Raw genomic sequence first — 54,785 nt, forward strand, 5'->3', positions numbered from 1 at the left:
GAGCCGGACGAGACCGAGACCACTTTCGCCGGCAACGCCATGCTGAAGGCCCGCCATGCGGCCCAGCTGTCGGGCGAGGTTTCGCTGGCCGACGACTCCGGCCTGTCGGTCGCGGCGTTGGACGGAGCGCCCGGCATCTTCTCCGCACGCTGGGCCGGACCGGGCAAGGATTTCGCCGTCGCCATGAAGAAGGTCGAGGAACGGCTGGAAGAGATCGGCGCGACCGACCGCGCCGCCTGGTTCACCTCCGCCTTGGCCGTCGCCTGGCCCGACGGGCCCTGCGTGGTGGTCGAGGGCGAGGTCCACGGCCAACTGACCTTCCCGCCGCGCGGCGACCGAGGCTTCGGCTACGACCCCCTGTTCATTCCTGACGACGGGCCCAACGGCGGCGACCAGACCTTCGGCGAGATGGAGCCGCAGGCCAAGGACGCCATCAGCCACCGCACCCGCGCCTTCGCCAAGTTGAAGGCCGCCCTGATTGACTGATCCCCGCGATCCAGGGATCGACATCGGCCTCTACGTCCACTGGCCCTATTGCGCGCGCATCTGCCCCTATTGCGATTTCAACGTCGTGCGCGACCGGGGACGCAGCGAGGAGCAGGCCGGGCTGGTCGAGGCGATCCTGACCGATCTACGCGCCCAGAGGGTTCTGACCGGCCCACGACGACTGGCGTCGATCTTCTTCGGCGGGGGCACGCCGTCGTTGATGGCGCCCGAGGCCGTCGCCCGCGTCGTGGCGGCGGCACGCGACCTGTTCCCGCCCGCCGGCGACATCGAGATCACGCTGGAGGCCAATCCGACCGACGCCGAGGCCGGGCGGTTCGCCGCACTGGCCGACGCCGGGATCAATCGCCTGTCGATGGGGGTGCAAGCGCTGGACGACGCCGCCCTGCGCTTTCTGGGTCGCGACCATTCGGCGGCCGAGGCCCTGCGCGCGGTCGATCTGGCCCGCCGCGCCTTTGACCGCCTGTCCATCGACCTGATCTACGCACGCCCGGACCAGACGCCCGCCGCGTGGGCCGCCGAACTGACCACGGCCCTGGCCCTGGGGTTCGAGCATGTCTCGCCCTATCAGCTGACCATAGAGCCCACGACCGCCTTCGGCCGGGCCTTCGCGCGCGGCACCCTGACGCCGCCCGACGAGGACCGCGCCGCCTCTCTTTATGAAATCACCCAGACCGTCCTCTCGGCCGCCGGCTTCGACGCCTATGAGGTGTCCAACCATGCGCGCGGCCCGGCCGCCCGGTCGTCGCATAATCTGCATGTCTGGCGCGGCGGCGACTATCTGGGCCTCGGCCCCGGCGCCCACGGCCGCCTGACGCTGGACGGCGTCAGGACCGCGACCGTCGCCCATCGCCGCATCGCCGACTACGTCGTGGGGGTATCGGCCGGCACGCCCTGGTCCGACCGCGACGCCCAGAGCCCAGCCGATGCAGCCGAGGAACGGTTCCTGCTGGCCCTTCGCACCACCGAGGGCGCGCCTGTGGGCCTGCTCTCGGCTCTGGACCTGTCGCCCGCGCGCGCGCCGGTCGCGGACCTGATCGCCGACGGCTTCCTGATGCTGCAAGACGACCGGCTGATCGCCACCGCACGCGGCCGCCCGGTGCTGGACGGGGTTCTGAAGGCGCTGCTGACCTAGCCCTTCCTCAGACCCAGCATCCCCAGCCAGCCGCCGCTCGTCAGAAGCGCAACGTCCAGCAGCGCCAGCGGCAACGGCGTCGATACCGGCGCGGCGATGAAGCGCGAACGCCAGTCCGGCCCGAACTTGCCCTTGTAACTGCGCAAGCCCTGGAAACCGTAAAGCGCCCCGCCTTCCTCGAACACCAAGGCGCCGACCCGCGCGAAGACCGGGGCGATCCGGCGATCTTCCAGGCCCGCCAGCGGCGCCATCCCCAGGTCGAAACTGGCCAGACCCTCCGCCTTGGCCCACTGGGCGCAACGGATGAACAGATAATCCATCACCCCGTGCGGCGCGTCAGGCCTGTGGCGCATAAGATCCACCGCGGCCTCATCCGGCGAGGTCAAAAGATTGGCGAACGCCACGATCCGCCCGCCCTCTCGCACCACGGCCAGCGGCGTCAGGTCCAGATAGGCGGCGTCGAACCGCCCCATGGAGAAAGATTTCTCAGACCCCTCATGCATGGCCAGCCAGGCGTCCGAAATCTCACGCAGCTCGTCGGCGATGGGTCCGGCCGCGCCGGGCGGCAGCACCTCGAACGACGAACCTTCGCGTTCGGCGCGATTGACGGCCGTGCGCAGGTTCTGCTTGCCCTTGCCCTCGATGGAGAATTTGTCGGCCTCGATCACCGCCGTCTCGCCGACCTTGCGCACCGCCAGCCCCATCGTCGCCAGGTCGCCCAGAATATCCTCGCTGACGGAATAGAAGACCGCAGCGCCGCCATAGCTGTCGGCCATCTCGGCGAAGGACCACAGCAGTTCACGACGCTCGCTCTTCAGGCCTGCCGGTTCGCCCATGGTGATCCAGCGTCGCCCGCGCACGCGATAGGCCAGGAAGCTGGATCCCGACGGACTGAACATCAGGGCCTTGTCGCCCAGCATGGCCAACCAGGCCTCGGGCGTGGCCGAATCCGCCGCCTTCAGCGCCGCCGTCGCGCGTTCGATGTCGGCGGCGCTGGCCGGGCCGTGATTGTGTGCGCCCGGTGAACTCAGCAAGGAGCGCCCCGCCACGACCAGCGTCAGGATCGCCAGCACCAGACCCGCGCGCAGGAAGCCCGACGCCTGGCGATCGCTGAGGAAACGCCACCACAGCTCATCACTATAGGCCACGTCGCGATAGGCGAAGAAGCCCAGCCACAGCATGGCCGCCACCACCGCCGTCAGCAGCAGCAGCCAGCTGGGCCGCAAAGGTTCGCTCAACCTCGACCGACGATTGAAGGCCGACCGGCAGGGCGCCAGCAGGGCCGCGACCATCACGAGATTGATCGCCTGCTGCCAATCCAGTCCCTTCAGGATGGAGAACACCGCCCCCGTCGCCAGCACCAGCAAAGCCGCCCAATAGGCCCCGCGCCGACGGCGCCACAGCCCCGCCGACAACAACAGCAACAGGAAGCCGGCGATGCTGGCCACGAAGTGGGACAGATCGATCAGAATCGGAGACACGACCCCGGTCAGCCGTCGCAGCCGGTCGTCGAACTCGGGCGTCACCGCCGTGACCAGCATCAAGGCCCCGGCCACGAACGCCACGATGGCGAAGATCTGCGGCGTCAGCTCATAGGCCAAGCCCAGAAGACGGCGGATCAAACCTGAAGCGTGCTTGGGTCGGCTGGACAAGCGTGGCCTTTCGAATCGTGATTGCCCGAACATAGACCAAGAATCGTCCAACCGGGGCGCTCCCAAGGTCATTTCTGGGCAGGTGAAACAATCCGTAACGTGGGGAGTATATTGCGGTGCGGGCGTCGGGCTCGCGTAACCGGGGACGTTCTCCCATGACCATCAAGACTGTTCTTCTGGCCGGCGCTGCCGCCGCCTTCATGACCGCCGCGCCGGCTATGGCGCAAGAAACCACGCCCGCTCCGGCTGCTGCGCCTGCCGCCGCTGCGTCCTCGCAGCAATCGCTCTCGCTCAACCCCGGTTCGAGCGTCGCAGGTCCTGACGGCGAGCTGGGCAAGCTGGAAGGCGTTCAGTCCAATGCCGAAGGCAAGCAAGAGCTCACCGTTCGCGGCGCAGACGGCCAGCTTCGCGCCGTGCCGCTGAGCGGCATCCGCCAGGAAGGCACCGGCGTCGTCGTCGCCTATACCAAGGCCGAGTTCGATGCCGCTGCCCCGATCGCCGGCGCACCGGCTGCTCCGACTGCTGCCCCCGCACCGGCTCCGACTTCGGACCCGATGGCCGCGCCGACCACGGAACCGACCGACCCGGCGATGACCGAGCCGGCGACCCCCGCTCCGGACGCGGCGACCCCGGCTCCGACCGAGCCGCAATAGAACAGCCTTTCAAGGTTGAATGACGAAGGGCGGTCGGGTTTCCCGATCGCCCTTTCGTTTGTCTGCAATCGATCAACGACATCGCGCAGCAAAAAGGGCGGCTCTTTCGAGCCGCCCTCTTCGTCTTCAGCCTATTGCCGGATCAAGCGCGACGCTTGACCAGTCCCAGCAGGAACAGCAGCAGGCAGGCGCCAAGGAACGCCACGATCAGGGTGACGAAGTTGAAGCCGCCGACCGGCGTGCCGAAGATGTTGTTGGAGATGAAGCCGCCGAGCAGAGCGCCGATGACGCCGACGATCAGATTCGTCAGCAGGCCGTGATTACGACCCATGACCTTTTCAGCCAACCAGCCGGCGACGATGCCGATGACGAGCCAACCAATGATTCCCAAACCCATGCTGTGGTTCCTTCCTTTAAAAGCCAAGCTGCAGCAGTAAATGCAGTTCGGGCCATACGGTTGCGTCGTCTCTTCACGTTCGCCGCAATATCGCCGAACTCGCCTCGGACGCGATCCGGCACGACGATTGCCGCCATCGAGGTGTGTCGTCCCGCATCGGGACAGACGTTGAGACGAGGATCACGGCCATGGCCGCCGACATCGACCTGCATCTGGGCCGCCGCCTGCGTCGCCGCCGGCGTCTGTTGGGCCTGACCCAGCAACAGCTGGCCGTCCAGGTCGGCATCCGCTTCCAGCAGATCCAGAAATACGAATGCGGCGCCAACCGCATCTCTGCCGCCCGCCTGTGGCAGTTGTCCGAGGCGCTGGAAACGCCCGTCGCCTATTTCTACGACGGTCTCGCCGAGGCGATGGAGAACGACGCGCCGCCGCCCAAGGGCGGCGAGGTCTTCTCGCGCAAGGAGACCCTGGACCTGATCCAGGCCTATTATCAGCTGGACGAACGGCCCCGTCGCCGCCTGCTGGACCTGGCCAAGTCCCTGCACACGGATGTGGCCCCGGCCTGAGACGCTGAGGGGCGCCCAAGCCGGCGAAAGCACGGTAAGGGAGCCTCATGACCGAATATGAAGCCTTCGCCATCGAGCTGGCGCGCGAAGCCGCGCGCGTCACCCTGCCCTTCTTCCGCTCCGACATCGGGCATGAGGACAAGGGCGGCGCCGCCGGCTTCGACCCGGTCACCGAGGCGGACAAACAGGCCGAGGCCGCCATCCGCCGCCTGATCGCCGCCCGCTACCCCGACCACGGCGTCATCGGCGAGGAATACGGCCAGGATCGCCCCGACGCCGAACATGTCTGGGTGCTGGACCCCATCGACGGCACCCGCGCCTTCATCTCGGGCCTGCCGCTGTGGACCACCCTGATCGCCCTGCGCCAGGAGGCGCGTCCCACCGTCGGCGTCATCGCCCAGCCCTATCTGGACGAGATCTTCATCGGCGGCCCGTCCGGCGCGCGGCTGCTGCGCGGCGAGACCCAGACGGCGCTGGCCGTCAGGGCTTGCGAGAAACTGACAGACGCTGTCATCTCGACCACCGACCCCGACATCTTCAACGGCGCCGAACTGGGCGCCTGGACCCAGGTCCGCGCCACCGCTCGCCTGGCCCGCCTGGGCTGCGACGCATACGCCTATGCGATGGTGGCGGCGGGCAAGATGGACCTGGTCGCCGAGACCAGCCTCAAGCCCTGGGACTGGTCCGCCCTGGTCCCCGTCATCGAGGCCGCAGGCGGCAAGGTCGTCAACTGGCGCGGCGCGGCGCCGGACGACAACGGCCAGATCCTCGCCGTCGGCGACGCCCGTTTGATTGATCAGGCCTTGGTGACCCTGAAACGCGCGGCGGTCTGAGTACCTCGACTGGTGCATATTGACGCAGGTCGCGAGACGGCGTCAGGGTGCTCGCAGTTAGGGAACGATTTTGATGCCTGGGCCGTCCAAACTGGTTGTGGGCGTCGACGTGCCTTGGGTCACGAGCTGGAGCGGCGAAGCGATCATAGGCGCTGCGTCATGCCGGACCGTCGGCGGACGCCTTGCCCTGATGCAGGCCAGCGATCCCGGCAGCGGTAAGCCGCAATATTCGAAGAACCACCTCGTCCGACAGCGTCTCACGGTCGCGCGCATGCTGTGCCCGATGTGCGGCGAACCGACCAAAGAGACCGATCGCTGGACCCAGATCGCTGCGCGGCGATGCGCCGGTCAGCTCAGGGCGCGCGGCGGTCAGGTTCGCGACGACATCGCCGACGACCGGGTGATGATCGACGCCGGCTCGATCGCGCCCCTGCATCGCCGCTGCGTCGATCGCTCGATGAAATACTGCCCCCATCTGCGCACCAGCGACGACGTGATGGTGATGCGGTTCCCCCGCGAGTGGCTGGTCCTGCCGCTGCTGGTCAAGGCGGATACAGGCGATGGCGTTGCGGTGGCCTTTCTCCAGCTGTGCGGCATAACCCAGACGATCGATCGGCGCTGGCGCACCGAAACCGCGGCCTGAGACGTTAGCTGGCCGTCACGTCCACCGTCCGCGCCGACGGATCGGTGACCGCATCCGCCGTCGGGGCGACCATGTCGGCCATGGCGTCGAACTCGTTCAGGAAGACGGCGCGCAGGTCGTCGGCCTCCATGATGACCTCGTGCTTGGCCCCAGCCACCTCGACATAGCGGCCGCGAGGGATGCGTTTGGCGGCCCAGCGGTTCGTCTGTTTCCACACGACGTCGTCGGCGTCGGCCTGGACGATGACGACCGGCGTCTTGACCGCCTTCAGGGCCTTGGGCTTCAGCGCCCTCTCGCCGGCGTCCAGCGCAAAGGCCAGCCAGCCGTAGGTCGGGCCGCCGATAGCCAGGTGCGGGCAGGCGTACAGCTGCTGGCGCCAGATCTCGTATCGGCTCTCGTCCGAGGTCAGGGCGTCCTCGGCGAAGTTGTGGTCGAACGGATCGTCGGGGTCGCCCAGAATGTAGTCGCCCGCCTGGCCGTGGCGGATGTTCCAGCGCACCACCAGCTTGACCGACCACATCGACCGTTTGCCGGTCTTGATCCGCAGCATGGGGCTGGACAGGACCGCGCCCGCGAACCGATCCTCACCGCTTTCGAGGGTCAGCAGGTTCAGGCAGGCGCCCATCGAATGCCCCACCATGATCCAGGGCTTGGGACACTGATCCTCATAGGCGTTCAGCAAGCGATTGTAGTCGTCCAGAAACTCCTCGACCGCACGGGCGTGACCCTTCAACCGGTCGGGCAGCAGGCGGGCCGACAGACCCTGGCCCCGCCAGTCATGGCTCAACACGCACCAGCCGCGCGCCAGGAAGTTGCCGATGACCTCGTAGTATTTCTCGATCGGCTCGGTGCGGCCGGGGCTCAGCACCACCGTGCCGCGCACCTTGTCCGCGCTCAGGTGCGACGGCTTCCAAAGGCCGGCGCGCAAGCGCATTCCACCCGCGCCGCGGAACCAGTCGCCCTTGCCGCCGGGGGGCGAGGCGGCGCCGGGAACCCCCATCAAGGGGGCGTTGGCGGCGAAGGCTTGGGCGCGGTTCACTCGGGCTTCCTGAACTTCAAGGTCATGCGATCGCTCTCGCCGATCGCCTCATATTTCGAACGGTCGAAGGCGGGATCGGCCGGCTCACCGCGCGGCGCCGTCAGGCGCGTGGGCGCCAGGGTGTCGACGCCGAAGGGATGGTCCTTGGTGTCGGCTTCATTGGCGTTGATCTCCGACGCCGCAACGAAGACGAAGCCCGCCTCGGCCGCCAGCTGGCGCACGAAGGCCTCCTGGACATAGCCGTTGGCGGCGACCGGATCCTGATCCTCTTCCGGCGACAACCGGTGCTGCTCGATGCCCAATATGCCGCCGGGCCGCAGCGCGGCGAAGGCGTCGGAGAAGGCCTTTTCGACGATGCCCGCCGCCATCCAGCCGTGCAGGGTGCGCATGAACAGGCACAGTTCCGCCGTCCCCGCTGCTGCGGTCACCGGGCCGGACCCCGCGCCGAACACCGTGAACTGCGGCTCGCCATACAGTTTCTTGTCGCTGGAGAACCGCGTGCGGAAGGCGGCGTTCAGCACGGCCTGGGCCGGATCGGCGGCGGGCCCTTCCGGGAACAAGGCGGCGACATAGGTCCCCGCCCCCTTGGCCAGATAGGGGGCCAGGATTTCGGTGTACCAGCCGCTGCCGGGCCAGAACTCCACCACCGTCATGCGCGGCTGAAGCCCGAAGAACCGCAGCGTCTCCATCGGATGACGGAAGGCGTCGCGCGCCTTGTCCTGGGCCGAACGCCAGGAGCCCTGGACCGCCCATTCCAGCGACCCTTCGGCGGGGCCGGCGGGCGTGGGCGGCGCCTCGGGCGCCTTGGCGGCCTCGTCCTTGCGTCCGCAAGCCGCCACGCCGGTCAAAGCCAACGCCGCAGCGCCGCTCAGCAGGAACCGACGCGACAATCCGCCCGCGCTCGCAAGACAATCAGCCATTCAACACTCCCGCAGACATCGGGACCCGCGTCCGACACACCTTGGCGGATTGGGCTTAATGGGGTTCGCGGGCCCGGTCAAAACGCGAACCCCTATTCCGGCTATTCCGGCTTGCGGAACCGCAGGGTCATCCGGTCGCTCTCGCCGATGGCGTCGAAGGCGGCCCGTTCCTCGGGCGTCAGGGTGCGGCCCGACGGATCGTTGCGCGCCGCCGACTGGCGGATCGGCGGCAGGGTCCAGACTCCGAACGGATGGTCGTGATCGTCCTTGGGATTGGCGTTCAGCTCGCTGCGCGCCTCCAGCACGAAGCCGGCGTTGCGTGCCTCGTGGATGACGTAGCTTTCGGGCACATAGCCGGTCGAGGCCACCTCGGCGACGTTCAGCCCCTCGGCGCTGCGGTGCTGTTCGACGGCCAGAACGCCGCCCGGCTTCAACGCCTTGAAGAAGGCCTGGAGATAGGGCTGGGTCCGGTCGTTGCGCGACCAGTTGTGGAAGGCCCGCGCCACCAGGATGAAGTCCGCGCTGCCTTCAGCCACTCCCATGTCATCCAACGGGCGGTTGACGGGCACGTAGCGACCGCCAGTCGCCGCCGCATAGGGTTCCAGGATATGCCGCCACCAGCTGGCGCCGCCCGGCTCGATCTCCACCACCGTCATGCCCGGCGTCAGGCCCCAGAAGGTCAGGGATTCGTAAGGGTGGCGATAGACGTCGCGCGCGCGGTCGGCGGCGGGCCGGGTCTCGGCGGCGACTGCGGCCTGCAAGGCCGTGTCCTCGGCGAAGGTCGGCAGGGCGCTGGACAGGGCCGAGCGCGGCGGCGTCCAGGCACCTTCGGTCTGGGGCGACTGTTGGGCCAAGGCAGGGGCGGCGGACAGCAGGACGGCGGCGAGGCCAAAGACGGCAGGGCGCATGATCAGGGCTCCGGGTTCAGGTCCTCCTCCATAGGCAGGCGCGGCGTCCGAGCAAATGACGTTCGCGAGACGCCGGCCAATTTGACGCAATCAAAATCCTCGCCGCCGCGCCCCTTGACGCGGTTTTGCAGGTCACCATCTCTTCTCCCGAGAGCGCCGATTTCGGGTTCTCCAGACTGACGACGCCGGTTTCGGGTCGTCGGACTGCATCCCTACCGTCCGGGCCAAACCGCCGGGCGGCTCAACCTTGCTGATCCTCAGGAGGATGCTGATGCGTACCTATGATTTCACCCCGCTGTACCGTTCGGCCGTCGGCTTCGACCGTCTGGCCAATCTGCTGGAAAGCGCCTCGCGCACGACCAGCCAAGACACGGGCTATCCGCCCTACAATATCGAGACCACGGGCGAGAACGCCTATCGCATCGAGATCGCCGTCGCCGGCTTCGGCCCTGACGAGCTGAATATCGAGGTGAAGGAAAACCTGCTCACCGTGACCGGCCGCAAGACCGCCAACGATGACGGCGCCGCACAGAAGACCTATCTGCATCGCGGCCTGGCCGAGCGCGACTTCGAGCGCCGCTTCCAGCTGGCCGACTATGTCGTCGTCACCGACGCGAACCTGGTCAACGGCCTGCTGTCGATTTCGCTGAAGCGCGAACTGCCCGAGGCGCTGAAGCCCCGCCGCATCGAGATCGGCGCCGGCCAGCCCCTGATCGAAGGCAAGGCTGAAAAGAAGGCCGAAGCGGCCTGAGCCGTTTCAAGGCGAACTCTGAAAGGGCGGCGTTCGCGCCGCCCTTTTTCTATGCCGCCAGATGCGAAAAGGCGGCGACGACCTGTTCATAGGCTGGACGCTTGAACGGCACGATCAGGTCGCAGGCGTCCGACAACGGGCCCCAGCGCCAGGCGTCGAACTCGACGTCGTCGTCGGCCGCCAGATCGATCTCGGCCTCGTCGCCGGTGAAGCGGAAGGCGAACCACTGCTGCTTCTGACCCTTGAAGCCGCGCCAGGCCTTGGCGTTGTTCATGGCCTCGGGCGGAAAGTCGTACAGTATCCAGTCGTCGGTCCGCGCCAGCAGTTCGACCGAGGTCACGCCCGTCTCCTCGCGCAGTTCGCGGCGGGCCGCCGCTTCCAGATCCTCGCCCGCATCGACGCCCCCTTGCGGAAACTGCCAGTTATGCGGGCCGGGGGTGGCGTGGCGCTGGCCGTACCAGACCAGGCCGTCGCGGTTGAACAGCACGACCCCGACATTGGGCCGATAGGCGTGGAGATCAGACACTAGCGGCCCGGCCGCATCGACATGGACGAGGCGGGCGCCAGTTGCAGGCCGCGCTGTTCCAGACCTGCGGTCCAGCGGGCGGCGGCCTCGACCGTCACCGGATAGCTGAAGCCGGTCCCCAGGGCCGAGCCGCGCAGCTTGGCCTGGGCTTCCAGCCCGTTCAGGGCGGCGATGATGGCGGCCGGCGACTGGGTCCGGTCGATGACGCGGTCCGCGCTGGCCCGCGCCCAGGCTCCCGGCCGGCGTTGGAACGAGCCGTCGTCCAGGAAGGCGACGCCGCGCTGGCGCAGGATGCCCAGGAAGGCGTTCATGCCCGTGTCCGAGCTTGAGAAGCGGTCGCCCAGATAGTTGGTCACGCCGAAATAGCCGGTGGCCCGGCCCAGCAGCCAGTCCATCTTGGCGGTCACGTCGTCGGCGCCGCCGTCGGCCAGCAGCGTATAGGGGCCGGGATCGTTGTCGGGATAGCCGGTCGGCTCCATCGGCATTTCCAGCATGACCTCGTGGCCCTGCGCCCGCGCCTGGTCGATCCAGGATTGCAGGTTGTCGGCATAGGGCACGAAGCTGAGCGTCACTTCCGGCGGCAGGCGTTCGATGGCGGCCCGCGTCGTAACCGCATTCAATCCGAGACCGCCGACGATCAGCGACACGCGCGGCTTGCCGTTCGGTCGGAAGGGTCGGGCATAGGCCTGGGCCGGGACGCGGCCGTCGGGCGCGATCATCGGCAGGACGCCGTTCGGGCCGGGCTGCGACAGGCCCGCGATCGGCGCCTTGGCCAAGGGCGAGGCGGCATGGACCGGCGCGCTATAGGCCGCGCCGCCGCCCGAGACGCTGCCGCCGTCCGGCAGGGTGATCATGGCCTCGCCGCCCGTGGCGGCGTCCCCGCCGCCGGCGAGATTTTGATAGAGCCCCATCGCCCCCATTGAGAAGGCCTCGAACCCGGTCGGCGCCGGCGCTTGCGGCGCTGGGGCTTCGCGCTCCAGCGCCACATGGGCCGAGGGCGTGCCGGCCTTGGGATCGCCCAGCACCGTCAGGAACAGGGCGCTGGTGCTCAGCAGAAACAGCCCGGCCAGGCCCGCCACGACCGGCGGCTTCTTCAGGGCGTTGATGACGGGCGTGAGGCTCGGGCCGTCCTTTGCGCGCGGAGCGGCTCCGGCGGCGGCGGCGAGGGCGGATTGGCGTTTGGCGAACATGGGCAAGGACGGAACCGATCTGGAATCCTAGGCCCGCATCATCGCTCCGCGCCGGTTAAGAAACCCTAACGGCCGGTTCACCATGATCTCGGTGGGGATTTCTGGGGGCGGCTGTCACGGATCGTGCGTTGACGCAGCCGCTTCAGCTCTTCCAGATACCCATCTCCCCGTGCCGACCAAGGATTTGCCCGATGATGAGCCCCGCCGCCGACGACGCCCTGCGCGACGAAGTCCGACTGCTGGGCGGTCTTCTGGGCGACATCATCCGAGACGAGGGCGGACAGGCCCTGTTCGACCACGTCGAGGCGGTGCGTCAGGCCTCCATCGCCTATCACCGCGACCCGGCGTCCCATCCGGCCAAGCGGCTGGAGAAGCTGCTGACCGCCATGTCGGTGGATCAGGCGGCGGGGCTGGCGCACGGTTTCGCCCTGTTCTCCCTCCTGGCCAATATCGCCGAGGACCGCTCGACCCGCAGGCGGGCCCAGAGCCAGGCCGAGGCCGGCGCCCGGCCCGACACGCCCGAAGGCGCGCTGAAGCGGTTAGCCGATCAGGGCGTGGACCGCGAGGCCGTGCGCGCCTTGCTGGACCAGTCGCTGATCTCGCCCGTCCTGACCGCCCACCCGTCCGAGGTGCGCCGAAAGAGCGTCATCGACCGCATCGCCGCCATCACCGACCTGCTCGACGCCTGCGACAAGGCCGGCGACGCCTGCACGCTCGACGCCGTGTCCGAGCCGCTGCGCCGCCAGATCGTCATCCTGTGGGCCACGCGTCTGGTGCGCACCCAGGGGCTGGTGGTGCAGGACGAGATCGACACCGTCGTCTCCTTCCTGGACCGCATCTTCCTGCACGTCGCGCCCAAGCAGCTGGCGGCCTGGCGGCGTCTGCTGGACGCGCCGGACCTCAAGCCCTTCATGCGGGTCGGGACCTGGGTCGGCGGCGACCGCGACGGCAATCCGAACGTGGACGCCACGGTCATGGCCGCCGCCTTCCGCACCCAGGCCCGGGCGGTGCTGACCTTCTATCTGGACGAGATTCACGCCTTGGGCGCCGAACTCAGCCTCGCCGCCGAACTGGCCCAGGTGTCGCCCGAACTTCAGGCCTTGGCCGACGCCGCACACGACCCCTCGCCCCACCGCGCGGACGAGCCCTATCGTCGCGCCCTGACCGGCGTCTATGCCCGTCTCGCCGCCACGCACCAGAAGCTGGGCGACGCCCCCGCCCCGCGTCGTCCCGCCGTCCAAGCCCAGCCCTATCCCGGTCCGGACGCCTTCGAAGCGGATCTGAAGACCCTGCACGACAGCCTGGTCTCGCACCACGGCGGCGTCTTCGCCGACGACCGGCTCAGCGACCTGATCACGGCGGTCGAGGTGTTCGGCTTCCACATGGCGACGCTGGACATGCGCCAGAACGCCGACGTCCACGAAGTTGTCGTCGCCGATCTGCTCAAGGTCGCCGGCGTCTGCCCCGACTATCTGGCGCTGGACGAGGAAGGGCGGCTGAAGGTCCTGGCCGAGGAACTGGCCTCGTCGCGCCTGCTGTTCAGCCCCTATGCCGACTACGAGGCCGTGACGCTGAAGGAGCGCGCCATCCTTCAGGCCGCCGCGACCGCGCTCGCCGCCTTCGGGCCCCAGGCCATCCGCACCCATATCGTGTCCAAGACCGACGCGGCCTCGGACCTGCTGGAGGTCTATCTGTTGCTCAAGGAGGTCGGTCTTTATCGCCCCGAAGACCCCGCCGCCTGCCCGATCCAGGCCGCGCCCCTGTTCGAGACCATTGAGGATCTGCGTGCCGCCCGCCCCACCCTGGAGCGTCTGCTTCAGGAGTCGTCCGCCCTCGCCGTCGCCAAGGCGCGCGGGGTGCAGGAGGTAATGATCGGCTATTCGGACTCCAATAAGGACGGCTCCTACCTGACCTCGGGCTGGGAACTGCACGAGGCCTCGCGCGCCCTGGTCGAGGTGACGCAGAAACATGGCTTGAAGCTGCAGCTGTTCCACGGGCGCGGTGGCACGGTCGGGCGCGGCGGCGGCTCGTCTTTCGCCGGCGTCCTGGCCCAGCCGGAAGGCACGGTCCAGGGCCGCATCCGCACCACCGAACAGGGCGAGGTCATCGCCAACAAATACGGCGAGCCCGAGATCGCCCTGCGCAATCTGGACGCCCTGACGTGCGGCGCCATGCTGGCCTCGCTGGGCAAGGGAACGGATCACGCCTTCACCGCCGAGCACGGCGCCACCCTGTCGGACCTGTCGGCCCGGTCGATGGCCGCCTATCGCAAGCTGGTCTATGAGACCGACGGCTTCGTCGATTACTATCGCGCCGCCACCCCCATCGCCGAGATCGCCGATCTGAAGATCGGCTCGCGCCCGTCGTCGCGCACCGCCTCGACGCGGATCGAGGATCTGCGCGCCATTCCCTGGGTGTTCAGCTGGTCGCAGAGCCGGGTCATGCTGCCCGGCTGGTTCGGCTTCGGCTCGGCCGTCCAGGGCCAGGACATGAGCAAGCTGAAGGCGATGGCCGAGGCCTGGCCCTTCTTCAAGACCCTGGTCCAGAACATGGAGATGGTCATGGCCAAGTCCGACATGACCATCGCCCGCCGCTACGCCACCCTGGTCCCTGACGCCTCTCTGGCGTCGCGGATCTACGGCGAGATCAGGGAGGAGTGGCAGCGCACCCATGACGCCATCCTGGCCATCACCGGACACGACCAACTGCTGGGCGGCCAGCCCGAGCTGGACCGGCTGATCCGCCTGCGCATGCCCTATGTCGAACCGCTGAACCACGTCCAGATCGAGCTGATCCGCCGCCGCCGCGCCGGCGACGACGACCCCCGCGTCCGCGAGGGCATCCTTCTGGCCATCAACGGCGTGGCGGCGGGATTGAGGAACAGCGGGTGACGGCCTGGGCGCCGTGACGACGATTTAATCCCATTGTCGCGGATCGGCGCCTGAACCCTCATCATCCTGTTGCACGACAAGACTATTGCGCCCTCGTCGCCACTTCGAGCGATAATTTTCGCCTCAGGAGCCAAGTGATGAAGGTTCTCTCCCCCGTCCTCTTGGCCGCCGCCGTTCTGTCCGCCACCGTCGTCGCCCCCGCGACGGCCCAGGATGCTCGCATTCGTTATGGCGACCTGGACCTGTCCACGGCCGCCGGCGCCGCCGCCTTCGACGCGCGCGTCGAGGAGGCCGGCGCCCGCCTGTGCCAAGACATGCGTCGCATGGGCCGTTTGGCCGTCAACCAAAGCCACTGCCTCACCATCGTCCGTCAGGAAGCCCTGCGCGAACTGCCGCGCGCGCGTCAAACCGACTATGCGCGTTCGCCGCGCGCCGAACGCCAGGTCGCCCAGGTCGTCGATCTGTTCGTGCTCAGCTGAAACAAATGGACGGCGAGGGGTCGCTTACGTCCCCTCGCCGCCTACAGCCACTTCGTCCGCTTGAACGTCACGTACAGGCCCGCGCAGATGGCGGCTATGATGCCCAGAACCGCATAGTATCCGTATTCCCAGCGCAGTTCCGGCATGTGCTCGAAGTTCATGCCGTAGATGCCGGCGATGGCCGTCGGCACGGCCAGGATGGCGGCCCAGGCGGCCAGCTTGCGTGTGATCAGGCCCTGGCGTTGCTGCTCCAGCAGATTGGCGACCTCGAATACCGACGACAGAATGTCGTTCAGACCGCCCAGCCGGCTGTTCACCCGTCGCACATGGTCGCTCACGTCCCGGAAATAGGGCCTTACATCCGGGTCGATACAGGGCATGTCCAGCGACTGCAGACGCCCCAGCACCTCCTCCATCGGCCCCAGGATGCGCCGGAACTTCAACAGTTCGCGGCGCAGGGTGAACAGGCGCCGAATCTCGACCCGCGACAGGAAGGCGTCCAGCGTGCGCTGCTCCATCTCCAGCACGCTGTCCTCGGCGTCGTCGACGATGGGAGCATAGGCGTCGACGATGAAGTCCAGAATGCCGTGCAGGACGAAGTCCGGCCCCTTCTTGAGCTGTAGCGGCGACGCCTCCAGCTGCGCCCGCAACAGATTGTGCGCCCGCGCCGAGCCGTGGCGGATGCTGACCACGTGGTCGTCGCCGACGAAGACGTGGGTCTCGCCATAGGCGATGCGATCGTCGATCTTCAGCGCCGTGCGGGCGACCACGAACAGTTCGCGGCCATAAACCTCGACCTTGGGCATCTGGTGCGCGGCCAGAGCGTCCTCGACCGCCAGCGGGTGCAGCTTGAACCGTTCGACCAGGACATCGATCTCGGCGTCCGTCGGATCGTACAGGCCCACCCAGACGAACTCTCCCGGTTCGAGCGCCAGCCCCTCGGGTGTCAACGGCGCCTCGCGCACGCGCTGGCCGTCGCGATAGACGTAGGAGGCGACGACGGTCATAAAATCTCCAGCAGGCCGATGCCCAGCCCTGACTTAGAGGCTGAACGGCCCCAGTTGAAGCACCTGACGCACCCACGTGTTCGTCCAGGCGTCGATCCTGACCAAAATGTCATGACGTCGAATTATGAAAGCGCCGCCTTTCGGCCTCGGAAGCTTCGCCGTTTCGATCCGATCCAGCGTCACCTTTCCCTGCCCCGGACAACAAGGGGCGGAAAAATGGAACCAGGATCATGCTCGGACTCGCCTCTCTGACGACCGCCGCCTTCCTCGCCGCCGGCGCAATCTCCTCCGCTCCCATCGAAGCCCGCATCTCCTACGGGGACCTCGACCTGTCGAGCCGCGCCGGCGTGACAGAGTTCGACGCCCGCGTCCGACATGTCGCGCGAAATCTGTGCACCGGCCGCCTGCCCGTCGAACGCCTGAGCTGCATGGACAAGGTGCGAGACGAAGCCATGTCTCTCCTGCCCGAACGCGCCCGCACCGAATATGCGCGCGGTCGCGTCGCCTTCGAGGCCTGAAACGCAGGACGCCGCCGGACCGATGATCCGACGGCGTCCCATTTCACAAAGCCAAAGCCGCTTTCCGGGCCTCAAGTCGCCCAAAGGGCGGTAGTCCCTAGGATCAAGATACCGGGAAGCCCCGGACCTTCAGCAGAGCCGCCACGTCCGGGTCGCGACCGCGGAAGGCGCGGTAGGCTTCCGCGCGGTCGGTGGTGTTGCCCGGCGCCAGCATGATCGACTTGAAGCGGCCGGCGATGTCCGGATTGAACACGTCGCCCGACTCCTCGAAATAGGCCCAGGTGTCGGCGTCCATCGTCTCGGACCACAGGTAGCTGTAGTAGCCCGCCGAGTATCCGTCCGACGTGAACAGGTGATTGAACTGCGGCAGGCGGTGCCGCATCACGATCTCCTTGGGCATGCCGATCCGCGCCAGGCTGGCCTTTTCGAACGCATCGATATCGGTCGGCGGCGTGGCCTGGGTATGCAGGTCCATGTCGACGATGGCCGAGGACAGATAGCTGACCGTCGCATAGCCCTGATTGAAGGTGGCGGCGGCCTCGATCTTGTCGACCAGCGCCTGCGGCATGGCCGCGCCCGTCTGATAGTGTTTCAGATAGCCGTCCAGGATAGGACGGCTCAGCACCCAGTGCTCGTGCACCTGCGACGGATATTCGACGAAGTCGCGTGGCGTATTGCCGAACGAGGGATAGGTCACGTTCGACGAATAGTAGTGCAGGGTGTGGCCGAACTCGTGGAACAGGGTCTCGGCGTCGTCCAGCGAGATCAGGACGGGCTCGCCCGGCTCCGGCTTGGTGAAGTTGTTGTTGTTCGAGCCCAGGATCACCTTCGACCCGTCCAGCGTCGAGAACGACCGATAGGTGGTCATCCAGGCGCCGGAACGCTTGCCCGGACGGGCGTAGTCGTCGGTGTAGTACAGGCCGATCAGCTTGCCGGTGGCCTTGTCGTGCAGCTCATAGACCTCGACGTCCGGCTCGAAGGTCGGGACCGAACCCTTGGGAAGCTTGGTGAACTTGAAGCCGTACAGGCGCTCGGCCATGGCGAAGGAGCCGGCGCGCACTGCGTTCAGTTCGAAATAGGGCTTCAGCTGGTTCTGATCCAGGTCGTACTTGGCCTTACGAACCTTCTCGGCGAAGTAGAGGTAGTCCCACGGCTCGATGTCGAAACCGGCGATCGCCTTCATGTCGGCGACCTCTTCGGCAACGCGGGCCTTGGCCGGCGCCCACACGCGATCCATCAGGGCCTGGGCCGCTGCCGGCGTCTTGGCCATGGTGTCCTGCATGCGCAGTTCGGCATGGTTGCGATAGCCCAGCAGCTTGGCGCGCTGGTCACGCAGCTTGACGATCTCGGCGATGGTCGCGTTCGTGTCGTTGGCGTCGCCGTTGTCGCCGCGGTTGACGAACTTCTTCCAGACCTGCTCGCGCAGCGCCCGGTCATCGGCGAAGGTCAGGAACGGATCGACCGCCGAACGCGTGTTCAGAATGGCCCAGCCCTGCAGGTTGCGGCTGCGTGCGGCGCCCGCAGCGGCGGCCTTGTTCGAGTCAGGCAGGCCCGCCAGACCGGCTTCGTTCGGGATCAGGGTCCAGGCGTTCTCGTCGGCGACGACCTTCTGGCCGAAGCGGGTGAAGGCGTTGGACAGGGCGGTGTTGATCCGGCCCAGCTCGGCCTTGCCGGCCGCGTCCAGATTGGCGCCCGAGCGGATGAAGGCGTCGCGACGACGCTCGGCCAGACGCTTCTGCTGGGCGCTCAGGCCCGCTGCGTCGGCGGTGTCGGCGACGGTCTTGACCCGCTGGAACAGCTTTGCGTTGAAGGTGATCTCGTCAGAGGCGGCCGACAGGATCGGCGACAGCTCGGTATCGACGGCGTCATAGGCTTCGCCGCCGATGTTGGAGGTCATCACGCCATAGATGTTGGACGCCCGGTCCAGCGGCTCGCCCGCCAGTTCCAGCGCCGCCATGGTGTTGGCGAAGGTCGGGGCCTCGGGATTGTTCGCGATGGCGGCGATGTCTGCGCGTTGCAGTTCGATGCCTTCCAGCATGGCTTCGCGCAGCTTGGCCGGCATCACCTTGTCGAACGGCGGCACGCCGTCATAGGAGCCGGTCCAGACCTGCAGCAGCTCGGCGCGCGACGTCTGGGTCGGCAGGACGGCGCGGGCGATGCGCGCTTCCTCGACCAGGCTGGCGGCCGACGGAGCGGCGGCGGACCCGCCCGACGCGACGCCGGTTGAGGCCCCCGTCGAGGCACAGGCCGACAGGGCCATCAGGCTGCCGCCCGCGATGAGAAGCTGGCGTCTATGCATGGAATGCTCCGAAAGAAGATCATGATTGCCCACACACTTAGGCGCACCGGACGGCCCCGTCACCTGACAGGACGGTAATCTTCTCGGCAATCCGGTTGGATACGTCGTCGCACTGCTCTAAAGCGCGCCCATGGCTATTGGCGTTTTCGACTCCGGCGTGGGCGGCTTGACCGTTCACCGCGAACTGACCCGGCGGTTCCCTGCGCGGGACTTCATCTATCTGGCCGATCAGGCCCACGCCCCCTATGGCGGGCGCAGCGGCGAGGACATCGTCGAACTGACCAAGACGGGGTGCGAGCGCCTGTTCGACGCCGGCGCCTCGGTCGTCGTCCTGGCCTGCAACACCGCCAGCGCCATCGCCCTTCGCCGCCTGCAACAGACCTGGCTGCCGGGTCTGCGCGAGCGGCTGAGCCGTCCGGTCAACATCCTGGGCATCATCGTCCCCACCATCGAGGCCGCGACCGGCAAGCCCTGGAGCTTCGAGGCCGAGCGCCCGCAGGAGGGCGAGAAGGTCGCCTCCATCGCCATCACCGGCGTCTTCTGCACTGCCGCCACGGCCATCAGCCGCGTCTACGAGATCGAGATCGACAAGCGGCGCGAGGACATCGCCGTCTTCTCCGAACCCTGCCCCGGCCTGGCGGGCCTCATCGAGCTGGGCGCCCCGCGCGAAGAGCTGAAGGTGGTTATCGACGACCACGTCGACGCCCTGCGCCGCCGCATCGGGCGCCACCCCGACAAGGCCATACTAGGCTGCACCCATTACGAGATCGTCGCCGAACTGTTCGCCCAGGCCCTGCCGGCGGGAACGGCGCTGATCGAACAGCCCAAGGCCGTCGCCGATGCGCTGGAGCGCTATTTCAAGTCGCATCCCGAATACGATCTGGGCGACAGCGGCCGCCGCGATTTCCTGACCACCGGCCAGGCGGGTCCACAGTCGGAGATGGTGTCCCAGTTCTGGGGCGCGCCCCTGACGTTCGCCCAGGCCTAGAAGGTCAGCAACCCGGACAGTCCGGCAGCGGCTCGTTCTCCAGCTGCAGCGTCGTGTGGCCGATGGCGTAACGTTTCGCCACGGCCTGGGCCTCGCCGATCAGAACGGCCGCATCCTCGCGGTCGTGCACCAGATGCGCCGTCAGGGCCGTCTCGGTCGTGGACAGGCCCCAGACGTGCAGATCATGCACCGCCCGCACGCCTGGCAGGGCGACCAGCGCCTTTTCCAACGCCGGCACGTCCACGCCCGTCGGGGCGCCGTCCATGGCCAGATTGACCGAATCCTTCAGCAGGCCCCAGGTCGACCACAGGATCACGACCACGATCGCCAGGCTGACCAGGGGATCAACCACCGACCAGCCGGTCAGCATGATCAAGCCCCCGGCCGCCACGACGCCCAGCGACACCCCGGCGTCGGCCATCATGTGCAGATAGGCGCCACGCGCATTCAAATCGTGCTGCGACTTCATGAACAGAAGCGCCGTGCCCAGGTTGATGACGAAGCCTATGCCCGCCACCGCCATGATAACGCCCGACTCGACCGGGGCCGGCTCGTTGAAGCGGCGCACGGCCTCGAAGGCGATGGCCCCGCAGGCGAAGATCAGCAGCAGCGCATTGCCCAGGGCCGCCAGAACCGTGGCCTTGCCGAACCCATAGGTCCGCCGACCGCCCGCCGCCCCATGCGCGCCGCGCCGCGCCAGCCAGGCCGCGCCGCCCGCCATGGCCAGGCCCAGCACGTCCGACAGATTATGTCCGGCGTCGGCCAGCAGCGCCGTGGAATCCGCGATCAGGCCCGCGCCGAACTCGCACGCCACGAAAAGCAGATTGACCACAAGGCCGACGGCGTAGCGCCAGTCGCCGGTGTCCACCGGGCCGTGGCTGTGTCCGCCATGCCCGTGCCCAGGACCGTGGCTGTGCCCATGATGGCTGTGCGAATGGCCGTGACCGTGATCCGAGTGATCGTGGTCATGGTCGTGATCGGCGTGGTCGTGCGCGGCGTTCATGGCTCGCCTATACGCCGTTTGTCGCAACAGCCAAGCTGATACATGATAACGCATTGAATGTTATCATGTAATATCGCTTCAGTGCTGATGCATGGCGACGACGAGACCCAGCGCGATCAGGGCCACGCCCAGCACCGCCCCTTCATATCTCGCCCACCGTTCCAGCCGCAGGATCGAGGCGCCGGCGCTGGCCAGGGCCGTGAATGTCGCCATGCCGGCGATGGTGCCGACCGCAAACACCACCGTCAGCATCGCAAGAGCGCCGATGCCCGCCGAGGCCGAGGACAGATAGATGGGCAACAACACTTCGCCCGGCGACACCGCCATCATCGCGATCAGGCCCAGGAAGGCCGCCTTGTCCGACACCGCCGGCTCTGAAGTTTCCAGGGCGGGACCACCGGCCACGGCCGGCCGGCGCAAGGTCGCGCGCGCCAGATAGAAGGCGCCGAACAGGAACAGCAGCACCGCCGCCAGATGCGGCAGCACCCCCTCGATCCATTGATCCAGCGCCAGCCCCGCCGCCACGATCAGGCCGCCGACCACCGCCGTCGTGGCGATATGCGCCAGGCCCGCCGCCGTCACCGCCATCAGGATTCGCGACGGTCGCCAGCCCTGCGCCCGCCCGACCAGGGTGAAGGGCAGCCAGTGGGTCGGCAGGGCCGCATGCAGGAAGGCCGCAACGAAGCCGCCGCCCAGCAGGGAAAGCATGACGGACTGTTCGGGACCGGGGGACATGACCGGCCCTATAGCCTGTTACTTTATAACGGTCGAGAGGGATTCTCGCCTAAAGCCAGTCGGCGAACGGCTCGCGGTCCAGCATTTCCTCATAGGTCGGGCGCGGCCGGATAACGGCCCACTGATCGCCGTCCACCAGAACCTCGGGGACCAAGGGCCGGCTGTTGTATTCGCTCGACATCACCGCGCCGTAAGCCCCCGCCCCGGTGAAGACGACCAGGTCCTCGGCCTCCAGCGGCGGCAACTCACGATCACGCGCGAAGGTGTCCCCCGTCTCGCACACCGGCCCGACCACATCGTGCGGCAGGCGCGCGCCGCTACGCGGATTGACCGGCTGGATGTCGTGGAAGGCGTCGTACAGCGCCGGCCGCATCAGGTCGTTCATCGCCGCATCCAGCACCAGGAAACGCCGCCCGTCCGAGCGTTCGTTGACCTGGATCACCTGGCTGAGCAGCACGCCGGCGTTGGCGGCCAGCAGCCGCCCCGGCTCGAACGCCGCCTCGACGTCCAGCCCGTTCAGAACCCGCGCGGCCATGGCGACATACTCGGCCGGCGACGGCGGTTCGGTCCCGCCGGAATAGGGCACGCCCAGCCCGCCGCCCAGATCCAGCCGCGTCACGGCATGACCCTGAGCCCGCAGGTCCCGCGTCATCTGGGCCAGAACCTGGAAGGCGGCCTCCAGCGGGGCCAGGTCGGTGATCTGGCTGCCGATATGGCAGGCCAGCCCCACCGGCGTAACGTGGGGCGAGACCGAGGCGCGGGCGTAAAGCGCCATCGCCTCCTCGACCGGCACGCCGAACTTGTCGCCCTTTCCGCCCGTGGTGATCTTGGCGTGACCGCCCGCCCCCACGTTCGGATTGACCCGCACGGCGATGGCCGGAGACGTGTCCATCATGGCCGCGATGGTGATCAGCCGATCCAGCTCCGCGCCGGATTCGACGTTGATCTGGCGCACGCCGACACTGATGGCGAAGGCCATTTCCACGTCGGTCTTGCCGACGCCCGAAAAGATGATCCGGTCGGACGGCACGCCGGCCGCAAGAGCGCGGCGGATTTCACCCTCGGAGACGGTGTCGGCCCCGGACCCCAGTTTCGCCAGGGTCGCCAGCACCGACAGGTTGGAGTTGGCCTTGACCGCGAAGGCGATCAGCGCCTCGCCCAGGGCGTCGCGATGCGCATCGGCGGCGGCGCGCAGCAGGCCGTAGTGCCGCTTCAGCGTCGCGGTCGAATAGACATAGGCCGGCGTGCCGACCTCGTCCGCGATCAGCTCCAGCGGCACGCCCTCGGCATACAGGGCGCCGTCCTTCAGGTCGAAATGGTGCAAGGCTAGCGCGGGTCGTTCTGGGCGGCGCCGGCGCCGATGGGGTTGGACGGCCCGCCATCGATCGGCACGCTGCTGGACGGGCGGTTCATGGTCGCCGGCTCGGGCAGATGCGGCGCGCGGCTATCGCGCGGCGCACGCTCGGTCTCGCGCACCGGCGATTCCAGATCGGCCATGCGGCCGCAAGCCGAGGTCATAAGGGCGAGCGCGCCCACGACGATGAGGGTTTTCTTCACAGGCGAGCTCTCCAGTCGGCGATACGCGCACGGACCTGTTCCGGCGCGGTTCCCCCATAGCTTTGACGGCTTTCGCAGGAAGCCTGGGCGGTCAGCACCTTGTAAACCGCTTCGGTGATGCCCGGCTCCAGTTTCTGCATTTCTTCCAGCGGCAGTTGCGACAGTTCCACGCCCAGGCCCTCCGCCCGCTTCACCGCCGCCCCCGTCACGTGGTGCGCCTTGCGGAACGGCAGGTTCAGCTCGCGCACCAGCCAGTCGGCCAGATCCGTCGCGGTCGAGAAGCCTGCGCCCGCCGCCTGGGCCATGCGTTCCGTATTGGGCTGCAACGCCGACACCATAGCCGTCATGGCGACCAGCGCCAGATCTAGGGCGTCGAACGCCTCGAACACCGGCGGCTTGTCCTCCTGCATGTCCTTGGAATAGGCCAGTGGAAGGCCCTTCATCACCGTGGACAGAGCCACCAAAGAGCCCATGATCCGGCCGGTCTTGGCCCGCACCAGTTCGGCGGCGTCGGGATTGCGCTTCTGCGGCATGATCGACGACCCCGTCGTCAGGTCGTCAGGCAGGGAGGCGAAGCCGAACATCGGCGTCATCCAGATCACGATCTCTTCGGCTAACCGCGACAGATGCCCCGCCGTGATCGAGGCGGCGGCCAGGCTCTCCAGCGCGAAGTCCCGGTCCGACACCGCATCCAGCGAGTTCGCCATCGGCCGGTCGAAGCCCAGCGCCGCCGCCGTCATCTGCCGGTCGATGGGGAAGGGCGAACCGGCCAGGGCCGCGGCGCCGAGCGGGCTCTCGTTCATACGGGCGCGCGCGTCGGCGAAACGCCCCGCATCGCGGCCGAACATCTCGACATAGGCCATCAGGTGGTGACCCAGGGTCACGGGCTGAGCGGTCTGAAGATGAGTGAAACCGGGCATCAGATCGCCCGCATGCTGTTCGGCGCGCGCCAGCAGGGCGGCCTGCAACGCCTTCAACTGGGCAACCGAACGATCACAGGCGTCGCGCACCCACAGGCGGAAATCGACGGCGACCTGGTCATTGCGGCTGCGCGCAGTGTGCAGGCGGCCGGACGGCTCGCCGATCAGTTCGTTGAGGCGCGCCTCCACATTCATGTGGATGTCCTCGAACTGATCGCGGAAGGGGAAGGTCCCGGCCTCGATCTCGGATTCGATGGCGTCCAGCCCGCCCAGAATGGCCTCGGCGTCGGCCTGCTGGATGATGCCCTGTTTGGCCAGCATGCGGCAGTGGGCGCGCGACCCCGCCAGATCCTGACGCCACAGACGCTGATCCACGCCGATGGAGACGTTGATCGCCTGCATGATCTCGGCGGGGCGCGACGAAAAGCGTCCGCCCCACATGTCTTGACCCGCGGGCTTCACCGGCGCAGTCGAACCGCCAGATGGCTTGGCGTCGGAAGAGGTGGATTCAGTCATGAGCGGCTCTAGAAAGGCGATCTGGGCGGTCGTCGGCGCGGTCGTTGTCGTCAGCACCATCGCCGGCGCCGGCGGAATGGCGATGTCGCTATACGCCAATCATCGCCAGAAGGCGCAAGTCGAAGAGGCCGCAACCGCCGCCGCGACGCCGAAAAGCGACCTGGCGCGGTTCGCCGTCGGTCCCCTGGCGGCGCTTTCGACCCCGGCCCAGGCCGAAATGGCGCCCGAATACGCCTTCCGCGACCGCACAGGCACGGCCGTTCGCTTCTCGGCCTTCCAAGGCAAGGTCGTGGTCGTAAATCTGTGGGCCATGTGGTGTGCGCCGTGCAAGGCGGAGATGCCGACGCTTCAGGCCCTGGCGAAAACCTATGAGGCGAACGAGGATTTGGTGGTTCTGCCGATCAATGTGGACGCCACGCCAGAAGCGGCGGCCGACGCCAGACGCTTCCTCGACGATCACGCCCCCCTGCCCTTCTACAACGACATCCGCTTCCAGCTGCCGTTCGAGTTTCCGGGCAAGGGCGCCATGCCGCAGACGATCATCCTGGATCGCCAGGGGCGCATCCGCGCCACCATGGCGGGCGAGGCGGACTGGTCCAGCCCCCAGGCTCGCGCCCTGATCGATGCGGTGCTGGCGGAAGGCCCCAGTCCGGGGTGACGCCTCCCGCCTGATCCGTGCTTTAGTTATCGACCGGAACGCGTTGGTCCGTTGCGGGATTGATCGCGCCGGGCTTGCCTTCGGCCGCCGCCTCGGCCTGTTCGCCTTCCAGCTTGTCTGCGACCTTGCCGGCGCCGGTCTCGACGGCCTGCGCCGCCTTCATCGCCCCGCCCTCGATCACCTCACCGGCACGCGACGCCACATCCGCCGTCTTGTCGGCGGCGGCCTCGGCATGGGCTTCGGTCTTTTCCTGCTCGGTCTCGGTGCAGGCGGCGGCGCCCAGAGTCAGGGCGGCGACGGCCGCCATCAGGGCTTTGGTTCGGATCGTCATGGCGGATCTCCGGTCAAGGTTAAGGTCTCGACCGACAAACGCAGCACAACGGCACAGGTTGCAGCAGACCGCTTGCCCCGAGCGGAACTCCGTCACAACCGCGCGGCAGGAGCGCGCGCGGGCCTCGCGATGTCGCCATTTCAAACCGCGAACCCGTCATAACGACAACGGCGCCGCAACCGTAAGTCCCTGCCGATGGTCCGTCGGATTTGCCAGGCGAGCGAAGACATGAGAGCTTGGCGGATCAGGGAGAAAAGCCATGTTCTCAACGCCTCTCATTTTCGTCGCCGCGCTCGCGTTTCAAGCGTCCGCTCAAACTCCACCCGTCACGACACCGCCTTCACCCCAGGCCGGTGCGGCGGAGCAGCCGGCGCCGGCCCGCGCACGTCGCGTCTGCGAACGGCGCGCCTTGACGGGCCGCAGACTGGAGCAAACCATTTGCTACACGCCGGAACAATATGCTGCGCTGGTCCAGGCCAAACGCAAGGAGTTGGAGGACATCCAAAGCCGCAACAATGTTCAGTATGATCGCGGGATCGTCGGCATCGGCCCTGGACCACTCTAGCCCTGCCGACCTCTTGGAAAGTGGTGACTGGAGGCGGGATCATTCTTAGACCCACATCTCCTGTGATGCACATCGCCTGCTGAAACAGGCTCAATCACCGCGCCAAACAGCGGGGTGATTGAGCCTGCAAAAGCACGCACAGCCCATCAGCTGACTTCCCGATACGCTAAGGGTGGATAGCGGAACTGTACCACAATCCCTTAGCGGCGGCCTTTTAGCCGTTGTGCGACAGCTTGCATTCTGGCGTTTGCCGCGCGCTCCATGTCTCTACATTCGGCAGCAGTCTTGTCTGGTCGGGTAGGGTCTGCCAGACCTTGCTCATACCCCTGCTTGAAGCTGGAGATCAGCCACGCCGGCACACCTGACGGCGCCTGATCGGAGGTTAGGCCATCGAGGCGCGCCTTGGCGCCGGCAGGTAGGTGAGCGGCGCAAATACCGGAGTATCTCCCCAGACCCATGAATGCGACCACGGCTTCGGCAGCGTCAGAGTTTGCGGGCGTGATGATCGGAGGTCCTACCTCCTGCCCCATAAGGCTGGCGCTCAAAAATGCAGCAATGATCATCTTCTTCCCCGTGTCGAGCAGGGGGCGACCGACGGACACGCCCCGGATGAACTTCGCACAAAGTTAGGTCACCGAGGAGAGCCGTAACAATGATCATCCGAACAATAAAATGGTGACTGGAGGCGGGATCGAACCGCCGACCTGTGGGTTATGAATCCACCGCTCTAACCATCTGAGCTACCCAGTCCCGGGTCTACGCGAGGCCGAGGGCCAGCGCGAAAGAGGCGTGCCTATATCGCCGTCGGGCGCGCGGTTCAAGTCGTCTCGGTGCAGATCGTGCGGCGATAGGGCGCAAGACGCCGCAGGGCCGGAACGGTAACGCTGGCGTCGCCGTTCCAGAACCAACGCCTGTTTTCCATCGGAGCCTTCGCCATGCGCCTGATCGTCGCCGCCGCCTCGACGTCCCTGCTTGTCCTCGCCGCCGCCTGCGGCGCGAACGGCGAAAGCGCGAACGCTCCGCCCCAGGCCGGCGCCCCGCTGGAGACCCGTCCGGCCAACAACCCCGATCAGCAGCCGGCCTTCGCCGGCCAGACGCGCGCGCCGGGCGTGAAGACCGAACAGGCCATGACCCACACGGTCATCGCCTCGGGCCTGGTTCATCCCTGGGGACTGGCGGCCACGCCCGACGGCCGCTGGCTGGTGACGGAAAAGCCCGGCCGCCTGCGCATCGTCACCGCCGAAGGCCAGGTGGGCGAGCCGGTCGCGGGCCTGCCCGCCGTCGACGCCCGCGGCCAGGGCGGCCTGCTGGACGTGATCGTCGGTCCCGGCTTCGCCCAGGACCGGATGATCTACTGGAGCTATTCCGAGCCGCGTGACGGCGGCAACGCCACCTCGGTCGCCCGTGCGCGTCTGTCGGACGACGGCTCGCGGGTGGAGAACGTTCAGGTCATCTTCCGCGCCTTGCCCGTTTATGATGGCGACAAACATTTCGGCTCGGCCCTAGCGTTTGCGCCGGACGGCAAGCTGTTCATCACCTTGGGCGAACGCTCGGACCGGCCGATGCGGCCCCAGGCCCAAGACCTGGGCTCGCACATGGGCAAGACGATCCGCATCAACGCCGACGGCTCCGTGCCCCAGGACAATCCCTTCGTCGGCCGCGCCGGCGCCCTGCCCGAGATCTGGAGCCTGGGTCACCGCAACGCCCAGGGGATCGCCGTCCAGCCCGGCACCGGCGCGATCTGGACCATCGAACACGGCACGCGCGGCGGTGATGAGGTCAATCTGGACAAGCCGGGCCTGAACTACGGATGGCCCGACGCGGCTTACGGCGTGGAATACGCCGGCGGTCAGATCAACAGCGGCGCCACCCAGGCGCCGGGCACAGAACAGCCGGTCTATTATTGGGACCCCGTCATCGCACCGGGCGGGGCAACCTTCTATCAGGGCGGCATGTTCCCCGGCTGGGACGGAAACCTGCTGGTCGCGGGGCTGAAGGAAAAGCACATCTCCCGTCTGGTGGTCCAGAACGATCGCGTGGTCGGCGAGGAGCGTCTGCTGACGGATCTGGGCGAACGCGTCCGCGACGTGGCGGTTGGATCGGACGGCGCAGTCTGGGCCATCACCGACGAGGAGAACGGCAAGCTGGTCAGGCTGGCGGCGACGCAGTAGTCTTTCGACGCCGGGGGGCGACAAGGAGCGCATCGGCGCTCAGGGAGCACCGAGCCATGCGTATCCTCATTCTCTCCGCCGCGATCAGTCTGCCCTTGCTGGCGGCCTGCGGCACCACGGGCGGCGTCAACAGCTACCAGAAGGACATGGACGCGCTGGAGGCGGAATGCACCCGCAGCCAGGGCATCCTAACGCCGACTGGCCTGCAGACCGGCCGTCCCCAGACGGACTACGTCTGCAAGATCACCGGCGGTGCGACCCGCATTCCGCCGCGCTGACGGAACGCGAGCGGGCTTGGCCATCGCGCCAGCCCGCTCACCAGCGGCGTCGAAGCCCTCCAAAATTGAAAACCCCAGCTCCATCGGGTGGGATCACGCGGCTTATTACTTGACGTTGACGTAAACGTAGGGTTCTTGGCGTCCACGCTTGGAACCGCCCTGCCCTCAAGTCGCGAACCGCCCATTCCTTTCAAAGGGGGCGGAGAGCCCAAGGGCCAAAGATGGAGACGCACTCCCATGGCTGACGCCTATATCTACGACGCCGTCCGCACCCCGCGCGGCAAGGGCAAGAAGGACGGCTCGCTGCACGAGATCACCGGTCTCAGCCTGGCGACCCAGGTTCTGGAGGCTCTGCGCGACCGCAACGACCTGGACACGTCCAAGGTCGATGACGTCATCCTGGGCTGCGTCACGCCCGTGGGCGAACTCGGCGCCGACATCGCCCGCACGGCGGTGCTGTCGGCCGGCTGGTCGCAATATACGGCCGGCGTTCAGGTCAACCGTTTCTGCGCCTCGGGCCTGGAAGCCGTGAACATGGCCACCGCCAAGGTGAAGTCCGGCGAGGCTGATTTCGCCGTCGGCGGCGGCGTCGAGGTCATGAGCCGCGTGCCCATGGGTTCCGACATGGGCGCCTGGCCCACCGACCCCTCGTCGGCCTTCCCCACCTATTTCGTGCCGCAAGGCGTGTCGGCCGACATGATCGCCACCAAATACGGCTTCAGCCGCGACGACGTGGACGCCTATTCGGTCGAGAGCCACAAGCGCGCCGCTCAGGCCTGGGCCGAGGGCCGGTTCAAGAACTCGGTTCTGGCGGTCAAGGACCAGCTGGGCCTGACCATTCTGGATCGTGACGAGACCATTCGTCCGAACACGGACATGCAGACCCTGGGTGGCCTGAACCCCTCCTTCGCCATGATGGGCGAGATGGCCTTCGACAGCGTGATCAACCAGCGCTACCCCGAGGTCGAGCGCGTCAACCACGTCCACACGCCCGGCAACTCGTCCGGCATCGTCGACGGTTCGGCCGGCGTGCTGATCGGCTCGCTGGAAGCCGGACAGGCCCTGGGCCTGAAGCCGCGCGCCAAGATCCTGGGCGGCGCCTCGATCGGCTCGGAGCCGTCGATCATGCTGACGGGTCCGGAATATGTGACCCGCAAACTGCTGGGCAAGCTGGGCATGAAGCCCGACGACATCGACGTGTGGGAGCTGAACGAGGCCTTCGCCGCCGTCGTGCTTCGCTACATGCAGGCCCTGAACATCGACCACGCCAAGATGAATGTGAACGGCGGCGGCATCTCGATGGGCCACCCCCTGGGCGCCACCGGCGCCATGATCACCGGCATCGCCCTGGACGAGCTGGAACGCTCGAACAAGTCGACGGCCCTGATCACCCTGTGCATCGGCGGCGGCATGGGCACCGCCACCGTCATCGAACGCGTCTGAGGATCACACCCATGGAAAACTTCAAGATCGACGTCGACGCCGACGGCATCGCCCTGGTCACCTTCGACGTGCCGGGTCGTTCGATGAACACCCTGACCTCTTCGGTGATGAAGGAAATCCCCGAACTGGTCGAACGCATCAAGACCGACGAGGCCATCAAGGGCGCGGTCATCACCTCGGGCAAGGCTTCGGGCTTCTGCGCCGGGGCGGACCTGGGCGACATGGCCGGCGGCGTGTTGTCAGGCGGCGGTGATTTGCAGAAGGCGTTCGACGCCGGCTGGAAGCTGAACGGCGCCTTCCGCGCGCTGGAAACCTCGGGCAAGCCAATCGCGGCCGCGATCAACGGCCTGGCCCTGGGCGGCGGGCTGGAGTTCACCCTGGCCTGTCACTATCGCGTGGTCGAGAACGACAACCGGATCCAGCTGGGCCTGCCCGAGATCAAAGTCGGCCTCTTCCCCGGCGGCGGCGGCACCCAGCGCTTGACCCGTCTGGTCGGCGTCCAGAACGCCATGATGGCCATGAGCGAAGGCAAGTCCTTCCGCCCCAACGACGCCAAGGGCGCCGGCATCGTCCATGAGGTCGTCGAGAAGGGTCAGGCCGCCGAGGCCGCCAAGACCTGGATCAAGAATGGCGGCAAGGCCGTTCAGCCGTGGGACGACAAGTCGTTCAAACTGCCCGGCGGCGGCCCCTATCACCCGGCCGGCATCCAGAACTTCATGGTCGGCAACGCCATGCTGCGCAAACAGTCCTACGGCAACTATCCGGCCGTGGTGAACCTGATGAAGGCCGTCTACGAAGGAACCCAGGTTCCGATGGACGCGGCCCTGCGGATCGAGACCCGCTATTTCATCAAGACCCTGATGACGCCGCAGGCCCAGGCCATGATCCGTTCGCTGTTCCTGTCCAAGCAGGAACTGGACAAGGGCGCCGTGCGTCCCGCCGGCGTGCCCAAGTCGGACGCGAAGAAGGTCACCGTCATCGGCGCCGGCATGATGGGCGCGGGCATCGCCTATGTTCAGGTCATGGCCGGGATCGAAACCGTCCTGATCGATCAGACCCAGGAAGCCGCCGACAAGGGCAAGGCTCATGTCGAAGAGTTGCTGAAGAAGCGCCTGTCGCGCGGGCAGATGACGCAAGACAAGTATGACGCCACCCTGGCCCTGGTCACCGCCACGACCGACTATGACCACATCAAGGGGTCGGACCTTGTGGTCGAGGCCGTGTTCGAAAGCCGCGAGATCAAGGCCGACGTGACCAAGCGCGCCGAGGCCCAACTGGTCGAGGGCGCCGTCTTCGGCTCCAACACCTCGACCCTGCCAATCACGGGTCTGGCCGAGGCCTCGGTCCGTCCCGAGGACTTCATCGGCATCCACTTCTTCTCGCCCGTCGACAAGATGATGCTAGTCGAGATCATCCTGGGCGAAAAGACGGGTCAGGCCGCCATCGCCAAGGCGCTGGACTATGTGCTGAAGATCAAGAAGACCCCGATCGTCGTCAACGACAGCCGCGGCTTCTACACCTCGCGTTGCTTCTCCACCTTCCTAATGGAGGGCATGGCGATGCTGGAGGAAGGCTACGGCCCGGCCCTGATCGACAATGTCGGGCGGATGACCGGCATGCCGCGCGGCCCGCTGGAGATGCACGACGACGTCGCCCTGGACCTGTCCTACAAGATCGCCAAACAGACCAAGGCCGACCTCGGCGACAAATACGTCGCCAACGAGGGCGAACAGATCGTCGCCACCATGGTCGAGGGTGGACGCTTCGGCCGCAAGAACGGCAAGGGCTTCTACGACTATGACCAGAAGCCCAAGACGATCTGGAAGGGGCTGAGCGACCTGGCGCCGACCACCAAAGGTATCGACAAGCCCGAAGAGGCGACCGCCTTTGCGCAGATCGACGAATTGAAGACCCGCCTGCTGTATCGCCAGGCTGTCGAGGTCGCCCGCTGCTGGGCCGAGGGCGTCATCGACGATCCGCGCGAAGCCGACCTGGGCGCTATCCTGGGCTGGGGCTTCGCGCCCTGGACCGGCGGCCCCATCAGCATGATCGACGGCATCGGCCTGGCGAAGTTCGTGGAGACGGCGGACCGTCTGGCCGCAACGTACGGCGACCGCTTCAAGGTCCCGCAGCTGCTGCGCGACATGGCCGCCAAAAACGAGACCTTCTACGGCAAGTTCGCTCCGGAGAGGGCCGCCGCCTGATCGGTTGCGGACATCGTCAGACTACGGAACGGGCGGCCTTCGGGTCGCCCGTTTTTGTTTCAGAGATGCGGCTTCTTCACTTTCGTCATCCTCCGACAAGCCGCGTCTTCGCGGCGCAGATTGGGGGACCCAGCGGCGCGCGTGAGCGCGAACCTGTCGCGGACTCTATGTTCCCGCATCGCGCGGCGGAGAGATTTCGCCTTCGGCGCCGCTGGGTCCCCCGGTCTCGCTGCGCTCGCCGGAGGATGACGAGAGCTAAAGAAAAAGACCCGCCCGACACGAGGTCGAGCGGGTCGCTCCGCCGCCCTTCGCGGGGTCGGTGGCGGGTCGCTGGGGCGACGGAGTAGGGTGAAAGGCCGGGCCTCAGCCGGAGCGAACCTGCAAGGTCCGCCCCGGCCGCTCCGCCTCTTGTCTTGGCGTCAGCCTTCGAGATCCTGGCCTTCGTCCGGCTCGGGCGTGCCCAGCAGTTCGTCGGCGATCTTATTGGTCGAAGCCCGCACCGCCTTCTCGATCGAGGCGGCGATGTCGGGGTTCTGTTTCAGGAACTCGCGCACATTCTCGCGGCCCTGACCGATCCGGGTCGAGTCATAGCTGAACCAGCTGCCCGACTTCTCGATGATCCCGGCCTTGACGCCCAAGTCGATGATCTCGCCCAGTTTGGAGATGCCCTCGCCGTACATGATGTCGAAGATGACCTCGCGAAACGGCGGGGCGACCTTGTTCTTGACCACCTTGACCCGGGTGGTGTTGCCGACCACCTCGTCGCGGTTCTTGATCGCGCCGGTGCGGCGGATGTCCAGGCGCACCGAGGCGTAGAACTTCAGCGCATTGCCGCCCGTCGTCGTCTCGGGCGAGCCGTACATGACGCCGATCTTGTGACGGATCTGGTTGATGAACAGGACGATGCAGTTCGACTTGGAGATGGACGCCGTCAGCTTGCGCAGCGCCTGGCTCATCAGACGCGCCTGAAGGCCCGGCAGGCTGTCGCCCATCTCGCCCTCGATCTCGGCGCGCGGCGTAAGCGCCGCGACGGAGTCGATCACCACAATGTCCACCGCGCCGGAGCGCACAAGCGTATCGACGATCTCAAGCGCCTGTTCGCCGGTGTCGGGCTGCGACACCAGCAGATCGTCCAGATTGACGCCCAGCTTCTGGGCGTATCCGGGATCCAGCGCGTGTTCGGCGTCCACGAAGGCGGCGACGCCGCCGGCCTTCTGAACCTCGGCCACCGTATGCAGGGCCAGGGTCGTCTTGCCCGAGGATTCAGGGCCGAACACCTCGATCACCCGCCCGCGCGGCAGGCCGCCGATGCCGAGCGCCATATCCAGACCCAGCGATCCGGTGGACACCGAGGGGATCACGTCGGCGACCCCGCCCTTGCCCAGTTTCATCACCGACCCCTTGCCGAAGGCGCGATCGATCTGCGCGATCGCCGCCTCCAGGGCGCGTTGCTTGTCGCCGTCGTCCTTGCCCACCAACTTGAGTGCTGCCTGTGAAGCCATTGCCTTTGTCTCCCTTGCCATGATTCCCGTCATTAAGCTTGGGAGAGACCCGCCTGGACCCGCCCCCGTTTCGTGAGGACGACTATGTGCATGGTTTGTTCTGGTTCACAAGATGTTCTCGTCGATCAAAACAGGAACATCGAAAGGCCACGTCCGTTTTTGACGCAGGCTACAATGGCAACCTGACGCTGAAGCTGAGGCCTTCGGGCAGATAGGCCATGGCCGACGACCCGCCCAGGGATCGGTTGACGGTGGACTCGATCAGGGCCGAGCCGAAGCCCCGCCGCTGTGGCGGCTGCACCTGTGGTCCGCCGCTTTCGACCCAATCCAGCAGAAGGTGACGGTCCGCCACCGACCAATCGACGCGAACGCATCCCGTCGCATTCGCCAGGGCGCCGTATTTGGCGGCGTTCACCGCCAGCTCATGGAACACCATCCCCATCCCCAAGGTCTGCTGGGCGTTCAGATCGACGTCGGGGCCAGTCAGGCGCACCTGCTCCTCGGCATAGGGCGCCAGTTCCTGGGCCAGCATGGCGCGCAGATCGACGCGTTCCCAGTTGCCGGCCGTAAGCAGGTTCTGGGTGTTGGACAGCGCCAGAAGCCGCGCCTCGAACAGGGTGGTGAAGGTGGCCACGTCCGGCGTCCGCCGGGCGGTCTGTCGGGCGATCGACTGCACCGTGGCCAAGGTGTTCTTGACCCGGTGATTGAGCTCGTTGATCAACACCCACTGCAACCGTTCGCTGTCGGCCAGGGCGGCGAAGGCTTCTCGGCGGTCGGTGATGTCGGTGATCACGCCGGACATCTTCAGGGGCCGCCCCGAGCGACTGCGGATCATCCGCCCGCGCAGATGTATCCACCGGCCGGACCCCGGCAGGAACCATTCCTGATCGTATTCGCCGGTCCCCGCGATGGCCTGTTCCAGCGCCTGGCGATGCCGCGGCAGATCCTCGGGAGACAGGCGGTCGCCGATCTCTCTGGGGCCGAGGCGCTCGGCGGGGTCGATGGACAGGATCTCCCTGGCTCTGCGGGACATGACCGGCGCCTTCATCGGCAGCGTCGCCTCCCAGAAGCCGACGCCTCCGGCGTCCACGGCGGCCAGGACGTTGGCCCTCTGGTCCGCCATGGAGGCGCCGACGGCGAGAAACAAAAGGGTGACCGCGCCCGCCGTCACCGCGACCGCCAGCACCACCGGAGAGGCCCCGCCCTCGACCGGCGCCCCACCGGCGTTGGCGGTCACCGTCAGGGCCGCCATGCCGATATGGTGCATGGAGACGATGGCCAACCCCAGGATGACGGCGGCGACGCCGCGCCAGGCCCTGTCGCGCTCCTGACGGGCGGCGATCAGGGCGGCATAGGCGGCGGCCACGGCGACGACCACCGACAAGGCGACCAGCCCCGGCCGATAGGTCAGGGTCGCATTCATCCGCATCGCGGCCATGCCGACATAGTGCATGGCGATGATCGCGCCGCCCATCAGCAGCGCCGCCGGCGCCAGTCGCCATGCTGCGGGCCCTGCCGTCCCCGCCGCCAGAAAGGCTGCCGCCGTCCCGGCCGTCGCCAGCATGAACGAGACCAGCGTCAGGCCGGCGTCATAGGAAACCGGCTCCTCGACATGGAAACCCAGCATGGCGAGGAAATGCATCGACCAGATGCTGACGCCCAGAGCGAGTGCGGCGACACCCAACCAGCGCAATCGCGCCGCGCCCAGGTGGCTGCGGGTCCGATTGAACAGGTCCAGAGCCGTCCACGCGCCCAGGATGGCAACCGCCAGCGACAGGACGGTGAACGGATTGACGTATGCGTGGTGCAAGCGCGCCCGGGCTCCGGAAGAAAAACAGCCGCACCCATAACCCGGATTTATGACCCCTACGACCCGGAAATCACGGCGGCATCAGGAGATAAACCGGGCCGCCAGCGCCACGGCGCAGCCCAGCAGCAGGCCGGCGAAGGCGAGCCCGCCGATCACCCGCACCTCGCCTGCCGATGTCGGCGCCAGCGGCCGGGCCGTCAGCACCACCAACAGGCCGATCAGACCCAGCGCGCCGGGCAGGTCCATGCCGACGCCCAAAAACACGCCATGCCCCTGAACCAGCAGCCATCCGCCCACGCCCACAGTCGCGACCGCCGCCGGGATCAGAGCGCGCCAGGATATCAGCCTGGCCCCGATCACCGCTGCAATCGCTGCGGCGAGCGCCGCGATCAGGCCGGGCCAGAGGAAGAGGAAGGCCGCCTCTGGAGCCAAGGCCTGGATCAACCCGCCAAGGATCAGCACCAGCACGATCAAGCCCAGCCAGCCGCCCCAGGTCGTCCGGTCCTCGTCCGAAGGCCACAGGCTGAACCCCGCCGCGACCACCGCCGCCCCGACGATCAGCAGGCTGAACCCGCCGAGAGCCGTCGCAAGCACCGCAGCTGCGGCGACCACCCCGACTATGACCCTTCGGCCGATCCGCCCTCGCCCCCCCGCCGCCACAAGAACCAGGGCGAGCATCGCCAGCGCCACACCGACCTCCAGTACCGGCAGGCGCCGCAGCAGGGTGTAGTAGGTCTCTGCCGAATCGATCCGGCTGCCGACCGGTCCGGCCAGCACCCGCACGGCCTGGCCGACGACCACGGCGCTGGCCAGCAGCCACACCCCATCCGTCGCGCCCCGCACCACCGACATCGCCCTCAGCCCCGTCGCATGATGCGCGCCCCAGGCGGCGAAGGCGGTCGCAACCCCGGCGGCGATCAGAAGGATCCAGCCGACGATCGGGGGGTGACGCACGACGAACAGACCGTACACATCGGCATAGACCGCATTCTGCGTCGCCTGGGGCAGGGTCGGCGCGCGCAGGAAGGCGTCGGCGGTTTCCAGGGCCTGCGACCCGATATGCTGAAGACTGCCCTGGTCCAGCGCCTCGGGCGTCGAGGCCGGCGAGTGGTACTGGGCCGGGCGGCCGATGAAGGCCAGGTTGATCCCCGACAGTTCGCGCCCCGCCGCCACGGTGAAATCCGTGCCGTTGGGCATCAGCCGATAGATGAAGATCGCCAGGGCGTTGCTGGACGGGCCGCCGGTCGCCTTGCGCGTCGCCTGAGCGTAGCGGACGATGGTCTCGGCGTTGCCGGGGCCGGTCTCAAACATCATGGCGCGACCGCCGCCGCCCCGCGCTTCCAGATTGATCACCGCCCCGATGCGGTCGCGCAACGGATGCTCGCTGAAGAAGGCCCGCGCCCCGTCCAGGTTCAGCTCCTCCGCATCGGTCAGCAGGACGATCAGCGTCCTATCCGCCCCGCCCCGCGCCTTGATCGCCCGGACCGCCTCCAGGATCGCCGCGACGCCGCTCGCATCGTCGGCGGCCCCCGGCGAGTTCGGCACGCTGTCGTAATGGGCCATCAGGGCGACGGCGGGCAGGCCGGGGTCTCGCCCCGGCAAAACCCCGACGATATTGACGGCTCTCAGCGCGCCGGCGTCGCCGCCGTCCTTCTCGATCCGCGCCACAGCGGCCGGCGACAGGGCGCCGGATTGCAGGCTGGGCTGCAGCCCCAGGTCGGCCAGCCGCTGGACCAGATAGGCCTGGACCTGCTGATGTTCGGCCGATCCGACGGGATGGGGCGCGCGGGCGATGCGGCGCACATCGACCATGGCCCTCTCGGCGGAAAAGCCGACGGCGGGGGTCGAGGCCGGCAGGGGCGCGGGCGTCTGGCTGGCGAAAACGGCCAGCCCCAGGGCGGCGGCCAAGGGCGCGAGAAACAGGACCAGCCGCATACTCAAATCCCCCGATCGATCAGGCGGTCAGTCAGCCTTGAACGACCGCTTTGCGCAAGTGCGGCCCAAAGGCCTCACCGCCGGACGATATTGCGCGCCGTCACGTTGCCCGCGGCGCCATCGCTGTCGTTCGCGCTGGAGCCGAAGGGCCACCCCCGGTCGTCCCCACAATAGCGCCTTCCGCCCTCGCGCGAGCCGATCACCACCGCGCGCGGACGCAGCCAGCCGGCGCCGGTGAAGACATTGTCCGTGATCTGATTATAGGACGGCGTCTGGTGCCGGATGACCCCGTCCTCGCCGCAGTTTCGGTACAGGAACACCCCGCCCTTTCCGCCCAGGGCCAACTGGTTGCCGACGATGCGGTTGGCGCCCGATCCATCCACGGCGATCTGCTCGCGCCCTGTGCGGATGTCGAAGTCGTTGTCCTGAATCAGGGCGCCCGCGCTCTCGGCGTCCAGATAGACGGCGGTCGAGGTCGAACGGCCAGAAAAGGTCGAACGCGTCACCGTCGTGCGCGTCACGCCCGGCCCGACGTAGAGGGGAATGGTCCCCGCCCCCTCGAACCGCACCCGGTCCAGGGTGACCCGGATGGGTGCCGCAGACTGGGCCGCCTGCGTATGGCCGGCGGTGCGCGACGACGCCAGCAGGTCGCGCATCGACCCGCCCGCCCCCATGCCCCAGATCCGCACATTGCCGACGACTGTGCAGTTGCGCACCGTGACATCGACCGGCCGCGACCACGCCTCTCCGTCACGCCGGGACCAGACGGCCACGGTCGGGGCAGAGGTCGTCGCCTGGCCCGGCGCGCGAACAGCGCCCCCCCCGCAGTCCAGCGACGCGCCCGACGCCTCGGCGCCCTCGATCAGGACGCGGCGGCGGATATCGACGCCCGACAGTTGGGCCCGGCACCTGAGACGATAGGGCTGATCCGACGGCGTGGTCAGGTCGCGCAGTTCCTGCGCCGTGCAGGGCCGGTCGGCGGGCGGCGCCTGAAACACCAAGGCGGCCAAGGCGAGCCACAGCGCCATGTCAGGGCAGAACGGTCGCCAGGGCCGCGCGTTCGGCCGCGCAGCCAGGGTTGGTCAGGCCGCTGCGACGCGCGGCCTCCAGTTCCGCTCGCGCCGCCGCGACATCCGCTTTGAAGGCGGGTGTCTGCACGACCTCGACGACGACGGCCCGGCCGATCTCTTCGCCCACAGCCACGTCGGTCGGATAATGCATGGCGCAGATCAGGCGGCTGACGCCGATCTGATGGCTGATCCGCCGCACGGCCTCGGCCCGATCCGGCTCCAGCGCGGCGAAGGCCTCGCCATAGGCCACGCCCACGGCGGCGCTGCCCGACGGATAGGAGGCGCCTTGTCGGGTGGCGGCGTTCACGACCTGACAGGCGCGCCGTCGAGGATCGTCGCCGACCGGTCGGGGCCGCGCTTGTCGCGCCTTGACCCGTTCCGCCACACTGTTCGCGTCGTGAAACACGCGCGCCATCAGCCGATCCAGCGCCGGCGTCTCGGCCGACCCCAGCCGCACGCCCAGGGCGCAGTCGAAATGCTGCAGGGCCAGGGGCGGACGCAGCTCCGCATGCGAGGTCGCCAGCAGCCAGCGATCACTGTCTTCCAGCGCGACATAGCGCGCGGAGGCCGCCTTGTCCGCCAGGTCCTGGATCGACCCAACCGCAGGCGGCGGTGGGACCGCTTCGGCCAGCCGCGCGATCGCGCCGTCGGCCAGAAATCCCTCGCTCGGCGTCGTCACGACCGTTTTCGGGGCGCCGGCGCAACCGACGACCAGCAGGATCGCCGTCGCCGCGCCCAGGGCGGCGACCGGCCTCACTGCCCGGCGCTCCACCCCAGCTGGACCGAGGTCGCGCCCGCATCCGTGGGCGCCGCCACGACCTGGAGCGACGGCCCGTTCGCCTGGTCGCCGGCCGCGCCATAGGCCCGCGCCTCGCCCTGGTTCATACCGGTGACGGATCGCAGCCCCGCCGCCTCCGCCCGCTCGCGATAGAAGGCCACGACCTGATCGGGCGAGGCGTCGGTGGTGAAGGTGACCAGACCGCCGGCACCCGATTCGCCGCCGGCCAGCAGCGGCTGTCCCTCGACCTGGCCGCCCGGATAAATCGCGGCGAATGCCGGCGCACCATCGACCGCAGGCGCGCCCGCGACGGTCGCGTCGTCGAACGGCGCGACAGGGTCAGGCGTCGGCGTCTCTGCGACCACCGCAGGCGCGGCCGCATCGGGCGCCTGTTTCGCATCGGCCGGCTTGGCCGTGCGGTCGCATCCGGCGATACAGAACAGAACCACGGCGGCGGCTGCCGCCCTACGAAGCGTCATCGAGAGATCGTCCCTGACCTATTTTGGTCGAAGCGCCACCGTGGCGCATGCGTGCGGCGGCAGCAAGGCGCCGTCGTCAGTCGCCGCGCTCGGCCGCATCGGCGGACTCACGTCCCTCTTCCGCCAGGGCGTCGTTGATCTCGCGTGAATCAGGATCGTCGTCCGATCCCGAGGCAGATCCGCCCCGCAGCGATCCTGCGCGCGTGTCTGATCCCGAATCGCTGCCGTCCAAGGCGTCGATCAACGTGTCCGCCTTGTGCCCCAGATCCGGCTTTTCGCCCATGTCGGCGGCCTCTCTTGCGTCGTCGCAATCCACTTCCGGCTTGTTGGGATCGATGTCCGTCATGGCGCAGGTCTCCGTAGTGAGGATTTGAGTCTTAAAGCGCCCGACCCGGTTGCGGTTCCGCCCCCGCGCCCTTGAACCCCAGCGGACAGCCCCGATCTAGGCGTCATGATCCCGTTCTCAGTTCTCGACCTCTCCCCCATCGTCGAAGGCGGCGACGCCCGCCGCGGCCTGGACGAAACCTTGGCCCTGGCCCAGGCCGCCGACCGCCTCGGCTACCAGCGGTTCTGGCTGGCCGAGCACCACAACATGCCCGGCATCGCCAGCGCCGCGACCTCCATCGTCATCGGCCATGTGGCGGCGGGGACTCAGCGTATCCGCGTCGGCTCCGGCGGCGTCATGCTGCCCAATCATGCGCCTCTGGTGGTCGCCGAACAGTTCGGCACGCTGGAGACCCTGTTTCCCGGCCGCATCGACGTCGGCCTGGGCCGCGCGCCCGGCACGGACGGCGCCACCGCCCGTGCGCTGCGTCGCTATTTCGAAGGCGCCGACCAGTTCCCGCGCGACGTGGTCGAACTGATCCAGTGGTTCGAACCGGCGTCCGAGAACCAGCCGGTCCGCGCCGTGCCCGGCGCCGGGCTGCGGGTACCCGTCTGGCTGCTGGGCTCCAGCCTGTTCAGCGCCCAGCTGGCCGGTCAGCTGGGCCTGCCCTACGCCTTCGCCAGCCATTTCGCACCCGAACTGCTGCTGGAGGCCTTGGCCCTTTATCGCCGCAGCTTTACCCCGTCTGACCGCCTGGCCAAGCCCCACGCCATGGCCGCTATCAACGTCTTCGCCGCCGACACCGACGCCGAGGGCGTGCGCCTGTCCACCTCCATGCAGCAAAGCTTCGCCCGCCTCTCGACCGGCAAGCCCGGCAAACTGCCCCCGCCCGTCGACGACATCGCTGCGGTCCTGACGCCGCAACAGATCGAAGGCGCAAAGGGTCGCCTGCTCTATTCCGCCGTCGGCGGGCCGGAGACGGTCAAGCGACAGCTCTCCGACTTCATCGCCCTGACCGGCGTGGACGAGCTGATGGTCACCGGCATGATGTTCGACAACGCCGCCCGCATCCACAGCCTGGAAATCGTCGCCGAGGTGCGCGAACAGATGGCGATGGCGGACGCGGCCTAAAGCCCGGCCAGAAACTCCAGCAGCAGCGCGTTCACCTCTGCGGGCCGCTCCTGCTGGATCCAGTGCCCCGCCCCCGGCACGACCACCTGACGGGTGAGCGCCGGCGCCCAGTCCTTCAGCCCCGCCTCATGGCCTCCGGCGTAGTGGCGCACGGGATCGTCCTCACCGACGACGAACAGGGCGGGCGGGGTGATCTTCTGCTCCTGCACGAAGGCCGTCAGCGACCAGTTCAAGTCCATCGCGCGATACCAGTTCAGCGGCGCGTCGAACCCGCCGGCCGAGAAGGCCTGCACGTATTCGTCGAAATGATCCGCGCTCATCCACGGCGGCAGGGTCGCCGCGTCGTCGATGGTGTCGAGCAAATCCAAGCCTTGCGGCATGAAGCCAGTGGAGCGCCGATCCGCCGGGGTCGCCCCGTCATAGGCGTAGAACAGCTTCCTCAAGGCCGTCGCCGGATCGGCGTCCAGCGAGAGGTGCGCATCCGGCGCCTGGAACCGGCTGATGTAGAGGTCGCCCACCCCCGCCCGTTTCGAGATCGCCGCCATGGCGGCCGTGGGCGGACCCTTGGGACGGCGCGGCTGGAACGGCACCGACAGGCCCGCCACGGCCGTGAACAGGTCGGGCCTCAACAGGGCGCAATGCCAGGCCACCGGCGCGCCCCAGTCATGCCCCACGACAATGCAGGACGGCTTGCCCAGGGCGCGGACCAGATCGACCATGTCCCCGACCGGATGCAGGATGGAATAGGCCTCCCCCCCCGCCGGTTTCTCGGTCCCGCCATAACCCCTCATGTCCGGGGCTGCGACGTGGTATCCTGCCTGGGACAAGGCCTCGACCTGGGCCCGCCAGCTGACCCCCAGTTCGGGAAAGCCGTGGATCAGCAGGACCAGCGGCGCGTTCTGGTCCTCGAACCCGGCGTCCAGAACCTGTTGGACCAGGCCGTCGGTCTTGATAAGCCGCGTTCGCATTCCACCCTCCTTCGCGGTCTTCGCCGCTTCTAGTTTCGTCAGGACGGACATGACCCGCCTCGTCACCTTTGCGGACGGTACGACCGTTCCCGCCCTCGGCCAAGGCACCTGGGAGCTGGGCGACGACCCGGCCTGGCGCGACGAGGAGCAGCAGGCCCTGGCCCGCGGCATCGACCTGGGCATGACCCTGATCGACACGGCTGAACTGTATGGCGACGGCCGCTCCGAGCGACTGGTGGGCGAGGTCATCGCCGACCGCCGCGACGAGGTCTTCCTGGTCTCCAAGGTCCGGCCCGAGAACGCCTCGGAGATGAAGATGATGCTGGCCTGCGAGAAGTCGCTGGAACGGCTCGGCGTCGAGCGGCTGGATCTCTATCTGCTGCATTGGGAAGGCAACGTCCCGCTGGAAGAGACCGTCGAGGCCTTCCGCGACCTGGTCGACGAGGGGATGATCGCCCGCTGGGGTGTGTCCAACCTGGACCTGCGGGCCATGGAGCAGCTGATGGAGATCGAGGGGGGCGAGGACTGCGCCGCCAACCAGCTGCTCTACAATCTGGCCTCGCGCGGGGTGGAGTTCGACCTCCTGCCCTGGATGCAGGCGCGCGACATGCCGATGATGGCCTATTCGCCCCTGGGACGCGGCGAACTGCTGGAACAGCCTCTGATCCGCGACATCGCCAACCGCCACTCGGCCAGCCCCGCCCAGGTCGCCCTCGCCGCCGTCCTGCGCCACGACGGCGTCATCGCCATTCCCAAGGCCAGCTCCGTCGAACACGTCGAGGCCAACGCCGACGCCCTGGAAATCCAGTTCGATCTGGAAGATCTGGAACGCCTGGACGAGGCCTTCCGGGCGCCGAACCATGCGGTGCCGCTGGATATTATCTGAGTTCCAAAGCTTTATCTCGTCACCCTCGGGCTTGTCCCGAGGGCCCACCGCAGGTTCAGGCTTGGCAGTCGGACGTTCAGGTCACCACTTGCAGCGTCTTGCGGCCGCGCTTGCCTTACCGTGGGCGCTCGGGACAAGCCCGAGGGTGACGGATTTGAGATAAAAGAGGATTTTTGGTCCTAGAGACCCGAAACCTCGTCATCAGCGATCACTCCCAGCAGTCGCACCCGCTCTTCATCCGCATACGGAACAACCACTCCTCGCCCCCACACCGGATCGGGCCAAAGGCCGTCGTCGCGCCTCCGCCCGACCACATGGACATGCAGTTGCGCCGTCACATTGCCGATGGCGCCGACGTTCAGCTTCTCCACCCGTCCCAGCCGCCGAACCAGCGCCCCGGCCCGCACCGTCTCCTCCATCAGCATCGCCCGCTGCTCGACGCTCAAATCCTCAAGCTCCACTGCCCCCTCGACGCGCGGGATCAGGATCAGCCAGGGGAACCGCGCATCGTCCTGGAGCCGCACATGGCACAGCGGCCATTCGGCCGCGGCGACCGACCCGGCTTTGAAGGCCGGCGCAACCTCAAACCCCATCCTCAGTTCAGCCCGTAGATGACGCAGGCGCTGTCGGTCAGGGTCTGCAACGGCGGTTGCAGCGCCAGCCGCGCCGCCTCTATGTCCGCCTCGCTGGGGCCTGCCCCGCCGGCCATCGGCGCCGGCGGCGGAGGAGGAGGCGCGAAGCTCGCCTCCGCCCTCACCCGCGATCCGGTCACCACGATGTCGTCCACCGTCGTCGCCTGTCCGCCGGCGGCGTAGGACGGCCAGCCGGCCAGCACGTCCGTCTGGCACACCCGTCCCGACGGATCGATGATCTTGACCCGCCCCAGGGTCGCGCCGGCGTTGGTCGCAGCCGCGTCGGCCCGGCGGCGCGCATCCTTCATCGCCTCGGCCTGCAGATTGGCCTTCCAGCTGTTCTCCGGCTCCAGGTTGAAGTTCACCTGACCGATCGAAGTCGGGCGCGAGGCCACGATCGTCGCATAGACCCGCTCGATCAGGCGCACGTCGCGCACCGTCACGCTGACCGAGGCGTCGGCCTGATACCGGGCCACGCGGTCGGCGCGGGTGTTGTCGCGCATCACCCCGTTCTCGTCGCGGTACTGGTCGTACAGGGGCCGGGTGGTGACGCTGGTCTCGACCCGCACCTTGTCCGCACCATAAGCCGACAGCGACTGGCTCAGCGCCCGCACCTGATCGGCGGCGGCGCGTGACGCATCGGCGACGCTGCGGTCCACCGACTGGAAGCTGGCGGAGACGAAGGCGCGGTTGGCCTGGATCTCGACACGCACCTGGCCGACCGAGGCGATCACCGGATCGCGCATCCACCAGGGCGCGGGGATATAGCGGTCGCCGATGGTGGCGGGCGGCGTCTGGGCCATGGCCGGCGCAGAAGCGACGACGGGCGCAGCGCCCAGCAGCAGGGCGAGAGCGAGAGAAGGGCGCATCGAAATCCTCCGGTTGGGGCCGAACTTTCGCAGCCCCGACCAAGGCCGTAAAGCGAGGTTCTTGCGACAGTCGCGAGAGGGGTCTAGACCGCCCGCACGATTAATCCCCATTTCGCATACGCAATAACGGAGACATCCATGGCTCGCGCGAAGATCGCCCTTATCGGCGCCGGCATGATCGGCGGAACCCTGGCCCACGTGGCCGCGCGCGAAGCCCTGGGCGACGTGATCCTGTTCGACATCGCTGAAGGCACCCCCCAGGGCAAGGCGCTGGACATCGCCGAGGCCACCGCCGTCTTCGGCTCGGACGTGGCCCTGAAGGGCGCGAACGACTACGCCGACATCGCGGGCGTCGACGTCTGCATCGTCACCGCCGGCGTGCCGCGCAAGCCGGGCATGAGCCGCGACGACCTGATCGGCATCAACCTGAAGGTCATGAAGGCCGTCGGCGAGGGCATCAAGGCCCACGCCCCCAACGCCTTCGTCATCTGCATCACCAACCCGCTCGACGCCATGGTCTGGGCCCTGCAGAAGTTCTCGGGTCTGCCCAAGGAGAAGGTCGTCGGCATGGCCGGCGTGCTCGACTCGGCGCGCTTCGCCTATTTCCTGGCTGAAAAGACCAGCGTCTCGGTGCAGGACATCCACGCCTGGACCTTGGGCGGTCACGGCGACGACATGGTGCCGATGGTGCGTCACTCGACCGTCGGCGGCCTGCCCCTGCCCGACGCCGTCGCCGCCGGCCTGCTGTCGCAAGCCGATCTGGACGCCATCGTCGACCGCACCCGCAAGGGCGGCGGCGAGATCGTGGCCCTGCTGAAGACCGGCTCGGCCTTCTATGCGCCCGCTGAATCGGCCATCGCCATGGCCAAGTCGTACTTGCTTGACCAGAAGCGCGTCCTGCCCTGCGCCGTCTGGCTGTCGGGCGAATACGGCCTGTCCGACCTCTACGTCGGCGTCCCGGCCCTGATCGGCGCGAACGGCGTCGAGAAGGTGATCGAGTTCACCACCAACGACGAAGAAAAGGCGATGTTCGAAAAGTCCGTCGCCTCGGTCCAGGGCCTGCTCCAGGCCTGCAAGGATATCGACGCCTCGCTGGCGTAAGCCACGCGTCAATCGAATGACGAAGGGCCGCGGAGCAATCCGCGGCCCTTTTTTCTTTTCCCTTCTCCCATTGGGAGAAGGTGGCCCGCAGGGCCGGATGAGGGTCGGCCGGTGGGCCAACACGCACAACCCGACCCTCACCCTTTCGCGCAAGGACGACGGCTATCGCCGCCGTGTGCTCAAGCCCTCTTCCACCGGGAGAGGGACGTCATTACGGCGCCACATACCCCATCTCGCCCGCGAACTTGGGCAGCAGTTGCAGCCAGACCGCCAGCGGGTCCGCCAGTTGCGCCACGCCCCCGCCCGACAGCACGACAACATCATACTGCACCGTCGCCGTCGGGGTTTCGGCTGAGGTGTGGAAGGCCTTCAGATAGCGGTTGTCGCGGTTCCAGGCGTTGACCTTGTCCAGCGTCGCGCCGGCGCCCGGCACGACGGCGCTGAACTGAACCTCGCCGCAGACGCCCGCCTCGCAGCCGTAGAAGAAGACCGCCCAGGTCAGGCCCGCATTGGTCACGGTGAAGAAGGTCAGGCCGTTCTCGGTCTGCACCGGCCCGACGCGACCGCCCAGACCGGTGATCCACGCCCCGACCTCGGCCGGCGTCAGACCGCGACTGGCCGTCGCCGGCGCCGTCTGGGCGAACGCCGCTCCCGCCGTCATGGGCGATACAGTCACAACAAGGGCGGCGGCGAGAGCGAGGCGGTGCATGGAACACTCCGAAGGTCAGCCCCCACCCTAGCCGTCAGTCGCGCACGTGCGCCAGCCAGTCCTTGCTCTGCATTTCGTTGAAGCGCGACACCGTGCGCTCGAACTCGAAGGCCCCCACACCCTCGGTATAAAGGGCCTCGGGCTTGGCCGCCGCCAGCACGATCAGCTTGGTCTTGGCCTCGTAGAGCGCGTCCACCAGCGTCACCAGACGCCGCGCCTCGTGGTGGTTGGCCGAGCTCAGGATCGGCACGTCCTCCAGGAACAGGGTGTGGAACCGCTGGGCGATGGCCAGATAGTCCTGCGGTCCCAACGGCTTGCCGCACAGCTCCGCGAACGTCGCCCGCGCCATCGAGCCGACGGTGCGCTCCACCACCACGTCGCGGCCCAGCACGGCCAGGTGCGCCGGCTCCTCGGGCTCCCCGCCCTTCAGCTCGCGCCACAGATCATCGAACCCTGCGCGGTCGTCCGGCGTGTGCCACATCTGGGCCGAGGTCATCCGGTCCAGCCGCCAGTCGCGCGCCCCGGCCATCTCCACCACCGCGCAACGCTCGCGGATGATGTCGATGAAGGGGACGAACAACTGGCGATTGATGCCGTTCTTGTACAGGTCCTCCGGCGCCCGGTTCGAGGTGATGGCCAGCACCACCTTGTCCTCGAACAGGGCCTCGAACAGCCGGCCCAGGATCATGGCGTCGGCGATGTCCGTCACCTGCAGTTCGTCGAAACACAGCAGCCGGGCTTCCGACGCGATCAGCCTGGCGATCGGCGGAATGGGATCGTCGCCCTTATGCGTCCCGAACACGGCCTTGCGCGTCCTCGCATCCCCCTCGCGCCACTGTTTCACTAGGTCGTGGATGCGGGCCATGAAGGCGTGGAAGTGGGCGCGGGTCTTTCGCGGCTCGGGCGTCGCCGAATAGAACAGGTCCATCAGCATGGACTTGCCGCGTCCCGGCGGCCCGTAGAGGTAGATCCCCCGCACCTCCGGCGCCTTGCCGAACAGGCCGCGCTTGGCCAGATCGACCTCCAGCCGCTCCAGCGCCGCGATCACAGCGCTTTGCGCCGGATCGGGCGTCAGCACGCCCTCTTCCACGCGGATATCGTAGGCGTTGCGGATGCGGGAGGTCATGCGGCCCTGCTTAAAGTCCCCCGAACCGAAAAGCGATTGCTTCGCGGCTGCGAAGGCCTAATTGCAGTCCCCAACCACCACACCAAAATGCGCTCAAGTAGCGAGGCTCCGCTGAGCCGAGCGTAGCGCGTCCGAAGGACCAAGCATCATGGGTTATCGCGTCGCCATCGTCGGAGCCACGGGCAATGTGGGCCGCGAAATGCTGAACATTCTGGAAGAGGTCGAATTCCCCGTCGACGCCATCCACGCTATCGCCTCGCGCAAGTCCAAGGGCGTCGAGGTCTCGTTCGGCGACAAGACAATCAAATGCCAGGACATCGAACAGTTCGACTTCTCGACCGTCGATATCGTCCTGATGTCCGCCGGCGGCGCGGTGTCCAAGGAATGGTCGGAAAAGATCGGCAAGGCCGGCCCCATCGTGATCGACAACTCCTCGGCCTTCCGCAAGGACCCGGACGTGCCGCTGATCGTGCCGGAGGTGAACCCCGACGCCATCAAGGACGCGACCAAGAAGAACATCATCGCCAATCCCAACTGCTCGACCATCCAGCTGGTGACGGCGCTGAAGCCGCTGCATGACGTGGCGAAGATCAAGCGGGTGGTGGTCTCGACCTATCAGTCGGTGTCCGGCGCCGGCAAGGAAGGCATGGACGAGCTGTGGAACCAGACCAAGGCCATCTACGGCCTGGGCGACGCGCGTCCCAAGAAGTTCCCCAAACAGATCGCCTTCAACGTCATCCCCTACATCGGTTCCTTCCTTGAGGACGGCTCGACCGACGAAGAGCAGAAGATGTCGGACGAGACGCACAAGATGCTGGACCCCGACATCAAGGTCACCGTCACCTGCGTGCGGGTGCCGGTCTTCGTGGGCCACTCCGAGGCGGTGAACATCGAGTTCGACCGCCCCATGGAACCCGACGAGGCGCGCGCCATCCTGCGCGAAGCGCCGGGCGTGCTGGTGATCGATAAGCAGGAGCACGACGGCTACATCACCCCCGTCGACGCCGCCGGGGAACACGGCGTCTATGTGTCGCGCATCCGCAAGGATCCGACCGTCGAGCACGGCCTGAACCTGTGGGTCGTGTCCGACAACCTGCGCAAGGGCGCCGCCCTGAACGCCATCCAGATCGCCCAGCTGCTGGACGAGACGGGCGTGATCACGTCGTCGTCGGGATATCGCTCGATCACCGTCTGATCCGGACTTTCGTCATCCTCCGGCGCGCCTAGCGCGACCGGGGGACCCAGCGGCGCCGAAGGCGAAATCCATCCGCCGCTGGATCGTCGAAAGGTTCTCCGCGACAGGTTCGCGCTCACGCGCGCCGCTGGGTCCCCCGGTCTTCGCCGCTGCGCGGCTCGCCGGAGGATGACGAAAGGGATAGGCATCATGCTCCCGGCCCCCGCCACCCCCAATGACCCCCGCGCGGTCGGAACGGCCATCGCCTGCTACACCCTGTGGGGCCTCTTGCCGCTGCTGTTCATGGCGATGGCGGCCAACGGATTCGGCGCGCCCGAGATCCTGGCGCATCGGGCCGTCTGGTCGGTCTTCATCGCGGGCCTGGTTCTGCTGCTCGCCGGCCAGTGGGGCGAGGCGCGCAAGGTGCTGGCCACGCCGCGCACCCTGGCCTGGCTGGCCCTGTCGGCCCTGCTGATCGCGACGAACTGGAGCCTCTACGTCTACGCCACGACGCACCATGCGACGCTCGAGGCGAGCCTCGGCTACTATATCAATCCCCTGCTCAACATGGCGGCGGGCGCCGTTCTGTTCCGCGAGAAGATCGACCGCTGGAGCGCCGTCGCCATCGGCCTCGCCGCCGTCGGGGTCGTGATCCAGACCGTCGCCCTGGGCCATGTGCCGATCATCGGCCTGACCCTGGCCGTCACCTTCTGCGCCTATGCGGTGATCCGAAAGCGCGTGCCCGCCTCGGCCCAGACCGGCCTGTTCGTCGAATGTCTGGTGCTGCTTCCCATCGGCGCGGTCTTCTTGGCCTGGCTGACGACCCAGGGCCAGGCTGTCGGCTTTGCCTCGCCCTCCGGCCTGGCCTGGGCCCTGATCAACGGGCCGGCGACGGTGATCCCGCTGGTGCTGTTCGCCTGGTCGGCGCGGCGGCTGCCCCTGTCCACCGTCGGCTTCATCCAGTTCCTGGCGCCCACGCTTCAGTTCGCCTGCGGCGTCCTGACGGGCGAGGCCCTGACCCCGCTGCGCATCGTCTCCTTCGTCTTCATCTGGGCGGGCGCGGGCGTCTTCGCTCTGGGCGCGCTCAACCGCTCGCGCGCCGCCAAGCGGGCCGTCGCCCTCTCTGAAACGGTCTAGAGCGCCCCGTAAAGCGCCTCCAGCAGGCGCTTGGGACGCGGGTCGCCGATCAGGTGCGGCGACTGGCGCGTCATCACATAGGCCGCCGACAACCGGCGCGACGGATCGGCCATGGCCATCGACCCGCCCCAGCCATAATGCCCGAAGGCTTCGTCCGGCCCGAACGCCTTCAGCCCGTGGTTGCGCATCAGGCCGGCCGCCCAGCTGATCTCGAACGGCAGCACCTTGTCCGGCCCGTGGATGCGTTCGCGCGTCAGCTGATCCAGCGTCCCTGCCGACAGCACCGACCGGCCGTCGAGCACGCCGTCATTGGCGACCACGCCCAGCATCCGCGCCAGCCCCAGGGCCGTGCCGTGGAGGTTGGCCGACGGAATCTCCATCTCGCGCCATGCGGCCGAGCCCCGCCCGCCGGGCGCCGAACCGCGATCCAGGAAGGCGGCCTGTTTGATCGGATCGACCACGCCCAGGCTGGGCGACGCGGTCGGCTTCCTCATCTGCGCCACCCGCCCGTGCTCGCTCTCCGGCAGGCCGATCCACAGATCCAGATCGGAGAAGTCCTGGCGCAGGGCCTGGCCCATGGTCCGCCCCGTCGCACGGCGAAAAACCTCATTGGCCAGATAGCCGACCGTGACGGGGTGATAGCCCGAGGCCGTGCCCGGCGCCCACATCGGCGCCTGGGCCGCCAGCCGCGCCAAGACGGCCGGCACGTCGAACCAGATGGTCGGCTCCACCGCCTCGGAAAAGCCGGGCAGGCCCGACTGGTGGCTCATCAACTGGGCCACGGTCACGTCCGCCTTGCCCGCCGCGCCGAACTCGGGCCACAGCGAGGCGACCGTCTGGTCATAGTCGACCTGCCCCGCCTCGACCGCCGTCGCCATCAGGATCGCCATCACCGCCTTGCCGGTCGAGAAGACCGAGGTCAGGGTCGCCTCCGTGAACGGCGTCGTCTTCGCCGTGTCCGCATGGCCCGCCCACAGATCGACGACCGCCTCGCCCTCGACCAGTACGCTGAACCGCGCCGCCTGCTCGTTCAGCCCCTCGGGCGCCTCGGTGAAGTTGGCGGCGAACGCCTCGCGCACGCCCTCATAGCCGGGTGCGCAGACGCCTTGGATGTCGATGGGATCGGTCATGGGCTGCTCTTAGCCGCCCGCCGGCCGTCTGTCAGCCGCGCGCGGGCGTGCAGAAACTGGGGCGGTCGTTCTCAGCGCGGAAGACGTTGGCGACGAAGGCGGGACGTCGCCCCTTGGTGCGTTTGACCAGAACGGCGATCATCGGCCGTTGCGCCTCGCCCGTACACCAGGCGGTGCGGCTGTTGTCGTCTCCGGGGATGGTCTGGCCTTCGACGAAGGCGCCGTGACGCGCCGTCAGGGCGACGGCCGCCTCTCGCAGCGCCTCGGGATCGCCGCCCTCCACCGACGCCGAGCATCCCCCGTTCGGCAAGGCCACGACGAAGACCGTGGAATAGGAAGCCAGCCGCCACGCCGCCGTCGCCGTGGGCGATCCAGTCGAGCGTGGCGCAACGGGACGCAGCCAGTGATCGAGGGCCAACGCCTCGATCGACGATCCATCGCGCACCGCCGTCATGCAGATGTCCGAAAACACAATAGCCATGGCGGCGGTCGGCGAGGTCAGCGCCGCATACGGCGCGGGCTGGGTGCGGCGCACCTCGGTCGGCTGTGCAGCAAAGCCGCTGAGCAAGGCCCCGATCAGGGACGCCCCGACCAAGGACGTCAGAACCCGGCACGTCCCGCCGCCAACGGTCCACCCTTCAGCCTTCGGCATCATCAGCCCCCCCGTGATGCCTGATGGTTGCAGAAGCCTCCGCGCGGAGCAAGGGCACAGCCTATTACGAAAAAGGCCCCGCGCCGGAGCGCGGGGCCTCAGTTCTTTCGATCCGGCGTGCGGATCAGCCCGCAAAGACCTCGACAGCCTGTTCGGCCAGGATGGTCAGGCCTTCGCCGTTGACGTCGGCGAAGCCGCCGTGAACGTCGTACTGGACCTTGGTCCCGCCGGTATAGACAGTGACCAGACCTGCGCGCAGAGCGGTCATGAAGGGGGCATGGTCCGGCAGGACGCCGAAGTCGCCCTCGACGCCCGGCGCGTCCACCTGGTCCACGAGGCCCGAAAAGACCTCGCGTTCCGGCGAGACGAGGGAGAAGTTCAGCTTGCCGGCCATGATCAGGCTTCCGACGCCATCTTCTCGGCCTTGGCGACGGCCTCTTCGATGGCGCCGACCATGTAGAAGGCGGCTTCCGGCAGATGGTCGTAGTCGCCGGCGACGATGCCCTTGAACGAGCGGATCGTGTCGGCCAGTTCGACGAACTTGCCGGGCGCGTTGGTGAACTGCTCGGCCACGAAGAAGGGCTGCGACAGGAAGCGCTGGATCTTGCGGGCGCGCGAGACGACCAGCTTGTCCTCTTCCGACAGCTCATCCATGCCCAGGATGGCGATGATGTCCTTCAGGCCCTTGTACTGCTGCAGGACTTCCTGGACCGAACGGGCGACCTGGTAGTGCTCCTCGCCGATAACCAGCGGGTCCATGATCCGCGAGGTCGAGTCCAGCGGATCGACGGCGGGGAAGATGGCCTGGGCGGCGATGTCACGCGACAGCATGGTCGTCGCATCAAGGTGGGCGAAGGACGCGGCGGGCGCCGGGTCGGTGGGGTCATCGGCGGGGACGTAGATGGCCTGGACCGAGGTGATCGAGCCCTTCTTGGTCGAGGTGATGCGCTCTTGCAGGTTGCCCATCTCGGTGGCCAGCGTCGGCTGATAGCCGACGGCCGACGGGATACGACCCAGAAGGGCGGACACTTCCGAACCGGCTTGAGTGAAGCGGAAGATGTTGTCGACGAACAGCAGGACGTCCTTGCCCTCTTCGTCACGGAAATACTCGGCCTGGGCCAGACCGGTCAGGGCGACGCGGGCGCGGGCGCCGGGAGGCTCGTTCATCTGGCCGTAGACCAGGGCGCACTTGGAGCCTTCGGTCGAGCCGCCGTTCTTGGCCGGGTCCACGTTCACGTTGGACTCGATCATCTCGTGATACAGGTCGTTGCCTTCGCGGGTGCGCTCGCCCACGCCGGCCAGGACCGAATAACCGCCGTACGCCTTGGCGATGTTGTTGATCAGTTCCTGCATGGTGACGGTCTTGCCGACGCCGGCGCCGCCGAACAGGCCGGTCTTGCCGCCCTTGGTGTAGGGGCAGATCAGGTCGATCACCTTGATGCCCGTGACCAGGATTTCCGACGAGTTGGTCTGCTCCTCGAAGGTCGGCGCCTCGCGGTGGATCGGACGATATTGCGTGGTCTGGATCGGACCGGCCTCGTCGATCGGCTGGCCGACGACGTTCATGATACGGCCCAGCACGCCCGGTCCGACCGGGGTCTGGATCGACGAGCCGGTGTCGATCACGGGCTGACCGCGCGTCAGGCCTTCGGTCGTGTCCATGGCGATGGTGCGGACCATGTTCTCACCCAGGTGCTGGGCGACTTCCAGCACCAGGGTGAAGGGCTCGCCCGTCTTCTGATCGACGTTCTGCGTGTTCAGGGCGTTCAGGATCGCCGGCAGGTGGCCGGTGAACTCGACGTCGACGACGGCGCCGATGACCTGGGCGATCTTGCCGGTGGCGACGATGGAGCCCGGCGCGGTAGCGGCGGCGGGCGCCGTCTTGACGGCGGGCTTCTTGGCGGCGGGTTTTTTGGCGACGGTGTCGGTCATGGCTGGGGTCCGTATCGGAATGTCTGTTCGGTCGGGATCAGAGGGCTTCGGCGCCGGCGATGATCTCGATCAGTTCGGTGGTGATCTGGGCCTGTCGCTTGCGGTTGTATTGCAGCGTCAGGGCGTTGATGAGGTCGCCGGCGTTGCGCGTGGCGTTGTCCATCGCCGCCATCTGCGACCCGAAGAAGCCCGCCTGGTTCTCGTAAAGAGCAGCCAGGATCTGGGTCGTCAGGTTGCGCGGCAGCAGGGTTTCGAGGATTTCCTCTTCCGAGGGCTCGTAGTCATAGACCGCGCCGTTCAGGTCGATCGGCTGGGCGTCGCCCTCGACCACGGCGGGGATCAGCTGCTTGCCGGTCGGGACCTGTTGGATCACCGACTTGAACTGGCTGTAGAACAGGGTGACCACGTCGGCCTGGCCGTCCTCGAACGCCGTGGCGATCATCTCGGCGACCGGCTGGGCCGACGGCAAACCGATGGTCTTGTGCTCGCTCAGCTCGAAGGTGTGGATCACCTTGTCGCCGTAAAGACGGGTCAGCTGATCGCGCGACTTCTTGCCGACGGCGATGATCTTCACGTCCTTGCCGTTGGCGATCAGGCTGTTGATCCGCTCGCGGGCGGCGCGGATGACGTTGGTCGAGAAACCGCCCGCCAGACCCTTGTCCGCCGTCGCCACCACGATCAGGTGACGATGGTCCTGACCCGTGCCGGCAAGCAAGCGCGGCGCGTCGGCGCCTGAGACGCCGGCGGCTAAGTTGGCGATGACCGAGGCCATCTTCTGCGCATAGGGACGGGCGCTCTCGGCCTGATCCTGGGCGCGTTTCAGCTTGGCCGCGGCGACCATCTGCATGGCCTTCGTGATCTTCTGCGTGGCTTTCACGCTTCCGATCCGATTGCGCATTTCCTTGAGGCTGGCCATCCGGCGTTGCTCTTCCTCTAACTACCGGCGGGGTTCAGGCGAAGGTCTTCACGAAGGCGGCCAAGATGTCCTTCAGCTCGGCTTCGAGATCCGAGGTCAGGTCCTTCTTGGTGCGGATGCCTTCGAGCAGCGAGGCGTGGTTCGCATGGATGCGCGCCAGCAGTTCCTTCTCAAACCGCCCGACGTCGCCCACGGCGATGCCGTCGATATAGCCGCGCGTGCCGGCGTAGACCGAGACGACCT

The 54,785-nt window shown here is 67.6% G+C and carries 55 protein-coding genes and 1 tRNA gene (2 of these 56 cut by a window edge); 22 read left to right on the forward strand and 34 right to left on the reverse strand.

The window, feature by feature from the left end:
* A protein-coding gene (gene rdgB / locus ACP7BH_RS15000; protein ID WP_425986508.1) for an RdgB/HAM1 family non-canonical purine NTP pyrophosphatase crosses the window boundary here: on the forward strand, positions 1-486 show its 3' portion. It extends 129 nt beyond the left edge of the window; the window shows 486 of its 615 coding nt (coding positions 130-615); the start codon falls outside the window, past its left edge; its stop codon occupies positions 484-486.
* Positions 479-1,639 carry a radical SAM family heme chaperone HemW gene (hemW, locus tag ACP7BH_RS15005; RefSeq protein ID WP_425986510.1) on the forward strand — a complete coding sequence of 387 codons (1,161 nt, stop codon included), beginning with the start codon at positions 479-481 and terminating at the stop codon, positions 1,637-1,639. Before rdgB ends, hemW begins: the two co-directional genes overlap by 8 nt.
* Here hemW and ACP7BH_RS15010 read toward each other — a convergent pair.
* A complete protein-coding gene (locus tag ACP7BH_RS15010) occupies positions 1,636-3,261 on the reverse strand; it encodes a GNAT family N-acetyltransferase (protein WP_425986512.1) in 1,626 nt (541 codons plus the stop codon). The two genes, hemW and ACP7BH_RS15010, sit on opposite strands and share 4 nt — an antisense overlap.
* Positions 3,262-3,446: 185 nt before the next feature.
* On the opposite strand from ACP7BH_RS15010, the gene ACP7BH_RS15015 reads away from it, so the two are divergent.
* Positions 3,447-3,944, forward strand: a complete 498-nt coding sequence (locus ACP7BH_RS15015; RefSeq protein ID WP_425986514.1) for a hypothetical protein — start codon at positions 3,447-3,449, stop codon at positions 3,942-3,944.
* A 142-nt stretch (positions 3,945-4,086) separates the two neighbouring features.
* On the opposite strand, the gene ACP7BH_RS15020 is transcribed toward ACP7BH_RS15015, so the two are convergent.
* Complete coding sequence (locus ACP7BH_RS15020; protein ID WP_055754335.1) at positions 4,087-4,341, reverse strand: GlsB/YeaQ/YmgE family stress response membrane protein; 255 nt, start codon at positions 4,339-4,341, stop codon at positions 4,087-4,089.
* 179 nt (positions 4,342-4,520) lie between these two features.
* Here ACP7BH_RS15020 and ACP7BH_RS15025 point away from each other — a divergent pair, with 179 nt between their 5' ends.
* From ACP7BH_RS15025 to ACP7BH_RS15035, 3 genes are all read left to right on the forward strand, one after another.
* Positions 4,521-4,907, forward strand: coding sequence for a helix-turn-helix domain-containing protein (locus ACP7BH_RS15025; RefSeq protein ID WP_425987083.1), 387 nt, complete (start codon positions 4,521-4,523; stop codon positions 4,905-4,907).
* Positions 4,908-4,954: 47 nt separating this feature from the next.
* Positions 4,955-5,740 carry a histidinol-phosphatase gene (hisN, locus tag ACP7BH_RS15030; protein ID WP_425986516.1) on the forward strand — a complete coding sequence of 262 codons (786 nt, stop codon included), beginning with the start codon at positions 4,955-4,957 and terminating at the stop codon, positions 5,738-5,740.
* A 190-nt stretch (positions 5,741-5,930) separates the two neighbouring features.
* Positions 5,931-6,383 carry a hypothetical protein gene (locus ACP7BH_RS15035; protein WP_425986518.1) on the forward strand — a complete coding sequence of 151 codons (453 nt, stop codon included), beginning with the start codon at positions 5,931-5,933 and terminating at the stop codon, positions 6,381-6,383.
* Between the two features lie 4 nt (positions 6,384-6,387).
* Here ACP7BH_RS15035 and ACP7BH_RS15040 read toward each other — a convergent pair whose 3' ends face one another.
* The 3 genes from ACP7BH_RS15040 to ACP7BH_RS15050 form a co-directional block, all read right to left on the reverse strand.
* Positions 6,388-7,422 (reverse strand): alpha/beta fold hydrolase, encoded by a 1,035-nt coding sequence (locus tag ACP7BH_RS15040; protein ID WP_425986521.1) that lies wholly within the window; start codon positions 7,420-7,422, stop codon positions 6,388-6,390.
* Positions 7,419-8,342: a class I SAM-dependent methyltransferase gene (locus ACP7BH_RS15045; protein ID WP_425986523.1), complete on the reverse strand. Its 924-nt coding sequence runs from the start codon at positions 8,340-8,342 to the stop codon at positions 7,419-7,421. Before ACP7BH_RS15045 ends, ACP7BH_RS15040 begins: the two co-directional genes overlap by 4 nt.
* Before the next feature lie 101 nt (positions 8,343-8,443).
* Positions 8,444-9,250: a class I SAM-dependent methyltransferase gene (locus ACP7BH_RS15050; RefSeq protein ID WP_425986524.1), complete on the reverse strand. Its 807-nt coding sequence runs from the start codon at positions 9,248-9,250 to the stop codon at positions 8,444-8,446.
* Between the two features lie 271 nt (positions 9,251-9,521).
* Between ACP7BH_RS15050 and ACP7BH_RS15055 the strand changes: the two genes are divergently transcribed.
* Positions 9,522-10,001, forward strand: a complete 480-nt coding sequence (locus ACP7BH_RS15055) for an Hsp20 family protein (protein ID WP_425986526.1) — start codon at positions 9,522-9,524, stop codon at positions 9,999-10,001.
* Between the two features lie 49 nt (positions 10,002-10,050).
* On the opposite strand, the gene ACP7BH_RS15060 is transcribed toward ACP7BH_RS15055, so the two are convergent.
* Both ACP7BH_RS15060 and ACP7BH_RS15065 read right to left on the reverse strand, forming a co-directional pair.
* Positions 10,051-10,527: an RNA pyrophosphohydrolase gene (locus tag ACP7BH_RS15060; protein WP_425986528.1), complete on the reverse strand. Its 477-nt coding sequence runs from the start codon at positions 10,525-10,527 to the stop codon at positions 10,051-10,053.
* Positions 10,527-11,717 (reverse strand): divergent polysaccharide deacetylase family protein, encoded by a 1,191-nt coding sequence (locus tag ACP7BH_RS15065; protein ID WP_425987084.1) that lies wholly within the window; start codon positions 11,715-11,717, stop codon positions 10,527-10,529. Before ACP7BH_RS15065 ends, ACP7BH_RS15060 begins: the two co-directional genes overlap by 1 nt.
* A gap of 191 nt (positions 11,718-11,908) precedes the next feature.
* Here ACP7BH_RS15065 and ppc point away from each other — a divergent pair, with 191 nt between their 5' ends.
* Entirely contained in the window at positions 11,909-14,608 is a 2,700-nt protein-coding gene (ppc, locus tag ACP7BH_RS15070) for a phosphoenolpyruvate carboxylase (protein WP_425986531.1), read from the forward strand.
* Between the two features lie 137 nt (positions 14,609-14,745).
* Complete coding sequence (locus tag ACP7BH_RS15075; protein WP_425986533.1) at positions 14,746-15,087, forward strand: UrcA family protein; 342 nt, start codon at positions 14,746-14,748, stop codon at positions 15,085-15,087.
* A 41-nt stretch (positions 15,088-15,128) separates the two neighbouring features.
* On the opposite strand, the gene ACP7BH_RS15080 is transcribed toward ACP7BH_RS15075, so the two are convergent.
* Complete coding sequence (locus ACP7BH_RS15080; protein ID WP_425986535.1) at positions 15,129-16,094, reverse strand: magnesium and cobalt transport protein CorA; 966 nt, start codon at positions 16,092-16,094, stop codon at positions 15,129-15,131.
* 230 nt (positions 16,095-16,324) lie between these two features.
* On the opposite strand from ACP7BH_RS15080, the gene ACP7BH_RS15085 reads away from it, so the two are divergent.
* Positions 16,325-16,612, forward strand: a complete 288-nt coding sequence (locus tag ACP7BH_RS15085) for a UrcA family protein (RefSeq protein ID WP_425986537.1) — start codon at positions 16,325-16,327, stop codon at positions 16,610-16,612.
* A gap of 103 nt (positions 16,613-16,715) precedes the next feature.
* Here the strand turns inward: ACP7BH_RS15085 and ACP7BH_RS15090 are convergent, their stop codons facing one another.
* A complete protein-coding gene (locus ACP7BH_RS15090; protein ID WP_425986539.1) occupies positions 16,716-18,911 on the reverse strand; it encodes a M3 family metallopeptidase in 2,196 nt (731 codons plus the stop codon).
* 130 nt (positions 18,912-19,041) lie between these two features.
* On the opposite strand from ACP7BH_RS15090, the gene ACP7BH_RS15095 reads away from it, so the two are divergent.
* Positions 19,042-19,899, forward strand: coding sequence for a glutamate racemase (locus tag ACP7BH_RS15095; protein WP_425986541.1), 858 nt, complete (start codon positions 19,042-19,044; stop codon positions 19,897-19,899).
* 4 nt (positions 19,900-19,903) lie between these two features.
* Here the strand turns inward: ACP7BH_RS15095 and ACP7BH_RS15100 are convergent, their stop codons facing one another.
* The 5 genes from ACP7BH_RS15100 to argH all read right to left on the reverse strand — a co-directional run bounded on the left by ACP7BH_RS15100 (position 19,904) and on the right by argH (position 24,630).
* Positions 19,904-20,902 (reverse strand): cation diffusion facilitator family transporter, encoded by a 999-nt coding sequence (locus ACP7BH_RS15100; RefSeq protein WP_425986543.1) that lies wholly within the window; start codon positions 20,900-20,902, stop codon positions 19,904-19,906.
* Between the two features lie 78 nt (positions 20,903-20,980).
* Complete coding sequence (locus tag ACP7BH_RS15105; RefSeq protein WP_425986545.1) at positions 20,981-21,637, reverse strand: hypothetical protein; 657 nt, start codon at positions 21,635-21,637, stop codon at positions 20,981-20,983.
* A gap of 49 nt (positions 21,638-21,686) precedes the next feature.
* Positions 21,687-22,961 carry a diaminopimelate decarboxylase gene (gene lysA, locus ACP7BH_RS15110; protein ID WP_425986547.1) on the reverse strand — a complete coding sequence of 425 codons (1,275 nt, stop codon included), beginning with the start codon at positions 22,959-22,961 and terminating at the stop codon, positions 21,687-21,689.
* A 2-nt stretch (positions 22,962-22,963) separates the two neighbouring features.
* On the reverse strand, positions 22,964-23,194 hold the full coding sequence (locus tag ACP7BH_RS15115) for a hypothetical protein (protein ID WP_135194019.1): 231 nt from the start codon (positions 23,192-23,194) through the stop codon (positions 22,964-22,966).
* Positions 23,191-24,630, reverse strand: a complete 1,440-nt coding sequence (gene argH / locus ACP7BH_RS15120; RefSeq protein WP_425986549.1) for an argininosuccinate lyase — start codon at positions 24,628-24,630, stop codon at positions 23,191-23,193. Before argH ends, ACP7BH_RS15115 begins: the two co-directional genes overlap by 4 nt.
* Between argH and ACP7BH_RS15125 the strand changes: the two genes are divergently transcribed.
* The gene (locus ACP7BH_RS15125; protein ID WP_425986551.1) at positions 24,629-25,288 is read left to right on the forward strand and encodes a TlpA family protein disulfide reductase; all 660 of its coding nucleotides are present in this window, start codon (positions 24,629-24,631) and stop codon (positions 25,286-25,288) included. The two genes, argH and ACP7BH_RS15125, sit on opposite strands and share 2 nt — an antisense overlap.
* A 22-nt stretch (positions 25,289-25,310) precedes the next feature.
* On the opposite strand, the gene ACP7BH_RS15130 is transcribed toward ACP7BH_RS15125, so the two are convergent.
* Positions 25,311-25,619, reverse strand: a complete 309-nt coding sequence (locus ACP7BH_RS15130; protein ID WP_425986553.1) for a hypothetical protein — start codon at positions 25,617-25,619, stop codon at positions 25,311-25,313.
* A gap of 259 nt (positions 25,620-25,878) precedes the next feature.
* Here ACP7BH_RS15130 and ACP7BH_RS15135 point away from each other — a divergent pair, with 259 nt between their 5' ends.
* A complete protein-coding gene (locus tag ACP7BH_RS15135; RefSeq protein ID WP_425986555.1) occupies positions 25,879-26,184 on the forward strand; it encodes a hypothetical protein in 306 nt (101 codons plus the stop codon).
* A 673-nt stretch (positions 26,185-26,857) separates the two neighbouring features.
* Here ACP7BH_RS15135 and ACP7BH_RS15140 read toward each other — a convergent pair.
* Positions 26,858-26,934 (reverse strand) — tRNA-Met (locus tag ACP7BH_RS15140).
* Between the two features lie 185 nt (positions 26,935-27,119).
* Here ACP7BH_RS15140 and ACP7BH_RS15145 point away from each other — a divergent pair.
* From ACP7BH_RS15145 to ACP7BH_RS15160, 4 genes are all read left to right on the forward strand, one after another.
* Entirely contained in the window at positions 27,120-28,355 is a 1,236-nt protein-coding gene (locus tag ACP7BH_RS15145; RefSeq protein WP_425986557.1) for a PQQ-dependent sugar dehydrogenase, read from the forward strand.
* 56 nt (positions 28,356-28,411) lie between these two features.
* Positions 28,412-28,633, forward strand: a complete 222-nt coding sequence (locus ACP7BH_RS15150; RefSeq protein WP_425986559.1) for a hypothetical protein — start codon at positions 28,412-28,414, stop codon at positions 28,631-28,633.
* 237 nt (positions 28,634-28,870) lie between these two features.
* Positions 28,871-30,076: an acetyl-CoA C-acetyltransferase gene (locus tag ACP7BH_RS15155; RefSeq protein ID WP_425986562.1), complete on the forward strand. Its 1,206-nt coding sequence runs from the start codon at positions 28,871-28,873 to the stop codon at positions 30,074-30,076.
* Between the two features lie 11 nt (positions 30,077-30,087).
* The gene (locus ACP7BH_RS15160) at positions 30,088-32,280 is read left to right on the forward strand and encodes a 3-hydroxyacyl-CoA dehydrogenase NAD-binding domain-containing protein (RefSeq protein ID WP_425986564.1); all 2,193 of its coding nucleotides are present in this window, start codon (positions 30,088-30,090) and stop codon (positions 32,278-32,280) included.
* Between the two features lie 419 nt (positions 32,281-32,699).
* Here the strand turns inward: ACP7BH_RS15160 and recA are convergent, their stop codons facing one another.
* From recA to ACP7BH_RS15195, 7 genes are all read right to left on the reverse strand, one after another.
* On the reverse strand, positions 32,700-33,782 hold the full coding sequence (gene recA / locus ACP7BH_RS15165; RefSeq protein WP_425986566.1) for a recombinase RecA: 1,083 nt from the start codon (positions 33,780-33,782) through the stop codon (positions 32,700-32,702).
* Between the two features lie 169 nt (positions 33,783-33,951).
* The gene (locus tag ACP7BH_RS15170; protein ID WP_425986569.1) at positions 33,952-35,592 is read right to left on the reverse strand and encodes an MHYT domain-containing protein; all 1,641 of its coding nucleotides are present in this window, start codon (positions 35,590-35,592) and stop codon (positions 33,952-33,954) included.
* A gap of 81 nt (positions 35,593-35,673) precedes the next feature.
* Positions 35,674-37,527, reverse strand: coding sequence for a M20/M25/M40 family metallo-hydrolase (locus ACP7BH_RS15175; protein ID WP_425986572.1), 1,854 nt, complete (start codon positions 37,525-37,527; stop codon positions 35,674-35,676).
* 74 nt (positions 37,528-37,601) lie between these two features.
* The gene (locus ACP7BH_RS15180; protein ID WP_425986574.1) at positions 37,602-38,555 is read right to left on the reverse strand and encodes a right-handed parallel beta-helix repeat-containing protein; all 954 of its coding nucleotides are present in this window, start codon (positions 38,553-38,555) and stop codon (positions 37,602-37,604) included.
* Position 38,556: 1 nt separating this feature from the next.
* Positions 38,557-39,354 carry a phosphatase PAP2 family protein gene (locus ACP7BH_RS15185; protein WP_425986576.1) on the reverse strand — a complete coding sequence of 266 codons (798 nt, stop codon included), beginning with the start codon at positions 39,352-39,354 and terminating at the stop codon, positions 38,557-38,559.
* The gene (locus ACP7BH_RS15190) at positions 39,351-39,854 is read right to left on the reverse strand and encodes a hypothetical protein (RefSeq protein WP_425986578.1); all 504 of its coding nucleotides are present in this window, start codon (positions 39,852-39,854) and stop codon (positions 39,351-39,353) included. Before ACP7BH_RS15190 ends, ACP7BH_RS15185 begins: the two co-directional genes overlap by 4 nt.
* A gap of 76 nt (positions 39,855-39,930) precedes the next feature.
* Complete coding sequence (locus tag ACP7BH_RS15195) at positions 39,931-40,200, reverse strand: ribonuclease (protein WP_135194032.1); 270 nt, start codon at positions 40,198-40,200, stop codon at positions 39,931-39,933.
* Between the two features lie 105 nt (positions 40,201-40,305).
* Here ACP7BH_RS15195 and ACP7BH_RS15200 point away from each other — a divergent pair, with 105 nt between their 5' ends.
* On the forward strand, positions 40,306-41,310 hold the full coding sequence (locus ACP7BH_RS15200) for an LLM class flavin-dependent oxidoreductase (protein WP_425986580.1): 1,005 nt from the start codon (positions 40,306-40,308) through the stop codon (positions 41,308-41,310).
* Here the strand turns inward: ACP7BH_RS15200 and ACP7BH_RS15205 are convergent.
* The gene (locus tag ACP7BH_RS15205) at positions 41,307-42,278 is read right to left on the reverse strand and encodes an alpha/beta fold hydrolase (RefSeq protein WP_425986582.1); all 972 of its coding nucleotides are present in this window, start codon (positions 42,276-42,278) and stop codon (positions 41,307-41,309) included. The two genes, ACP7BH_RS15200 and ACP7BH_RS15205, sit on opposite strands and share 4 nt — an antisense overlap.
* A 49-nt stretch (positions 42,279-42,327) precedes the next feature.
* Between ACP7BH_RS15205 and ACP7BH_RS15210 the strand changes: the two genes are divergently transcribed.
* The gene (locus tag ACP7BH_RS15210) at positions 42,328-43,164 is read left to right on the forward strand and encodes an aldo/keto reductase (protein ID WP_372693276.1); all 837 of its coding nucleotides are present in this window, start codon (positions 42,328-42,330) and stop codon (positions 43,162-43,164) included.
* A 179-nt stretch (positions 43,165-43,343) separates the two neighbouring features.
* Here the strand turns inward: ACP7BH_RS15210 and ACP7BH_RS15215 are convergent, their stop codons facing one another.
* Positions 43,344-43,757: an HIT domain-containing protein gene (locus ACP7BH_RS15215; RefSeq protein ID WP_425986584.1), complete on the reverse strand. Its 414-nt coding sequence runs from the start codon at positions 43,755-43,757 to the stop codon at positions 43,344-43,346.
* Between the two features lie 2 nt (positions 43,758-43,759).
* Positions 43,760-44,665, reverse strand: a complete 906-nt coding sequence (locus tag ACP7BH_RS15220; RefSeq protein WP_425986586.1) for an SIMPL domain-containing protein — start codon at positions 44,663-44,665, stop codon at positions 43,760-43,762.
* Positions 44,666-44,803: 138 nt separating this feature from the next.
* Between ACP7BH_RS15220 and mdh the strand changes: the two genes are divergently transcribed.
* A complete protein-coding gene (gene mdh / locus ACP7BH_RS15225; RefSeq protein ID WP_425986588.1) occupies positions 44,804-45,766 on the forward strand; it encodes a malate dehydrogenase in 963 nt (320 codons plus the stop codon).
* A gap of 211 nt (positions 45,767-45,977) precedes the next feature.
* Here mdh and ACP7BH_RS15230 read toward each other — a convergent pair whose 3' ends face one another.
* Both ACP7BH_RS15230 and zapE read right to left on the reverse strand, forming a co-directional pair.
* The gene (locus tag ACP7BH_RS15230; protein ID WP_425986590.1) at positions 45,978-46,475 is read right to left on the reverse strand and encodes a YbjN domain-containing protein; all 498 of its coding nucleotides are present in this window, start codon (positions 46,473-46,475) and stop codon (positions 45,978-45,980) included.
* 34 nt (positions 46,476-46,509) lie between these two features.
* On the reverse strand, positions 46,510-47,601 hold the full coding sequence (zapE, locus tag ACP7BH_RS15235) for a cell division protein ZapE (RefSeq protein ID WP_425986592.1): 1,092 nt from the start codon (positions 47,599-47,601) through the stop codon (positions 46,510-46,512).
* Positions 47,602-47,749: 148 nt separating this feature from the next.
* Here zapE and ACP7BH_RS15240 point away from each other — a divergent pair, with 148 nt between their 5' ends.
* Positions 47,750-48,796, forward strand: a complete 1,047-nt coding sequence (locus tag ACP7BH_RS15240; protein WP_425986594.1) for an aspartate-semialdehyde dehydrogenase — start codon at positions 47,750-47,752, stop codon at positions 48,794-48,796.
* A gap of 189 nt (positions 48,797-48,985) precedes the next feature.
* Positions 48,986-49,912, forward strand: a complete 927-nt coding sequence (gene rarD / locus ACP7BH_RS15245) for an EamA family transporter RarD (protein WP_425986596.1) — start codon at positions 48,986-48,988, stop codon at positions 49,910-49,912.
* On the opposite strand, the gene ACP7BH_RS15250 is transcribed toward rarD, so the two are convergent.
* From ACP7BH_RS15250 to atpA, 6 genes are all read right to left on the reverse strand, one after another.
* Positions 49,909-51,042, reverse strand: a complete 1,134-nt coding sequence (locus ACP7BH_RS15250) for a serine hydrolase domain-containing protein (RefSeq protein WP_425986598.1) — start codon at positions 51,040-51,042, stop codon at positions 49,909-49,911. The two genes, rarD and ACP7BH_RS15250, sit on opposite strands and share 4 nt — an antisense overlap.
* Positions 51,043-51,073: 31 nt before the next feature.
* Complete coding sequence (locus ACP7BH_RS15255) at positions 51,074-51,697, reverse strand: hypothetical protein (protein ID WP_425986600.1); 624 nt, start codon at positions 51,695-51,697, stop codon at positions 51,074-51,076.
* 121 nt (positions 51,698-51,818) lie between these two features.
* On the reverse strand, positions 51,819-52,088 hold the full coding sequence (locus ACP7BH_RS15260; RefSeq protein ID WP_425986602.1) for an ATP synthase F1 subunit epsilon: 270 nt from the start codon (positions 52,086-52,088) through the stop codon (positions 51,819-51,821).
* A gap of 2 nt (positions 52,089-52,090) precedes the next feature.
* Positions 52,091-53,626 (reverse strand): F0F1 ATP synthase subunit beta, encoded by a 1,536-nt coding sequence (gene atpD / locus ACP7BH_RS15265; protein WP_425986604.1) that lies wholly within the window; start codon positions 53,624-53,626, stop codon positions 52,091-52,093.
* Between the two features lie 37 nt (positions 53,627-53,663).
* Positions 53,664-54,542, reverse strand: coding sequence for a F0F1 ATP synthase subunit gamma (locus ACP7BH_RS15270; RefSeq protein WP_425986606.1), 879 nt, complete (start codon positions 54,540-54,542; stop codon positions 53,664-53,666).
* A gap of 34 nt (positions 54,543-54,576) precedes the next feature.
* Positions 54,577-54,785, reverse strand: the final stretch of a protein-coding gene (gene atpA, locus ACP7BH_RS15275; RefSeq protein ID WP_135194047.1) for a F0F1 ATP synthase subunit alpha. The gene runs 1,324 nt beyond the window's last position; the window shows 209 of its 1,533 coding nt (coding positions 1,325-1,533); the start codon falls outside the window, past its right edge; its stop codon occupies positions 54,577-54,579.

Source organism: Brevundimonas sp. TWP2-1 (genome assembly GCF_049897645.1).
Taxonomy (GTDB): domain Bacteria; phylum Pseudomonadota; class Alphaproteobacteria; order Caulobacterales; family Caulobacteraceae; genus Brevundimonas.

Excerpts from the sequence above, each read along its gene's own strand:
- ACP7BH_RS15105 (WP_425986545.1), bottom strand. The coding sequence starts at position 21,637 with ATGTCCCCCGGTCCCGAACAGTCCGTCATGCTTTCCCTGCTGGGCGGC.
- ACP7BH_RS15195 (WP_135194032.1), bottom strand. The coding sequence starts at position 40,200 with ATGACGGACATCGATCCCAACAAGCCGGAAGTGGATTGCGACGACGCA.
- ACP7BH_RS15205 (WP_425986582.1), bottom strand. The coding sequence starts at position 42,278 with ATGCGAACGCGGCTTATCAAGACCGACGGCCTGGTCCAACAGGTTCTG.
- mdh (WP_425986588.1), top strand. The coding sequence starts at position 44,804 with ATGGCTCGCGCGAAGATCGCCCTTATCGGCGCCGGCATGATCGGCGGA.
- atpD (WP_425986604.1), bottom strand. The coding sequence starts at position 53,626 with ATGACCGACACCGTCGCCAAAAAACCCGCCGCCAAGAAGCCCGCCGTC.
- ACP7BH_RS15015 (WP_425986514.1), top strand. The coding sequence starts at position 3,447 with ATGACCATCAAGACTGTTCTTCTGGCCGGCGCTGCCGCCGCCTTCATG.
- ACP7BH_RS15080 (WP_425986535.1), bottom strand. The coding sequence starts at position 16,094 with ATGACCGTCGTCGCCTCCTACGTCTATCGCGACGGCCAGCGCGTGCGC.
- ACP7BH_RS15095 (WP_425986541.1), top strand. The coding sequence starts at position 19,042 with ATGGCTATTGGCGTTTTCGACTCCGGCGTGGGCGGCTTGACCGTTCAC.
- ACP7BH_RS15160 (WP_425986564.1), top strand. The coding sequence starts at position 30,088 with ATGGAAAACTTCAAGATCGACGTCGACGCCGACGGCATCGCCCTGGTC.
- hisN (WP_425986516.1), top strand. The coding sequence starts at position 4,955 with ATGACCGAATATGAAGCCTTCGCCATCGAGCTGGCGCGCGAAGCCGCG.
- ACP7BH_RS15020 (WP_055754335.1), bottom strand. The coding sequence starts at position 4,341 with ATGGGTTTGGGAATCATTGGTTGGCTCGTCATCGGCATCGTCGCCGGC.
- ACP7BH_RS15085 (WP_425986537.1), top strand. The coding sequence starts at position 16,325 with ATGCTCGGACTCGCCTCTCTGACGACCGCCGCCTTCCTCGCCGCCGGC.
- ACP7BH_RS15075 (WP_425986533.1), top strand. The coding sequence starts at position 14,746 with ATGAAGGTTCTCTCCCCCGTCCTCTTGGCCGCCGCCGTTCTGTCCGCC.
- ACP7BH_RS15230 (WP_425986590.1), bottom strand. The coding sequence starts at position 46,475 with ATGCACCGCCTCGCTCTCGCCGCCGCCCTTGTTGTGACTGTATCGCCC.
- ACP7BH_RS15150 (WP_425986559.1), top strand. The coding sequence starts at position 28,412 with ATGCGTATCCTCATTCTCTCCGCCGCGATCAGTCTGCCCTTGCTGGCG.
- ACP7BH_RS15050 (WP_425986524.1), bottom strand. The coding sequence starts at position 9,250 with ATGCGCCCTGCCGTCTTTGGCCTCGCCGCCGTCCTGCTGTCCGCCGCC.
- ACP7BH_RS15260 (WP_425986602.1), bottom strand. The coding sequence starts at position 52,088 with ATGGCCGGCAAGCTGAACTTCTCCCTCGTCTCGCCGGAACGCGAGGTC.
- argH (WP_425986549.1), bottom strand. The coding sequence starts at position 24,630 with ATGACTGAATCCACCTCTTCCGACGCCAAGCCATCTGGCGGTTCGACT.
- ACP7BH_RS15175 (WP_425986572.1), bottom strand. The coding sequence starts at position 37,527 with ATGCGGCTGGTCCTGTTTCTCGCGCCCTTGGCCGCCGCCCTGGGGCTG.
- ACP7BH_RS15145 (WP_425986557.1), top strand. The coding sequence starts at position 27,120 with ATGCGCCTGATCGTCGCCGCCGCCTCGACGTCCCTGCTTGTCCTCGCC.
- ACP7BH_RS15250 (WP_425986598.1), bottom strand. The coding sequence starts at position 51,042 with ATGACCGATCCCATCGACATCCAAGGCGTCTGCGCACCCGGCTATGAG.
- ACP7BH_RS15100 (WP_425986543.1), bottom strand. The coding sequence starts at position 20,902 with ATGAACGCCGCGCACGACCACGCCGATCACGACCATGACCACGATCAC.
- ACP7BH_RS15190 (WP_425986578.1), bottom strand. The coding sequence starts at position 39,854 with ATGACGCTTCGTAGGGCGGCAGCCGCCGCCGTGGTTCTGTTCTGTATC.
- ACP7BH_RS15045 (WP_425986523.1), bottom strand. The coding sequence starts at position 8,342 with ATGGCTGATTGTCTTGCGAGCGCGGGCGGATTGTCGCGTCGGTTCCTG.
- ACP7BH_RS15035 (WP_425986518.1), top strand. The coding sequence starts at position 5,931 with ATGCAGGCCAGCGATCCCGGCAGCGGTAAGCCGCAATATTCGAAGAAC.
- ACP7BH_RS15055 (WP_425986526.1), top strand. The coding sequence starts at position 9,522 with ATGCGTACCTATGATTTCACCCCGCTGTACCGTTCGGCCGTCGGCTTC.
- ACP7BH_RS15090 (WP_425986539.1), bottom strand. The coding sequence starts at position 18,911 with ATGCATAGACGCCAGCTTCTCATCGCGGGCGGCAGCCTGATGGCCCTG.
- ACP7BH_RS15155 (WP_425986562.1), top strand. The coding sequence starts at position 28,871 with ATGGCTGACGCCTATATCTACGACGCCGTCCGCACCCCGCGCGGCAAG.
- ACP7BH_RS15240 (WP_425986594.1), top strand. The coding sequence starts at position 47,750 with ATGGGTTATCGCGTCGCCATCGTCGGAGCCACGGGCAATGTGGGCCGC.
- ACP7BH_RS15180 (WP_425986574.1), bottom strand. The coding sequence starts at position 38,555 with ATGGCGCTGTGGCTCGCCTTGGCCGCCTTGGTGTTTCAGGCGCCGCCC.
- ACP7BH_RS15125 (WP_425986551.1), top strand. The coding sequence starts at position 24,629 with ATGAGCGGCTCTAGAAAGGCGATCTGGGCGGTCGTCGGCGCGGTCGTT.
- ppc (WP_425986531.1), top strand. The coding sequence starts at position 11,909 with ATGATGAGCCCCGCCGCCGACGACGCCCTGCGCGACGAAGTCCGACTG.
- zapE (WP_425986592.1), bottom strand. The coding sequence starts at position 47,601 with ATGACCTCCCGCATCCGCAACGCCTACGATATCCGCGTGGAAGAGGGC.
- ACP7BH_RS15220 (WP_425986586.1), bottom strand. The coding sequence starts at position 44,665 with ATGCGCCCTTCTCTCGCTCTCGCCCTGCTGCTGGGCGCTGCGCCCGTC.
- ACP7BH_RS15200 (WP_425986580.1), top strand. The coding sequence starts at position 40,306 with ATGATCCCGTTCTCAGTTCTCGACCTCTCCCCCATCGTCGAAGGCGGC.
- ACP7BH_RS15135 (WP_425986555.1), top strand. The coding sequence starts at position 25,879 with ATGTTCTCAACGCCTCTCATTTTCGTCGCCGCGCTCGCGTTTCAAGCG.
- ACP7BH_RS15065 (WP_425987084.1), bottom strand. The coding sequence starts at position 11,717 with ATGTTCGCCAAACGCCAATCCGCCCTCGCCGCCGCCGCCGGAGCCGCT.
- ACP7BH_RS15270 (WP_425986606.1), bottom strand. The coding sequence starts at position 54,542 with ATGGCCAGCCTCAAGGAAATGCGCAATCGGATCGGAAGCGTGAAAGCC.
- ACP7BH_RS15215 (WP_425986584.1), bottom strand. The coding sequence starts at position 43,757 with ATGGGGTTTGAGGTTGCGCCGGCCTTCAAAGCCGGGTCGGTCGCCGCG.
- ACP7BH_RS15130 (WP_425986553.1), bottom strand. The coding sequence starts at position 25,619 with ATGACGATCCGAACCAAAGCCCTGATGGCGGCCGTCGCCGCCCTGACT.
- ACP7BH_RS15210 (WP_372693276.1), top strand. The coding sequence starts at position 42,328 with ATGACCCGCCTCGTCACCTTTGCGGACGGTACGACCGTTCCCGCCCTC.
- recA (WP_425986566.1), bottom strand. The coding sequence starts at position 33,782 with ATGGCTTCACAGGCAGCACTCAAGTTGGTGGGCAAGGACGACGGCGAC.
- rarD (WP_425986596.1), top strand. The coding sequence starts at position 48,986 with ATGCTCCCGGCCCCCGCCACCCCCAATGACCCCCGCGCGGTCGGAACG.
- ACP7BH_RS15255 (WP_425986600.1), bottom strand. The coding sequence starts at position 51,697 with ATGATGCCGAAGGCTGAAGGGTGGACCGTTGGCGGCGGGACGTGCCGG.